The sequence below is a fragment of the Acinetobacter soli genome, assembly GCF_000760595.1.
Lineage (GTDB): Bacteria > Pseudomonadota > Gammaproteobacteria > Pseudomonadales > Moraxellaceae > Acinetobacter > Acinetobacter soli.
Map to the genome: position 1 here is coordinate 1 of NZ_BBNM01000010.1, position 57,671 is coordinate 57,671.

Annotated in this window: 54 protein-coding genes, 4 tRNA genes, 1 pseudogene and 1 riboswitch (1 of these 60 running past the window's edge); of the genes and pseudogenes, 23 read left to right on the top strand and 36 right to left on the bottom strand. The window is 45.3% G+C overall.

Going from position 1 to position 57,671, the window contains the following annotated elements; translation table 11 throughout:
- Positions 1-204: 204 nt before the first annotated feature.
- The 18 genes from Aso01_RS11895 to Aso01_RS11980 all read right to left on the bottom strand — a co-directional run bounded on the left by Aso01_RS11895 (position 205) and on the right by Aso01_RS11980 (position 14,669).
- Positions 205-279 (bottom strand) — tRNA-Thr (locus Aso01_RS11895).
- Positions 280-292: 13 nt separating this feature from the next.
- Positions 293-368, bottom strand: a tRNA-Gly gene (locus Aso01_RS11900).
- A gap of 38 nt (positions 369-406) precedes the next feature.
- Positions 407-490 (bottom strand) — tRNA-Tyr (locus tag Aso01_RS11905).
- A 58-nt stretch (positions 491-548) separates the two neighbouring features.
- A tRNA-Thr gene (locus Aso01_RS11910) sits at positions 549-624 on the bottom strand.
- A gap of 98 nt (positions 625-722) precedes the next feature.
- On the bottom strand, positions 723-2,216 hold the full coding sequence (gene trpE / locus Aso01_RS11915; RefSeq protein WP_004932356.1) for an anthranilate synthase component I: 1,494 nt from the start codon (positions 2,214-2,216) through the stop codon (positions 723-725).
- A gap of 104 nt (positions 2,217-2,320) precedes the next feature.
- A complete protein-coding gene (locus Aso01_RS11920; RefSeq protein ID WP_004932354.1) occupies positions 2,321-2,986 on the bottom strand; it encodes a phosphoglycolate phosphatase in 666 nt (221 codons plus the stop codon).
- Between the two features lie 76 nt (positions 2,987-3,062).
- On the bottom strand, positions 3,063-3,725 hold the full coding sequence (locus tag Aso01_RS11925; protein ID WP_025095803.1) for an FHA domain-containing protein: 663 nt from the start codon (positions 3,723-3,725) through the stop codon (positions 3,063-3,065).
- A gap of 69 nt (positions 3,726-3,794) precedes the next feature.
- Positions 3,795-6,098 (bottom strand): type II secretion system secretin GspD, encoded by a 2,304-nt coding sequence (gspD, locus tag Aso01_RS11930; RefSeq protein WP_004932350.1) that lies wholly within the window; start codon positions 6,096-6,098, stop codon positions 3,795-3,797.
- Between the two features lie 40 nt (positions 6,099-6,138).
- Positions 6,139-6,990 carry a type II secretion system protein N gene (locus Aso01_RS11935; protein ID WP_004932348.1) on the bottom strand — a complete coding sequence of 284 codons (852 nt, stop codon included), beginning with the start codon at positions 6,988-6,990 and terminating at the stop codon, positions 6,139-6,141.
- Complete coding sequence (gene gspN / locus Aso01_RS11940) at positions 6,990-7,733, bottom strand: type II secretion system protein N (protein WP_004932346.1); 744 nt, start codon at positions 7,731-7,733, stop codon at positions 6,990-6,992. Before gspN ends, Aso01_RS11935 begins: the two co-directional genes overlap by 1 nt.
- Before the next feature lie 161 nt (positions 7,734-7,894).
- Positions 7,895-8,221 carry an H-NS histone family protein gene (locus Aso01_RS11945; RefSeq protein ID WP_004932341.1) on the bottom strand — a complete coding sequence of 109 codons (327 nt, stop codon included), beginning with the start codon at positions 8,219-8,221 and terminating at the stop codon, positions 7,895-7,897.
- A 204-nt stretch (positions 8,222-8,425) separates the two neighbouring features.
- Positions 8,426-8,866 (bottom strand): acyl-CoA thioesterase, encoded by a 441-nt coding sequence (locus tag Aso01_RS11950; RefSeq protein ID WP_004932338.1) that lies wholly within the window; start codon positions 8,864-8,866, stop codon positions 8,426-8,428.
- An 8-nt stretch (positions 8,867-8,874) separates the two neighbouring features.
- A complete protein-coding gene (locus Aso01_RS11955) occupies positions 8,875-10,068 on the bottom strand; it encodes a hypothetical protein (protein WP_004932336.1) in 1,194 nt (397 codons plus the stop codon).
- 11 nt (positions 10,069-10,079) lie between these two features.
- Positions 10,080-10,910 carry a hypothetical protein gene (locus Aso01_RS11960; protein WP_004932334.1) on the bottom strand — a complete coding sequence of 277 codons (831 nt, stop codon included), beginning with the start codon at positions 10,908-10,910 and terminating at the stop codon, positions 10,080-10,082.
- A gap of 11 nt (positions 10,911-10,921) precedes the next feature.
- The gene (locus tag Aso01_RS11965; RefSeq protein ID WP_004932331.1) at positions 10,922-11,689 is read right to left on the bottom strand and encodes a uroporphyrinogen-III synthase; all 768 of its coding nucleotides are present in this window, start codon (positions 11,687-11,689) and stop codon (positions 10,922-10,924) included.
- A 2-nt stretch (positions 11,690-11,691) separates the two neighbouring features.
- Positions 11,692-12,615 carry a hydroxymethylbilane synthase gene (hemC, locus tag Aso01_RS11970; RefSeq protein WP_004932326.1) on the bottom strand — a complete coding sequence of 308 codons (924 nt, stop codon included), beginning with the start codon at positions 12,613-12,615 and terminating at the stop codon, positions 11,692-11,694.
- A gap of 108 nt (positions 12,616-12,723) precedes the next feature.
- Entirely contained in the window at positions 12,724-13,461 is a 738-nt protein-coding gene (locus Aso01_RS11975; protein ID WP_004932323.1) for a LytR/AlgR family response regulator transcription factor, read from the bottom strand.
- A gap of 56 nt (positions 13,462-13,517) precedes the next feature.
- Entirely contained in the window at positions 13,518-14,669 is a 1,152-nt protein-coding gene (locus Aso01_RS11980) for a sensor histidine kinase (protein WP_039909749.1), read from the bottom strand.
- Here Aso01_RS11980 and argH point away from each other — a divergent pair.
- Together argH and Aso01_RS11990 are read left to right on the top strand one after the other, a co-directional pair.
- Entirely contained in the window at positions 14,660-16,093 is a 1,434-nt protein-coding gene (gene argH, locus Aso01_RS11985; protein ID WP_004932317.1) for an argininosuccinate lyase, read from the top strand. The genes Aso01_RS11980 and argH overlap by 10 nt on opposite strands.
- 9 nt (positions 16,094-16,102) lie before the next feature.
- Positions 16,103-16,378 carry an oxidative damage protection protein gene (locus Aso01_RS11990; RefSeq protein ID WP_004932314.1) on the top strand — a complete coding sequence of 92 codons (276 nt, stop codon included), beginning with the start codon at positions 16,103-16,105 and terminating at the stop codon, positions 16,376-16,378.
- 407 nt (positions 16,379-16,785) lie between these two features.
- Here Aso01_RS11990 and phoU read toward each other — a convergent pair whose 3' ends face one another.
- Entirely contained in the window at positions 16,786-17,508 is a 723-nt protein-coding gene (gene phoU / locus Aso01_RS11995; RefSeq protein ID WP_004932310.1) for a phosphate signaling complex protein PhoU, read from the bottom strand.
- A gap of 103 nt (positions 17,509-17,611) precedes the next feature.
- Positions 17,612-18,967, bottom strand: a complete 1,356-nt coding sequence (gene abuO / locus Aso01_RS12000; protein ID WP_004932307.1) for a multidrug efflux outer membrane protein AbuO — start codon at positions 18,965-18,967, stop codon at positions 17,612-17,614.
- A gap of 140 nt (positions 18,968-19,107) precedes the next feature.
- Positions 19,108-19,237: riboswitch (TPP riboswitch) on the top strand.
- An 85-nt stretch (positions 19,238-19,322) separates the two neighbouring features.
- Here abuO and thiC point away from each other — a divergent pair.
- From thiC to gluQRS, 5 genes are all read left to right on the top strand, one after another.
- Positions 19,323-21,218, top strand: coding sequence for a phosphomethylpyrimidine synthase ThiC (gene thiC / locus Aso01_RS12005; protein ID WP_004932304.1), 1,896 nt, complete (start codon positions 19,323-19,325; stop codon positions 21,216-21,218).
- An 84-nt stretch (positions 21,219-21,302) separates the two neighbouring features.
- A complete protein-coding gene (locus Aso01_RS12010) occupies positions 21,303-21,932 on the top strand; it encodes an NUDIX domain-containing protein (protein ID WP_039909747.1) in 630 nt (209 codons plus the stop codon).
- Between the two features lie 2 nt (positions 21,933-21,934).
- Positions 21,935-22,744: a 3',5'-cyclic-AMP phosphodiesterase gene (cpdA, locus tag Aso01_RS12015; protein ID WP_004932299.1), complete on the top strand. Its 810-nt coding sequence runs from the start codon at positions 21,935-21,937 to the stop codon at positions 22,742-22,744.
- Positions 22,745-22,954: 210 nt separating this feature from the next.
- Positions 22,955-23,485: an RNA polymerase-binding protein DksA gene (gene dksA, locus Aso01_RS12020; protein WP_004932295.1), complete on the top strand. Its 531-nt coding sequence runs from the start codon at positions 22,955-22,957 to the stop codon at positions 23,483-23,485.
- A 4-nt stretch (positions 23,486-23,489) separates the two neighbouring features.
- The gene (gene gluQRS / locus Aso01_RS12025; protein ID WP_004932292.1) at positions 23,490-24,368 is read left to right on the top strand and encodes a tRNA glutamyl-Q(34) synthetase GluQRS; all 879 of its coding nucleotides are present in this window, start codon (positions 23,490-23,492) and stop codon (positions 24,366-24,368) included.
- A gap of 54 nt (positions 24,369-24,422) precedes the next feature.
- Here gluQRS and ftsW read toward each other — a convergent pair whose 3' ends face one another.
- The 5 genes from ftsW to Aso01_RS12050 all read right to left on the bottom strand — a co-directional run bounded on the left by ftsW (position 24,423) and on the right by Aso01_RS12050 (position 29,532).
- The gene (ftsW, locus tag Aso01_RS12030; protein WP_004932288.1) at positions 24,423-25,619 is read right to left on the bottom strand and encodes a putative lipid II flippase FtsW; all 1,197 of its coding nucleotides are present in this window, start codon (positions 25,617-25,619) and stop codon (positions 24,423-24,425) included.
- Positions 25,620-25,645: 26 nt separating this feature from the next.
- Positions 25,646-26,992, bottom strand: a complete 1,347-nt coding sequence (gene murD, locus Aso01_RS12035; RefSeq protein ID WP_004932285.1) for a UDP-N-acetylmuramoyl-L-alanine--D-glutamate ligase — start codon at positions 26,990-26,992, stop codon at positions 25,646-25,648.
- 155 nt (positions 26,993-27,147) lie between these two features.
- On the bottom strand, positions 27,148-27,402 hold the full coding sequence (locus tag Aso01_RS12040) for a DUF6587 family protein (protein ID WP_004932283.1): 255 nt from the start codon (positions 27,400-27,402) through the stop codon (positions 27,148-27,150).
- 16 nt (positions 27,403-27,418) lie between these two features.
- Complete coding sequence (feoB, locus tag Aso01_RS12045; protein ID WP_004932280.1) at positions 27,419-29,272, bottom strand: ferrous iron transporter B; 1,854 nt, start codon at positions 29,270-29,272, stop codon at positions 27,419-27,421.
- Positions 29,269-29,532: a FeoA family protein gene (locus Aso01_RS12050; RefSeq protein ID WP_004932278.1), complete on the bottom strand. Its 264-nt coding sequence runs from the start codon at positions 29,530-29,532 to the stop codon at positions 29,269-29,271. The genes feoB and Aso01_RS12050 overlap by 4 nt, the downstream gene beginning before the upstream one ends.
- Before the next feature lie 153 nt (positions 29,533-29,685).
- Here Aso01_RS12050 and xerD point away from each other — a divergent pair, with 153 nt between their 5' ends.
- The 4 genes from xerD (at position 29,686) to thrC (ending at position 34,217) form a co-directional block, all read left to right on the top strand.
- Complete coding sequence (xerD, locus tag Aso01_RS12055; RefSeq protein ID WP_004932274.1) at positions 29,686-30,603, top strand: site-specific tyrosine recombinase XerD; 918 nt, start codon at positions 29,686-29,688, stop codon at positions 30,601-30,603.
- Positions 30,604-30,729: 126 nt separating this feature from the next.
- Entirely contained in the window at positions 30,730-31,545 is an 816-nt protein-coding gene (locus Aso01_RS12060; RefSeq protein WP_004932272.1) for a DsbC family protein, read from the top strand.
- A 170-nt stretch (positions 31,546-31,715) separates the two neighbouring features.
- Entirely contained in the window at positions 31,716-33,017 is a 1,302-nt protein-coding gene (locus tag Aso01_RS12065; protein WP_004932270.1) for a homoserine dehydrogenase, read from the top strand.
- 60 nt (positions 33,018-33,077) lie between these two features.
- On the top strand, positions 33,078-34,217 hold the full coding sequence (gene thrC / locus Aso01_RS12070) for a threonine synthase (RefSeq protein WP_004932267.1): 1,140 nt from the start codon (positions 33,078-33,080) through the stop codon (positions 34,215-34,217).
- A 66-nt stretch (positions 34,218-34,283) separates the two neighbouring features.
- Here thrC and pbpG read toward each other — a convergent pair whose 3' ends face one another.
- Positions 34,284-35,342, bottom strand: coding sequence for a D-alanyl-D-alanine endopeptidase PBP7/8 (gene pbpG, locus Aso01_RS12075; protein ID WP_004932264.1), 1,059 nt, complete (start codon positions 35,340-35,342; stop codon positions 34,284-34,286).
- A gap of 213 nt (positions 35,343-35,555) precedes the next feature.
- Between pbpG and gacA the strand changes: the two genes are divergently transcribed.
- The 3 genes from gacA to Aso01_RS12090 are packed head-to-tail and all read left to right on the top strand — an operon-like array spanning position 35,556 to position 39,228.
- The gene (gacA, locus tag Aso01_RS12080; RefSeq protein ID WP_004932261.1) at positions 35,556-36,191 is read left to right on the top strand and encodes a response regulator transcription factor GacA; all 636 of its coding nucleotides are present in this window, start codon (positions 35,556-35,558) and stop codon (positions 36,189-36,191) included.
- Positions 36,192-36,213: 22 nt separating this feature from the next.
- A complete protein-coding gene (locus Aso01_RS12085) occupies positions 36,214-37,782 on the top strand; it encodes a sensor histidine kinase (RefSeq protein WP_004932258.1) in 1,569 nt (522 codons plus the stop codon).
- 27 nt (positions 37,783-37,809) lie between these two features.
- Positions 37,810-39,228 (top strand): sigma-54-dependent transcriptional regulator, encoded by a 1,419-nt coding sequence (locus Aso01_RS12090; RefSeq protein WP_004932255.1) that lies wholly within the window; start codon positions 37,810-37,812, stop codon positions 39,226-39,228.
- A gap of 1 nt (position 39,229) precedes the next feature.
- Here the strand turns inward: Aso01_RS12090 and Aso01_RS12095 are convergent, their stop codons facing one another.
- The 4 genes from Aso01_RS12095 to lptF all read right to left on the bottom strand — a co-directional run bounded on the left by Aso01_RS12095 (position 39,230) and on the right by lptF (position 44,257).
- Positions 39,230-40,405 carry a S41 family peptidase gene (locus tag Aso01_RS12095; protein WP_004932252.1) on the bottom strand — a complete coding sequence of 392 codons (1,176 nt, stop codon included), beginning with the start codon at positions 40,403-40,405 and terminating at the stop codon, positions 39,230-39,232.
- 11 nt (positions 40,406-40,416) lie between these two features.
- Complete coding sequence (gene gpmI, locus Aso01_RS12100) at positions 40,417-41,964, bottom strand: 2,3-bisphosphoglycerate-independent phosphoglycerate mutase (protein WP_004932249.1); 1,548 nt, start codon at positions 41,962-41,964, stop codon at positions 40,417-40,419.
- Positions 41,965-42,086: 122 nt separating this feature from the next.
- A complete protein-coding gene (gene lptG / locus Aso01_RS12105; RefSeq protein ID WP_004932247.1) occupies positions 42,087-43,157 on the bottom strand; it encodes an LPS export ABC transporter permease LptG in 1,071 nt (356 codons plus the stop codon).
- On the bottom strand, positions 43,157-44,257 hold the full coding sequence (gene lptF / locus Aso01_RS12110; protein ID WP_004932245.1) for an LPS export ABC transporter permease LptF: 1,101 nt from the start codon (positions 44,255-44,257) through the stop codon (positions 43,157-43,159). Before lptF ends, lptG begins: the two co-directional genes overlap by 1 nt.
- A 153-nt stretch (positions 44,258-44,410) precedes the next feature.
- Here lptF and Aso01_RS12115 point away from each other — a divergent pair, with 153 nt between their 5' ends.
- The 3 genes from Aso01_RS12115 to blhA are packed head-to-tail and all read left to right on the top strand — an operon-like array spanning position 44,411 to position 46,922.
- Positions 44,411-45,859: a leucyl aminopeptidase gene (locus tag Aso01_RS12115; protein WP_004932241.1), complete on the top strand. Its 1,449-nt coding sequence runs from the start codon at positions 44,411-44,413 to the stop codon at positions 45,857-45,859.
- Positions 45,852-46,259, top strand: a complete 408-nt coding sequence (locus Aso01_RS12120; protein ID WP_004932238.1) for a DNA polymerase III subunit chi — start codon at positions 45,852-45,854, stop codon at positions 46,257-46,259. The genes Aso01_RS12115 and Aso01_RS12120 overlap by 8 nt, the downstream gene beginning before the upstream one ends.
- A 33-nt stretch (positions 46,260-46,292) precedes the next feature.
- Entirely contained in the window at positions 46,293-46,922 is a 630-nt protein-coding gene (blhA, locus tag Aso01_RS12125; RefSeq protein ID WP_004932236.1) for a cell division protein BlhA, read from the top strand.
- Between the two features lie 31 nt (positions 46,923-46,953).
- Here the strand turns inward: blhA and Aso01_RS12130 are convergent, their stop codons facing one another.
- The 6 genes from Aso01_RS12130 to glnK all read right to left on the bottom strand — a co-directional run bounded on the left by Aso01_RS12130 (position 46,954) and on the right by glnK (position 52,427).
- Complete coding sequence (locus Aso01_RS12130) at positions 46,954-47,613, bottom strand: riboflavin synthase (protein WP_004932232.1); 660 nt, start codon at positions 47,611-47,613, stop codon at positions 46,954-46,956.
- Positions 47,614-47,653: 40 nt separating this feature from the next.
- Positions 47,654-48,946 carry a DNA adenine methylase gene (locus Aso01_RS12135; RefSeq protein ID WP_004932229.1) on the bottom strand — a complete coding sequence of 431 codons (1,293 nt, stop codon included), beginning with the start codon at positions 48,944-48,946 and terminating at the stop codon, positions 47,654-47,656.
- Complete coding sequence (gene ribD, locus Aso01_RS12140) at positions 48,943-50,031, bottom strand: bifunctional diaminohydroxyphosphoribosylaminopyrimidine deaminase/5-amino-6-(5-phosphoribosylamino)uracil reductase RibD (protein ID WP_025096173.1); 1,089 nt, start codon at positions 50,029-50,031, stop codon at positions 48,943-48,945. Before ribD ends, Aso01_RS12135 begins: the two co-directional genes overlap by 4 nt.
- Positions 50,032-50,037: 6 nt before the next feature.
- Positions 50,038-50,502: a transcriptional regulator NrdR gene (nrdR, locus tag Aso01_RS12145; RefSeq protein ID WP_004932226.1), complete on the bottom strand. Its 465-nt coding sequence runs from the start codon at positions 50,500-50,502 to the stop codon at positions 50,038-50,040.
- A 123-nt stretch (positions 50,503-50,625) separates the two neighbouring features.
- Positions 50,626-52,026 (bottom strand): ammonium transporter, encoded by a 1,401-nt coding sequence (locus Aso01_RS12150; RefSeq protein WP_004932223.1) that lies wholly within the window; start codon positions 52,024-52,026, stop codon positions 50,626-50,628.
- Between the two features lie 62 nt (positions 52,027-52,088).
- Entirely contained in the window at positions 52,089-52,427 is a 339-nt protein-coding gene (gene glnK / locus Aso01_RS12155; RefSeq protein ID WP_004281042.1) for a P-II family nitrogen regulator, read from the bottom strand.
- 274 nt (positions 52,428-52,701) lie between these two features.
- Between glnK and Aso01_RS12160 the strand changes: the two genes are divergently transcribed.
- The 6 genes and pseudogenes from Aso01_RS12160 to Aso01_RS12180 form a co-directional block, all read left to right on the top strand.
- Positions 52,702-52,929, top strand: coding sequence for an accessory factor UbiK family protein (locus tag Aso01_RS12160; RefSeq protein WP_004932220.1), 228 nt, complete (start codon positions 52,702-52,704; stop codon positions 52,927-52,929).
- Between the two features lie 69 nt (positions 52,930-52,998).
- A pseudogene (locus Aso01_RS12165) lies at positions 52,999-53,838 on the top strand (YifB family Mg chelatase-like AAA ATPase); the annotation flags it as partial.
- Positions 53,839-54,181: 343 nt separating this feature from the next.
- Positions 54,182-55,252 carry an ImmA/IrrE family metallo-endopeptidase gene (locus Aso01_RS12170; protein WP_004932212.1) on the top strand — a complete coding sequence of 357 codons (1,071 nt, stop codon included), beginning with the start codon at positions 54,182-54,184 and terminating at the stop codon, positions 55,250-55,252.
- 239 nt (positions 55,253-55,491) lie between these two features.
- Complete coding sequence (locus tag Aso01_RS16040; protein ID WP_000106063.1) at positions 55,492-55,620, top strand: hypothetical protein; 129 nt, start codon at positions 55,492-55,494, stop codon at positions 55,618-55,620.
- Between the two features lie 109 nt (positions 55,621-55,729).
- On the top strand, positions 55,730-56,770 hold the full coding sequence (locus Aso01_RS12175) for a nucleotidyltransferase domain-containing protein (protein WP_004932208.1): 1,041 nt from the start codon (positions 55,730-55,732) through the stop codon (positions 56,768-56,770).
- A protein-coding gene (locus tag Aso01_RS12180) for a ThiF family adenylyltransferase (RefSeq protein ID WP_004637573.1) crosses the window boundary here: on the top strand, positions 56,767-57,671 show its 5' portion. The gene runs 826 nt beyond the window's last position; only the first 905 of its 1,731 coding nucleotides appear in the window; its start codon is at positions 56,767-56,769; its stop codon lies beyond the right edge, outside the window. The genes Aso01_RS12175 and Aso01_RS12180 overlap by 4 nt, the downstream gene beginning before the upstream one ends.

Genomic DNA, 57,671 nt, shown 5'->3' on the forward strand with positions numbered 1-57,671 from the left:
CGGCTTATTACGTTCAAACTTGGCTTTAGCCATGATGATCTTCCTCGTTTACGTCGAAAGCAAGCTACAAGAGGCTACAAAAGGCATCGAAGCTACTCAGCACATCGACATTAGTCTAAAAAAACAGACGCCCAATACTTTAAAAGCAGACTAATTAGCCTGCTTTTTGAAATCTTTGTAGATTTTACTCTACCAAACTGTATCTGGAGCTCTTATCGAGATTTGAACTCGAGACCTCTCCCTTACCAAGGGAGTGCTCTACCACTGAGCTATAAGAGCGATAATCCTTCGATGGAGCGGGAGACGAGGATCGAACTCGCGACATGCAGCTTGGAAGGCTGCCACTCTACCAACTGAGTTACTCCCGCACAGCGTTGGTACATTTACCACTTCAATCGAAGTTAGTTGGTGGTGAGAGAAGGATTCGAACCTTCGAAACTTTCGTAGCGGAGTTACAGTCCGCCCCCTTTGACCGCTCGGGAATCTCACCAATATCACACTTAACTTTCAGTGTAAGTTCTTTACTTCAACATTGAACCACTTTAAGATGGTGCCGGCACACGGATTCGAACTGTGGACCTACTGATTACAAGTCAGTTGCTCTACCAACTGAGCTATGCCGGCGCTTCTTAGTGTTTCGTACGTTTCGTATCGGAACGGTGTGCAGTTTAGCAAAACTCACAAACGATGCAAGCGGTTTTTTAAAAAAAACCGCTAAAAACTCATAAAATCAATCCGTTTGACGATAATTCAACCGCTTTGATCACTGCGCGAGCTTTTATTTGGGTTTCATTCCACTCAGATTCAGGATTTGAGTCTGCTACAAGCCCTGCCCCCGCCTGTACATACACCTTATTTTCACGAATGACACAGGTGCGGATCGCAATCGACATGTCCATTTCACCATGCCAGCCTAAATAACCGACTGCGCCACCAAAAATGCCGCGTTTAACCGGTTCTACTTCGTCGATAATTTCCATCGCACGAATTTTTGGTGCACCGGAAAGGGTGCCCGCAGGGAAAGTTGCCTTAAAGACATCTAACGCATCGATATCGTCACGGACTTCACCCTGCACATTCGAGACAATATGCATGACATGTGAATAGCGTTCGATCACCATCCGGTCCGTCACTTGTACTTTACCAATCTTGGATACACGGCCCACATCGTTACGCCCAAGATCGATCAGCATCAAGTGCTCTGCAATTTCTTTCTCATCGGCCAAGAGCTCTTTTTCCAGCGCCAGATCTTCTTCTTTGGTCTTGCCACGTGGTCGGGTACCGGCCAGTGGTCGTACTGTGGCAATCCCATCTTCCAGACGCGATAGAATCTCTGGTGAAGAACCCACAATATGAAACGGTGTCTGATCGGTTAAGGTCTGTCCCTGCACCAAAAAAAGATACGGCGATGGATTAAGATGACGCAGCGCACGGTAAACCTGTAAAGGGTCCCCATCAAAATCCGATACCATACGATGACCCGGAACTACCTGCATGACATCCCCAGCACGGATATATTCTTTCACCGTTTCAATCGATGCCAAGAAGTTGTCTTTGCCAGTGAGAGATTCGAAGTGCGGCGGCGTGTGAGGTTTTGCCTGCAGGCTCACCGGTGTCGCCAGTAACTGCTCAAGGCTGTCGAGTTGATGCTGTGCCTGTGTAAAAGCATCTTCATGTGCAGTATCGGCATGCACAATTAGAAACAGTGTGTCTTTGAGATTGTCAAAAATAATTACGGTCTTGGAAAGCATCATCCAGATATCAGGTAACCCAACTGGATCGGCCTCTGGTACGTTGTTCAGGCGCGGCTCGATATAACGCACCGCATCGTAACCAAAGTAGCCCACCAAGCCCCCAGAAAATTGCGGGAGTTCTGGTGTGAGTGCGTGCGGTGGAACCTTAAACTGCTGCTGATACTCGCGAATATAGGTAAACGGATCTGTGCATGGTTGAGTAGAAATCTGACCTTGTGGATTTTTAATGGTCAACTGCCCTGTATTACAGGAAAAAACTGTAGATTCTCCCAGCCCAATAATGGAGTAGCGCGCCCAGTTTTCACCTCCCTCTACCGACTCAAACAAATATGCTTGAGTATGATCGCGCAAACGCGCAAAGACCGACAGTGGCGTATCGGTATCGGCCAAACGTTGTCGATAGACGGGAATCGTGTTGTAGCCAGCAGCTTTAAGTTGTTCAAACTGAGTGTGTGTTGTCATGATGTTATCTCAATGGTTTTAAGTGAAGCCCGATAAAAGTGATTAAAGACGCGATTATCGCCATCGAAACACCATGCGCTGATACATGCCCCACCCCTGTATTACTAAATCAGTTGATCTAGACGGTCCACCACCTGTTGTGGCTGACTGTCGTAAATATTTTCTCCATGATTATAGCCATAGCTGACCACAATACAATCGATACCCGCGCGACGTGCTGCTTCCACATCATTTTTAGAGTCGCCAATCATGAGTGTTGCGTGAGGCTCGACATTAAATTGTGCAGCACTATGTAGAAGGGGTAATGGATCGGGCTTGCGAACTGGCAAGCTATCCCCTCCCACCACCAGATCGAAATAATGCGCAATGTCTAGTTCTTCAAGCAACTTGCGCGCAAGTGCTTCTGGTTTGTTGGTGACACATGCCATACGAATGTGCTGTGCCTGACAACGTTGTAAAAATGCTTCAACGCCATTAAATAGCCGACTGGTCACACATAACTCTTGGGCATAGACATGCAGGTAGTGCGCCAGAAGCTGCTGATGACGCTCAGGATCGATCTGCTGAAATAAAAAAGTCAGCACCGCATCACAGAGTTTGCCTGTGCCCTGTCCAACCCACTGACGAATTTGTGTCTCACTCACTTCCGGCCAGCCAAGATCACGCAAGGTGATGTTCATGGCACGATACATATCGGATGCGGTATCGACCAAGGTTCCATCTAGATCAAACAATACCAATTGACGACGCTCTAATTGCACTACACTCATATTTTACCTGTCTGCTAAAAACCAAAAGGCATGCGTTTGGCATGCCTTGAGTGACCTTACGATTGATCGGGCATGCTTACTTTAAAAATACCCACGCCATCACTGCAAGAATAATCAACACCACGATGGTCATAAAACCCACAGAGGCATTTTTACGTTGTTCAATTTCTTTTTCTACCGACGAAACTGGTTGCTCAATGGCCACAGGTTTCGGATCTGGTGTTGCATTCACCACCACGCCGTCTGGAATTGGCGCAGGTTTTGGTACGGCAACGTTTTGCGGCATACCTTCACGGCTCACTTCAGCACCGGTATCACGTTCGGTTAAAGTTGGCATACCTGCATCGACGGGCTGTGTCTGATGCGCATTAACATTTGGCTGTTCCACCGAATGATGAACCGGCTCAAGCTCAACCTCAGGCAACGCCTCTCGCTCAAGTTGTGGTTTTGCTGGTGCCAACACTGCAAATTTAAGACTGGCAAACTGAACAATATCGGCATCGTGAAGCTGTACTTCGCCCTCGATACGCACGTCATTCACAAAAGTACCATTGGATGATTTTAGATCTTGCACCCAAAGTTGATCGTTTTGCAGCAGTAGCGCTGCATGTTTACGCGATACTTCGGCTGCTTGCAAAACCAAACCGGCATCCTGATGGCGACCCACCAGCATGTCCTGCTCAATCGCAATTTCCTGTCCTGTAAATTCACCTGTAATGGCTTGTAATTTCCACGTCATCATCTTAAGTCTGTCTCTTATCGTGATTTGTGATCATCATAACATGCTTCATGTCTTCGTCGCCTGCCGTTATGACACAGGTCGCAAGGTGGTCGTCGTCACTGTATTTTTGGTTCGCTCTACTTCTGGCTCATTCAAGGACTGGGTGTTTACAGTCGGTTGTACGGGTAAGGCATAAGAAGTCCCTTTGCGCACAACGGGTGAACTTGGGCGTACTGTTGCCACTGGCGTGGTGACCGTTGTGGCGGGAACCTGCTGATAACGGGTGCTCGGAACCGCAGCGACAGGCGCGGCAGGTTGTTGGTAGAGCTGTTCTAGATTTTCTGGCAATTTAGCGAAGTTGCCATTTTTATCCATAGAGAGCTGTAAACTGTAAAGCTGATTGTAGCGCTGCTGCGAAATCCGGCGCACATCATTGGCATCGCCCACAATGGTTGGGTGAATAAACACCAGCAGATTACGTTTTTCGTTGCTATTTGAATCTGCACGGAACAAACGCCCAACGTAGGGAATACTGCTTAAACCCGGCAAACCTTGACGCGACAACGTGCGGTTATCCGAAATGAGGCCACCTAAGACCACAGTCTGGCCGTGTTCTGCCAACACCGAGGTTTTGATGGCACGTTTACTGGTAATCAGATCGGTGGCTTGGCCCTTGTCTTGCACAGCAGAAACTTCTTGCTCGACTTCCAGACGCACCGTGCCGTTTTCACCAATGTGCGGAATCACCTTGAGCGTGACACCCACATCTTTACGCTCTACCGTGGTGTAGGGATTGGCCACACCCGTTGAAGTTGTTGAAACCGACCCCGTCACAAATGGAACATTCTGCCCCACCACAATATAGGCTTCTTCGTTGTCCATCGTGACAATCGATGGTGTAGAAAGCAAATTAGATTTGGTATTGGTCTTAAGTGCCTGAATAAGCGCACCATAGGCTTTTCGTGAGTTACTAAAATTACCTAGCGCTAAGGTCGCACCACTGCCACCATTTGAACCACTGGCAATCGCAGATGCAGCACCTGTAGAGCCATTAGACAGATAACCCGCTGCAATTGAAGCTAGGCTCGCGCCTACGTTGCTAAAACTGATCAGGCCAATACCACTGCTTAAATCCCCCAGCGCCCACTGAATCCCGAGTTGATCGGCATCATCCCCCGACACCTCAATAATGGCTGCTTCAATCAAGACTTGTTCACGGCGAATATCGAGTTGCTGAATCGCCGATTCAATTTCGCGCATCAATTGTGGTTCTGCTTTGACCACCAAAGCATTTTGTGCACTGTCGGCAATAATACTGACACCATTATTGTTAAAACTGGTGATGCTGTTTTGATTGTTCGCATTATTACTGCTATTGAGATTAATGGATGAACCAGATGTAGCGTTATTGCTGCCCGTGGTATTACTCTGCGATGCACTTCCACCAATGAGGCTATTGAGACCAGTGGAAGAAGATGAACCCGAGTTACTCCCAGTTTTACTTTGCGAGCTATTTACGGCCTGACCACTGACCAGCCCTTGTAAAATTTCTGCCAGGTTCTTGGCACTGGCATATTTGAGACGAAATACCTTCAATCCACCCAAGCGATCTGCTGAAGGTACATCTAAGGTTTCAATCATGTTGCGGATTCGCTTACGCGTTCCGGTATCCCCTTTGATCAAAATCCGGTTGGTGCGGGCATCAGCAATAATTCTGACACGTGAACCGGTCACATCTTTTGAAGCGCCCGTTGAACTGATTGACTCAAGTAGCCCCACCATTTCTTCAGCTTGGCTATTTTGCAGGGTAATGGCCTCGACATCATTTTGTCCCGTACCATCAAGGTTGCGAATAATGGTTTCGAGTTGTGCAATGTTTGCTGCCCGATCTGAGACAATTAGTGCATTTGTGCCCGGCACGGCAGCAAGACTGGCAAATTGAGGCATCAAAGGCCGCAACGCCGGAATCAGATCGTTTGGATTGGTGTTTTCTACCCAAATAACCCGCGTGACCACTTGGTCTCCACGGGCGCGATTGCGCATATCGTAAGGTAAACCTGCATTTTTAACGTTGCTGTCTGGCACCAGTTTGATGGTATTACCAGAAGGAATCGCCACCACGCCATTGACGTTCAGTACACCCAGAAATAAATCATAGACTTCATCACGCGTTAATGGCTTGTTGGAAATGACCGTGACGTTGCCTCGAACACGTGGATCAACTGCAAAATTTTTACCCGTGATATCCGCCACTTCATTGATAAAAGCCGTTAAATCGGCGTCGCGTAAATTAATTTTCCATGTTTGTGCATACGTGCTTGTACTGATCACAGCCATCACCGGAGCGGCTGCAACTAAAGCCCAAAGGGGACGATGATTAAATAAAGCCATAGCGGGTTATTTTTCCTAAAATTATGGTGACCATCTGATATCACTTAAAACTTTGTTGTACGGTCATCACTTGATCACCACGTTTTATTTCTATTTTCACTTGTCCATCACGTCGCGCCTGTTCGAGCAATTGAACATCGTTTTGTCCTTGTCCAACACGTTGACCATTGACAGACAATATACGATCTCCAGCCCTCAAGCCCAATGTATTTTTTAAAGCCGCGGGTGTCCGTTCGGTCACCTCATAGCCATCGGCGGTGCTGCTGACGCCCATATTTTCCAAATATTGCTCACGATTTTGCTGCATTTGCTGAATGGCCTGACCCAAAGCGGCTCCCGAACCAGAGCTACCGGTATTACTTGCAGGAGGAACGGATGTGGCATTTTGAGGGGTAGTCGTGGTACCCAGAATCGGTTGATACAGCCCATTTTCCATGCCTTTAAACCGAATTTCACGCGTGGTGCCGTTGGGCTGACTCAAGACCACATGATCCCAATACACTTCACTGAGTTGATAGCTGCTATTGTCCACTGCCTCACCCACACGATAACGATCCACACTGTCTTTACCCTTGATCACAGCAGAAGACAATCGTGATGGATACGCCAGCATCACCCCCTGTAACTCAAAGTTTTGCTGATCATTGGGATTATTCGATAATTGTGGTTCGTTAAACAGGGCAAAGCTGCTGATATTCGGAATTTGTGCTTGTTGGGAGCCTAATTGAACCCGCTCAAACTGCATCGCCTGTGGAGGGGCTAGAATTAGCCAGAACAGTGCTGCCAGCTTCCAGCACAGCCACACAATCAACAGCCCCAATATGAGAGGTGCCAAGCGATCCAATTGACCGAGCCGTTTTTGCCGAATGGTTTCCACCCATGACTTGAGCATTATGACGCTCCTTTAAGCAGGGGCTGACGTGAACTGATCACATAGGTATCAAGCCCGGCCTGACCGTTATACGAGGGTACATTCAGTAGAAAACGCTGGGTAAGACGAACATCAAGCATGAGGTCGGGTGCCAGCAATAAATTCACCATTTTTTGATTACGCTGATCACGGATATCAAATTCAAGTTGATTATCTTGATTCAATACAGTCCCTTGCAGCGATGGCATATTCATACGCTCTTGGCGCTGGGCAAAGGTATACCCCAAAGGCCCACCCGCCCATTGCATATTGCCAGATGCTGCGCTGAATCCTTGTGCTTTTTGATAATTCAACTGGACATCTTTAAGCTGGATACTATTATTTGGCCATTGCCAATTGACGAGTGCTTTTAAGCTGTCGGGTGCAATCTCGCCGTTTAAATTTCGAATGCTGAGTTTTTTCCCAAAACCATAACCGACATTGCCATTTAAAACAGTATTGGCACTATGAATTTCTACGTGTGCGCCAAGCTTTAATAAGAACAGATCCATCGGACGGACAGTCCAGTGCACAGAACCCTTTAGCTGATCTTTATGCCAGTCGGCTTGACCTTGCCAGATATTGCCTGAGACATTACTCAAGATTTGGTTGTTTTTCGAAAATTTTGCAATTAACCAGTTGGCTGGAATCTGTAAAATTACAAATACTCCAAAGACAATGACTGCAAAGATCCACCATTTTAATTGTTTCGACTTTTTATTCATTCAGTCATTACCGCTGCACAGTGTCTTCCATGGATGAGGAATTTCCTCTCTTTACGACATTATGCATACTTTTCCATCATCGCCAATTCACTTATATAAAAAAACCAAGCAGATGCTTGGTTTAATCGAGCTTACTGGCCAAAGGTGACCGAATGATGAAATTAGATAAGGAAATCTTCTAATTTTGCACCTTTTTCAAGCTCAGCGACTAACCAGCGCGGTTGTTTACCACGACCAGTCCACGTTTCTTCTGGATTGCTCTTGCTGCGATAGCGTGGCTCTACAGATTTACGTGTTGTTTTCTTACGTTTCTGCGCGCCGTATTCAAGTAACTGCTCAACGCTATAACCCACGCTTTCAGCAACTTCTAAAATTTGGTTATACGCATCTTCAATTGCTTGATCTTTTTTAGAGGCAATAAGTTGCTCAGCTTCTGCTTGCAAACGCTTTAAATCTTCAACGGATAATTCGCTAATATCTGGTTTCATTTAAACCAACTCCAAGTTTATTAAAACTTTTTAACAATAGACCAATAACGCTAACTGTTTAAATCACATCTAAGCTCATAATATTTAGATTAGTTTAAATAATCAAGCAATGTCTTCATGTTAAAACAGGAATCTATTTAAATAAATATGATTAAAGCGTCGCTTTCATTATTTATACAAATCTTAATTTTGACTTAATTGATCTCAATTAAAAATAGTAGGTGTATTTCCAGCGACAGTTTCAAGCTCAATAATCTTGTTTTTTATATTATTTGGAATAGCCTGTTTTTTTAAGGTGTTTTTATCGACCACCACCATAATGGCTTCAGCACTGGCCACCCAAGTATTTTGTGTCGTACTCCAGATCTGATACGTCATTTTAAAACCGCTGGTCCGAATCTCTTCAATAGATGCCGTAATTTTAAGTGTATCGGGATAAAATACGGGTTTTAAATATTTGCACTGATTTGAGGCAACAACGGTATACACCTCTGCTGCAAAAAAATCCAAAATGTCCATATATTTAATCCGGGCACTTTCGATATAACGATAATACAACACATTATTCACGTGACCGAATGCGTCCATGTCGCCCCACGCGACTGCCTGCTCATGGATAACAGGATGTTGATTGAGTTCCTTCATCTTTTTTCTCATATTTTAAATTGAATAAAATTTGCATCATTTTCAAAAATAAGATTGAGCTGTTGAACCAACTCATCATTGTCTTTAATTTTCGCTTTAATTCTTAAATAGCTCATTAAAACATTGTCTGGATACAGTGTCAGTAATGCATCTGCTTGCGCATGCCGCTCAGTGGCTTCATAAACATACCATTTAGCAAAACTTAAAATCGGCTGACTTAAATATATCTGCTCCATTTCTTCAATTTTAGTTTCAATATCAGCATAATCTGGTGCTTGTTTTAACAATTGTTGCTGAAACCATAAATAAAATACGTCCCGATCAAACTGTTCACGTAGTAAATGCAATGCCAAACGCTCATGCTGAATACTCATTTCTGGCATGCGTGATAAAAGTTTTAGCCAGAGCACCTTACTACTATACGGTCTTGTCTGTATTTCTTGTTCCAATTCTAAATAACGTTGCTGTAAGGCATATAAATCATCTACCGATGCATCTTCAAACTGAGTTAATACCTGTTGCAACCAAAGATCACGTGTTTGCGCATCTAGATGCCCATATTGAAGCGAGCGTAAATATAACCAAGATTGCTGAAGGGCTAAACGTCCCCAGTATTCTGTAATCTTTTGGCGATAGGACTGCTCAATATCTTTGAGCCAAGGTGATAACTGATGCTGTTGAAGAAATTCGAGGTGCGTTAAAGCCTTTTCTGTATCATGCAAAGCAAGAAAAATTTCGATACGTTGCAACTCTGCCAGCTCAAATGCCATCGGCGCGGTATGATTCAGTGCGTTGAGTGCCTGTGTATAATGACCTTGCCTAGACAGCAGCTTGGATTCAACAATGCCTTTTAACAAACCAGATTGGGTAAAAATTCGATCGATAAATGCATGTTGATCCTGTGCAGCATCAAGCAGCCAGATGACACCAAGTTGTTCATAAGGATGTAGGTTTTTAAAATCAAAAACCGTTTCTAGTTTACGTTGCTCACGGCTTAAATAGCGCTTCACGCTAATCCAGAGCAGTTGCAACACAAAACCTAATATGGCAATGACAAAAATGGATGCCCAAACAGTTGTTTGTAGCTGCCAGTCACGCCAATAGACATACACATAGCCGGCACCAAAGCCATAACTTAAAACACTCAGTATCGCCAAAACAAACAAGGCACCAATCAGATAGGTCCAGATTAATCCTTTCATACAGCTTCCTTCTAGCCGATCAGCGCTAAAGCGGCAAGTTTAGGTACAGGAACAACGGGCACCTGCTTGAGTTTTTCAAATTTTGATTTTAATTGCTGGCTGTTTTTATCGGGTAGCTGGCCTATTTGCTCGATGATGGTTTGGATAGTGGTTTGATACTCAGTGACCTGCCCCAAATTAAGTGCTTGTTTGGCTAAAATCAAACGCAACTGAACTTCTTTCAAAACTAATTGTCGATTCATAAGATTGGCTGAGGGCTGCTGAACCTTCTCAAACTGGAACCAGCCTTGCCAGAAATACGTCGTGTCACTACGATCAAGCTCCACACGCGACTGATGTCCAGCTTGTTGTAGCAGTTTGTCCATTTGCGAAATTAAGGCATTAAATTGTTCACGCTGTGCCGATTTAACATTCACTACCTGCTGAATGGTTTGTCGATCTTGGGCCAAAGCCACATGCAGACTGTCTTTGAGTGTAGGTGCCAGATTAAATAACCCTAAAGATTGATCCAATTCATTGAGCTTTTCAACTGCCAACGTATATTGTTGTTGTTGCAATGCAAATTCGACAAACTCCAACTGTTGCTTGATCAAAACAACCGGATTTGCTGTAAAAGCAGCATTTGTAACCGGTGCCGATGAAGGTGAATGCTGTTCAGGTGCTGTAACGATCTGGCGTTGTAAAGCCACCAGTTGATCGTTCAGCTTGGCATTATTTTGATCGAGTTTGAGTAAATTTTGTTGAAGCACCGGAAGCTGCTGAGAAATTTGAAACATGTCATAACTTAGCTTGGCCAACCAACCTAAAGCTAAAATCAAAATGACAGATAAAATTTTTCTCATAATGTTCCTGATTATGCCTGTAAGTGACGCAAAAGCGTTGCCGCCTTAAGATTCTCCACACGTATGATAGTAAAACTCTGTGAAGACTGGTTCTGATAGATCGTTAATATTTGTTCGAGTCGTTCGCCCAAGACCACGTAATCACATAAATCAAAGAGTGGCGTATCATGCTGGGTCAATGACAGCCAGTTGAGCCAACTGGCTTCACTGCTGATTAATACCCAAGCCCTTTGTTTTTGTTCTTTAATTTTGGCTGCAATATTGCCAATCTGCTGTTTGCTAGCCAGAGGACAACGGCGATCATATAAAACAAAATTGAGAATTTGAACCCCTTGCTCGGCCAGGTGTTGCATCATAAATTGCCGACCGCCTTCACCACGCCAAAAGGCCACACGATGGAGCGCGCTCTGAGTTTCAAAAACAGGGAGATGCAGCATCCCTTCAGAACTTTCGATCGTCGGTACATGCGCCTGAATACCATAATGCGACAATGTTTGTGCTGTTTGCTGCCCTACAGCAATCCAGTCAGCCTGTGCCACATCCTGCAAGGTGAGCCCTGCACGCTGCAAATAGCGCATTCCAATTTCAACCGCAGTCGGGCTTACCACCACGATCACTTGCGCATGCGTTAAGTCTTGATAAAGCGCGTTCAAATGCGCATCGAAGGGCTGCTCCACCAGTTCCAGTAATGGCAGGCACTCAACCCGAAAGCCTTGCGCAGCTAAGGCTTGTGTTAGCTCATCGGCTCGATCCAGAGGTCGCGTGTTGATAAAATACATATTTAGTCGCGGTATAACTCGCGCAGTAAATCGCCAGCGCCTTGCTCAAGTAATTGTTTTGCAAGTTGAATGCCAAGTGCTTCGGCCTGATCCGGATGCCCCTGAACGATATCTTTCAACAGAATATCACCCTTTACACTGCCAACTCGTCCTTCTAACGTCAAGAAGTCATGATCAAGAGTGGCATAACCTGCTATCGGTACCTGACAACCGCCTTCAAGATACGCGTTAAAAGCTCGTTCAGCACGTACGCATGCACTGGTATGCTCATGCGCAAGTGGTGCGATCAGTTCCAGTAATGCATGATCATCTGAACGGCATTCCAGCCCTAATGCACCTTGCCCTACCGCAGGTAAACTCATCTGTGGTAGCAGCGTGTGACGAATACGCTCGTTCAGACCTAAACGCTTTAGGCCTGCACTGGCCAGAATAATCGCATCATATTGACCCTGATCCAGCTTCGATAACCGCGTGCCTACATTGCCGCGTAAATCGATAATATTCAAATCTGGACGTTGCTTTAAAATCTGGCACTTACGGCGCAAACTCGATGTACCCACGCGTGCACCCTGTGGCAGTGCATCGAAATGGCTAATCTCATTCGATACAAAAGCATCAAGTGGATCTTCTCGCTCACAGATCACCGCGAGGCTTAATCCTTCAGGCAAATGCATCGGTACATCTTTCATGGAATGCACGGCCAGATCTGCCCGCCCATCCAGTAATGCCGCCTCAAGCTCTTTGACAAATAAGCCTTTACCCCCAATTTTGGCTAAGGGCGTATCTAAAATTTTGTCACCTTGGGTTACAAATTTGACCAGCTCAACCTGAAGTCCCGGATGAAGTGCCTGTAAACGATCACGAATGTGTTCTGCCTGCCAAAGTGCAAGCGGGCTTTGTCGTGTAGCAATCTTTAAGGTCTGCATAAGGGCTCAGATCGATAAAAAAACAGACTCTAAACTTAACTTGATTGATTAAAAATGCAAGTAAAATATCCCCGTAGCGCATCAAATCAGGATCAAGTTGGCTCAAATTTATAGTTTTTGCATGCGATCACGCAAATAGGGTAAATGACGCCGACTGACCGCAAGCCGTTCATCGACCTCTTTACAGCGTACCTGGTATTGTCCTGAACTGATCAGCTCCAGACCGTCCAAATAATCCATCGAGACCAATGCATTGCGATGAATACGAATAAAACGATCTTGAAATTCATGCTCGAGATCTTTGAGTGTCTCGTCGATCAGCACACTGCCATGCTTATGACGTACGGTGACGTATTTCTGATCTGCCAGAAAATAGTAAATATTTTCAACCGGAATCAGCTCAACACCACGATAAGTACGTGCCGTAATATGCTGGCGCTGATGAGGACGATCATGGGTATCTTGCTGTTTAATGTGCGTGATCTGGGCCTGATTTAAACGCGGCAACTGATGCAATACACGCGCCAGATCGTCTTGCGCAATCGGTTTGAGTAAATAACCTTGTGCTTTGGATTTAAACGCATCCAGTGCATGATCATCATAGGCGGTGCAAAAAATAATCGCCGGCATTGGGTCGAATGTACCTAATTGTTCTGCACATAATAAGCCGTTCATTTCTGGCATCTGAATATCCAGCAGCACCACATCAGGCTGATGTTGATCCACCAGCTCAATCGCGTCACGACCATTACAGGCATGCGCAACCACTTCATGCCCCAATTGCACCACCAACCGTGACAAACGTTCAATCGCAAGAGGTTCATCGTCGCAAATCAGAATCCTCATTTTTCCTCCTTTGTCGTGGCCCCATGACATCCTGTTTTTAAGGGGTTTCAGACTTATTATTTTGATCGGTATTGATAACTTACCACTGTGGTATATAACTCACGTGCGCAATAATTTTGAAATTTTACTGTACGTCCATAGTACGCAATTAAACGCTGCTTCACATTTTCAACGGCAATACCGTGCCCATTTCTCGATTTTATTTTATCCAGACTGTACGGATTAGTAATGACTATACTGACCTCACTTTGCAATATTTCAACCAGTATTGTAATGGTACTGCGTGAACTACTCGGTTCAACGCCATGAAAAATACAGTTTTCCAGCAAAGGTTGTAAAGTCAGGAGTGGAATCTGGACCTGTTGAAATTGGGGCTGATTCGGATCAAATTTCCATTCCACATGCAATCGGCTACCCAAACGCACACTTTCGATAACCAAATAGCGTTGGCAAAGTTCGATTTCATCGGCCAAGCTGACCAGTTTTAGCTCTTGAAAACTGGCTCTAAACAAACGAGACAAATGGATCAGTAAGGTTTCGGCTTTTTCCGGATCGATACTGATCAAACTGACTACATTGTTGAGGCTATTAAACAAAAAATGTGGATGAATACGCGCCTGCATGGCCTGAATTCTGGCATTTAATTCACTATATTGCTGCTTCAACCATTGATCCCGCATGTACATATAACGCAGACAAAAACCACCCAATAACACACCATAGCTGAGATGCATGCTGGCACCAGTAAACAACTGTGGCCATGTTAAGGTATGAAAATGAAAGTGGCTCCCCCAGTGCAGCATAAGATTGGTTGCGACGGTGGTAAGTAGTACAATCATTTGTAACAGAACGAACGCCACCCCCAAGGCAGCAACCTGCGGTAAACGATGTAAATTACTTTGAAAGCGATCGATCAGTGCCGAAAAAGCAAAAACCACCCAATTAATGAATAAGATATATTGCAATAAGCGCAACCCATCGAAGGCTGCCCACGTCCCTGCTTCTGCCAGTGTAAGCACCAACGCCAGCACATTACTGGCCACAATCAGTTCTAATAAATGTTGCCAATGACCAATTTTGGTAAAAAAATAGGATTTCTGCATTGCTGTCTTGTGCCTGCGCTGTGTTTTCTTGTCATTTGATGCGTCGGCAAGTGCGGCAGAATTTGTTATACTCTTTTTTATTTTACCGAGCCGACATGACCACATCTTCTCAATCCGCTGAACAGCCAACCGCAAACCAAACGTCTGGTATGTGGGGCGGTCGTTTTACCGAAGCGACCGATGCCTTTGTTGCTGAATTTACCGCATCTGTGCAATTTGACCAACGTTTTTATAAACAGGATATCGCAGGCTCTATCGCGCATGCGACCATGCTTGCCAAAGTCGGTGTACTCACTGATGCAGAGCGTGACGATATTATTCAGGGCTTGAGTGAAATCAAAGCCGAAATCGAAGCTGGCCGCTTTGAATGGCGTATTGATTTAGAAGATGTGCACATGAATATTGAGTCACGTTTGACTCAGCGTATTGGGATTACGGGTAAAAAACTGCACACTGGCCGCAGCCGTAACGATCAAGTCGCCACTGACATTCGCTTGTACCTACGCGATGAAATTGACGATATTTTGTCGATTTTACAGCGCCTGCAAAAGGGCTTGTTAGGTTTGGCTGCCAGCCATACGCATACGATTATGCCAGGCTTTACCCATTTACAAACCGCTCAACCAGTAACCTTCGGACATCATCTGTTGGCTTGGTTTGAAATGTTTGTTCGTGACACCGAGCGTCTGCAAGACTGCCGCAAACGCGTGAACCGTATGCCATTGGGTTCTGCTGCTCTGGCAGGAACCACGTACCCGATTGATCGTGCCTATACGGCGCAGCTACTTGGTTTTGAAGCTGTTTCTGAAAATTCACTCGATGCAGTATCTGATCGTGATTTTGCGATTGAATTTAATGCAGCAGCTGCACTGATCATGATGCATTTGTCACGCATGTCTGAAGAGCTGATTCTATGGACTTCGGCACAGTTCAAATTTGTGAATATTCCAGATCGCTTCTGTACTGGCTCATCGATTATGCCGCAAAAGAAAAATCCAGACGTACCTGAACTGATTCGTGGTAAATCAGGACGTGTGTTTGGCGATTTGATTAGCTTGCTCACGCTCATGAAAGGTCAGCCACTAGCCTATAACAAAGACAACCAAGAAGACAAAGAACCGTTGTTTGATGCGATTGATACCGTACGCGGCTCATTAATGGCCTTTGCCGACATGGTGCCAGCATTGGTTCCGAATATCGAGATTATGCGTGAAGCTGCACTTCGTGGATTCTCGACTGCAACCGATCTTGCCGACTACCTTGTGAAAAAAGGCGTGGCATTTCGCGATGCGCATGAGATTGTGGGTAAAGCAGTGGCGCTTGGCGTACAAGAAGATAAAGATCTGTCTGAACTTTCACTTGAGCAACTCCAACAGTTTTCCGATTTGATCGGCGCCGATGTATTTGACAAAGCCCTCACCCTTGAAGCCTCTGTCAATGCGCGTGACCATATTGGCGGAACATCACCAAAACAGGTTGAAGCTGCAATTGCACGCGCTCATGACCGTCTTGCCCAACTTTATGCTTAAGGAAACGCCATGACTCGTCACGTATTTTGTCGTAAATATCAAAAAGAAATGGAAGGCCTCGATTTTGCACCATTTCCGGGAGCCAAAGGTCAGGAACTGTTTGAACATGTTTCTAAACAGGCATGGCAAGAATGGCTGAAGCATCAAACCACGCTCATTAATGAAAAGCGACTCAACGTTTTTGAACCTGAAGCGAAAAAGTTTCTGGAAGAACAGCGTGAAAAGTTCTTCAACAATGATGCCAGTGTTGAAACTGCCGAAGGCTGGAAACCCGAGCAAAACTAATCTTGCTTTTCTGGTTGACTCAGGCAGACCCGAGAACGGTCTGCCTGTTTTTTTATGTTTACGCCATACCCCATTGAGTCACGGATTCACTACGTTGTTTTTATAATCTTACAGATCATCATATAACATTACATAGCCTCACAAGACTACTCAAGACATCCTTACCAATGTGATCTACTATAAACCTATAGCAAGATGTTACCCCGCATCTTGAATAAAAATGCAGCTTAACGATGTTTTCATCCCAGATTTTCCCCCAAAAAATCTGGGATTTTTTTATTTAAAATTGAGGCTGATCGACGTCAGTTTTAAGATCACGTGATTCGATTTTTATGTGCATATAAAAAACCTTAGCATATCGCTAAGGTGTTTTGTGGCTGATAACAATGTGCTTGATCACAATAGAGTTATTTACGCTGCACATGTTGTTCAATTTCTTCAATTTTGGTGTGTCGTACATCGAGGCCTTTGGCCATATAAATGACTTGCTCTGAAATATTACGCGCATGATCGCCAATACGTTCAAGTGAGCGGAGCACCCACATCACATTAATCACTCGCGATATATGTCGTGGATCTTCAATCATATAAGTCATTAATGTTCGTGTCGCAGACTGATATTCACGATCAATGTCGGCATCAGCCAGTAATACTCTTAAAGCCTGCTCTGCATCGAGTCGTGCAAAGGCATCCAAGGCATCATGAATCATGACACGTACCTGATTCCCAATATGGCGTGTTTCCATGTAGCCACGTGGAGAACCGCCTTCTTCACATAAATTTTGTGCAATACGGGCAATTTTTGCAGCTTCATCGCCAATACGCTCAAGGTCGGTATTGGCTTTACTCATGGCAATCACCATACGCAAGTCAATTGCAGCAGGATGACGGCGTGCCAAGATCAGGGTCAGTCCCTCATCGATTTCGCGTTCATACTGGTTCACCACGTTGTCTTGGTATTGTACATCGACCGCCATTTCGACGTCGGTATCCAGCAAGGCATGAATTGCATTGGCCACCTGCTGCTCGACCAGCCCACCCATGGTCATGAATTTGGTATTCACCCCTTGCAAATCCTCGTTAAATTGAGAGGAAATATGGTGGGTCAAGACAGGATTAGTTGGACTCAAAACAGCCTCCAAAACGGGCTAAATGCACGGTACAAAGTTGAGCAGAGATTAAAGCACATTCATTGTGAAACTTTAATGACAATGCCGCAATTTCATTCGAAATTTAATCGTTGCCGAGCCAAGTATTCATCTGCACCAGATCTTCCTCACTGAGTTGTCCAACCGCAGCTTTGAGCTTGAGCACATTGATCAGATAATCATATTGGGCATTGACATATTCTTGCTTGGCCGAAAACGCATTGCGCTGCGCCAGCAAGACGTCCACCATGGTTTTGAGACCTTCGTTATAACTCGCAAAGGAAGCCTGCGACACCTGTTCGGCTGAACGCATGGCCGCTTGTCGCGCTTCGAGTTTGGATTGGTCGGTTTGTAATTGTAAAAAGGCTTGCTTGACCTCAACGCTGGCACTGCGCTCTGCAGCATCGAGTTGGGCCTGTGCCTGATCAAGCTGGGCAACGGCTTTTTTAATTGAGGTCTGGGTCTGTCCGCCATTAAATAGATTCCAGCTTAGCTCCAGTCCAATCTGATCAAAGGCACCATTGGTGGAAATCAGTGTATCTGGACTTTGTTTGGTATAACCATAAGTGGCCAATGCATTTAACTGTGGATAAAGTGCTGCTTTTTCCACACGGCGGTTATCGTCTGCATATTGGCGCTGTAGACGAGCTTGCTGAATAGATAAATTGTGCGTCTGAGCCAGTTGCAACCAGTCGTCTAGGCGTGCAGGGACTGGTGGCTGATACACCACATCGGTGCGAAGCACAGCTAATCCCTGATCTGGGTTATGCCCAATAAACCGATTGAGTTGCTCTTGAGCCAGCATCTGCTGCACCTGACCTGAAATGCGGTTCGCGCGCGCATTTTGATACTGCGCATTGGCTTCACTAACATCGCTTCGCGCCAATAAGCCCTGCTGTAATTTGGCATTCATCATCTTTAATTGTTCAGATAATGCCTGTTCTTCTTGTAAATAAGTACCATTGAGCGACTGCTGACGCAGTACATTAAAATATGCCTGTGCGACATCTAACAGATGTTGCTGTATCTGGATTTTCAGCGTGACTTCACTCAGCTGAACCGAGGTTTTTACTTGCTTATAGCCCTGCCATGCATCCATTCGAAATAGCGGTTGACGTGCGGTTAAAGAAACCTGTCTCTTGGTCGATGTGTTGCTAATCAAGCTGTTCGACACATCTGTGCCACCCGGAAAATCGAAAGACTGATCATTTTTAACGGATTGTCTGTCACGCGTCAGATTGCCCGCCAAGGTCACTGTAGGTAACAAGGCACCTTTGGCAATGCCCAAATTGAGTTGATCAGCCTGGAACTGATACAAATTAGCTTGCAAGGTTGGGTCATTTCGTTTTGCCAGATCGTAGGCACCCACCAGATCCAGTGCAAACAGCGACTGAACACCGCCCAACATCCCCATAACGACAATCAGTTTTTTTATAGACATCTAAGAATGATCAACCTTGAATAGTGCTGTTCTAGACTAAGAAAAATCAGGCAAAAATACAATTGATCCCGATCGGGATTTGTTCTTAAAAAGTGGCATATTTTGATCTTTAAATATCCGCAATCCATGCTAGTATGGGCGCATGCTTGACGGAGCGCGAGTAATAACTCGCTGAGATTGGGTAAATGATTGCCTTGCAATGATTTGATCCCGAGTACCGTTGAACCTGATCAGGTTAGAACCTGCGTAGGAATCAAGTTATCAAAATCTTAAGCCCTCTATTTGTGTTCTACAAATACACCCGCCATCGTTTTTGGTTGCTTGATTCGTTAGTGTTTTTCATAAGGATCATGCCATGAACCAATTAACGAATCTTTCTTCTGCTGATCTCTCAGCACAACATGAACAAGATGCAAAAGACCTAACCCGTATTTTGCCTGCATCTCGCAAAGTGTACATCCAAGGCTCTCGCCCAGACATTCAGGTCCCTATGCGTCAGATTGAACTGACCGATACACCTACTGGTTTGGGCGGAGAACACAATCCACCCGTGATGGTCTATGACACATCGGGCGCGTATACCGATCCGAATGTACAGATTGACTTGAATAAAGGCTTGCCACATGTTCGCCAGCACTGGATTGAAGCGCGTCAAGATACCGAACAACTGAGCACCCTCAGCTCAGCTTTTGGTCAGGAACGTTTAAAAGATATCCGTACAGCCGATATTCGATTTGCACACATTCAAAAACCTCGCCGTGCCAAAGCCGGACAGAATGTTACTCAAATGCACTATGCCAGAAAAGGCATCATCACACCGGAAATGGAATATATCGCTATCCGTGAAAACCAGCGCCAGCGCGACAATGTCGACATGCGCCAACACGCTGGACAGAATTTCGGTGCCAAAAACCTAACCGAAATTACCCCTGAGTTTGTGCGTCAGGAAGTGGCAGCTGGTCGGGCAATTATTCCGGCCAATATTAACCACCCTGAAATTGAACCGATGATTATCGGACGTAATTTTCTGGTCAAGATCAATGCCAATATCGGAAATTCGGCTTTAGGCTCGAGTATCGATGAAGAAGTTGCGAAAATGACTTGGGCCACACGCTGGGGCGCAGACACCATCATGGATTTGTCTACGGGTAAAAATATTCATGAAACCCGTGAATGGATCATCCGTAACTCCCCTGTGCCGATTGGAACCGTTCCGATTTATCAGGCGTTGGAAAAAGTAGACGGTGTGGCCGAAGATCTGACCTGGGAAATTTTTAAAGACACACTCATTGAACAGGCCGAACAAGGCGTCGATTACTTTACCATTCATGCCGGGGTGTTACTGCGCTATGTGCCTTTAACTGCCAATCGCCTGACGGGTATTGTATCGCGTGGTGGTTCAATTATGGCGCAGTGGTGTTTGGCGCATCATGAAGAAAACTTCCTATACACGCACTTCGATGAAATTTGCGAAATCATGAAGGCTTACGATGTCTCGTTTAGCTTGGGTGATGGCTTGCGTCCGGGCTGTATCCAAGATGCCAACGATGCGGCACAGTTTGGTGAACTACGCACTTTGGGTGAACTGACTCAACGCGCCTGGGAACACGATGTGCAGGTCATGATTGAAGGACCGGGTCACGTACCGATGCATATGATTAAAGAAAATATGGATCTGCAACTTGAGGTTTGTAAAGAAGCACCTTTTTATACCTTAGGGCCACTCACCACCGATATCGCACCGGGTTATGACCATATTACCTCGGCCATTGGTGCTGCCATGATTGGCTGGTACGGTACGGCCATGCTGTGCTACGTCACCCCCAAAGAGCATTTAGGTCTACCCAACAAAAAAGACGTTAAAGACGGGATTATCACCTATAAGATTGCAGCACATGCCGCCGACTTGGCCAAGGGTCATCCGGGTGCGCAAGTCCGTGACAATGCCTTGTCTAAAGCACGTTTTGAATTCCGTTGGGATGACCAGTTTAATCTGAGCCTAGATCCAGATACGGCGCGCAGCATGCACGACGAAACACTGCCCAAAGAGGCACATAAATCGGCACACTTTTGCTCGATGTGCGGTCCGAAATTCTGCTCGATGAAAATCACTCAAAACGTGCGGAATTATGCACAAAATCAGGAGAATAGCACTACAATCGATGCTTCATCTGAAGACATTGAACAGGGTCTCAAGAGCATGAAAGCGGCCTATCACGCAAACGGTCAAAAACTGTATCAAAAGCTCTAAAAATACGAAAAAAGCATTTGTCTTTAAATTGAACTCAGTTAGGATGAAATACAGTCACGTATTTCATCCTTTTTAATAATGAGTATGACCATAATAGAACAAGCCAGTTATTCACATGATGATGTTGAGGTAGAAAACCGTGAATCGCTCTATCAGGGATTTACACAGCTTGAAAAAGTCACACTCAAGCATCGACTTTTTGGGCAATCGCATTATACCCAGCCTTTCCAGCGCGAACTAATTCGAAGAAAACAGGCTGCTGGCGTGTTGCTTTACAACCACACCCAACAAAAATTTGCGCTTATTGAACAATTTCGGGTCGGTGCACTCGATGACACTCAATCGCCGTGGCAACTCGAAATTATTGCGGGTGTACTCGATGGCGATGAACCACCGGAAGAATGTGTTCGTCGTGAAAGTGTCGAAGAATCTGGATGTCAAATCGATGAACTGACGCATTTATTCTCGTTCTATCCATCGGCAGGTGCCTGTTCGGAACTTTTTCACCTCTATGCTGCACAAACTGATCTTCCAGAACATGGGGGCATCTTTGGTTTGCCTGAGGAAAACGAAAATATCCAGCTGCATATTTTAGATTATTCTCAAATCGAGATGCTGCTGAGTTCTGGGCGTTTGCGTAATGCACCCGTCATTATGGCGTTACAGTGGCTCTGGCAACAGATTCAACTCTCCACCGACTTAAGAGATATATGACTATGTTTCAGGTAGCCCCTTTTTCAAGTCAGGCGCATGTAATTATTCAAATTACCGACACGCATCTGCTTGAAGACCCTCAGCATGAATTCGTGGGCATTAATCCTGAACAGAGTTTTCATCAGGTGATCGCACATATTCGGGCACATTATCCCAAGATCGATGCCATTATTCATACGGGTGATCTGGCACAGACCCCTACCGCAGTCACCTATGCGCGTTATCTTGATTATATGCAAACCCTGGGCATTCCGTTTTTTCATGTGCCAGGCAATCACGACGATCCTGCACATTTTCCGTTTCATGCATCGTCACCGCAAGATATCAGTATTGTGGCGATGGGCCAATGGCATCTGGTGCTCTTGAACAGTGCTGTAGTCGGGAAAGTCGATGGCTGGATCAGCGACCATCAGTTAATGCAACTGCAGCAACATCTTCAACAGCACCCGAATGTGTCCACGATTTTGGCGTGTCATCATCACCCATTTGAAATGCAATCCAAATGGATTGACCAGCACAAACTAAAAAATACCGCCACATTACTGGATGTCATTCACGCTCATTCACAAGTGAAGGCAGTGCTGTGCGGCCATGTGCATCAAGAGTCCTCACATCGCTGGGAACATGTCGAGTTTTTATCATCGCCCTCGACTTCGGTTCAATTCAAACCCAGAAGCGATGACTTTGCCTTTGATGCCTTGCCGTCTGGCTATCGCGTGCTGAAACTACAAGCAAATGGTGAGTTTGAAAGCCATATTCATCGTATCGAAAAAATGCTACAAAACATAAATACTGAAATTTCAGGCTATTAACTTTTCTTTTTTATTTTTTTGGCTTATTTTAAGGCTTGAGTCCGATAGATTCACATAAAATCCACATCGGCACGACTATCATCTTCGTGTAAAACTCTATATGATGACGTCCCCGAGGGAAAATCCGCCAACGGGATTGGATAAAAAACACTTGCATACCACCATATTTTTTGCGTATAGATAATACGTATATGATGAGGAATGCCCTTTATGGCGAATGACAACCAAAACCACGTCTTAGACGAAAATACCCAAGTTCTAGACGCCGAAAAGGCGGCTAAGCCTGCACGCAAAGCCAAGCCAAAGGCCTCTGAAGGGGGCACTACTGCCAGCTTATTTGGTATCGCGCCTTATCAGCCTAAGAAAAACGAAGAATACATGTCTGATGCTCAATTGGATCACTTTCGCCAAATCCTTGAGGCGTGGAAAAGTGAATTAATGAGCGAAGTGGATCGCACCCTAAACACCATGCAAGATGAATCATCAGCATTACCTGATGTCAACGACCGCGCCACGCAGGAAGAAGAGTTTGCAATTGAGTTACGTACCCGCGACCGCGAACGTAAATTGATTCGTAAAATCGAGCAGTCGCTTGAAGAAATTAAAGCAGGTGATTACGGTTACTGTGAAACTTGCGGCATTGAAATTGGTCTGCGTCGTTTAGAAGCACGTCCAACAGCCACCCAATGTATCGACTGTAAGACGCTTGCAGAGATCAAAGAGAAGCAAAATAACGGTTAATACGATGCCTCATCGTGATACTGCTTATGTGGGTCGGTTTGCGCCATCGCCAACCGGCCCTTTGCATTTTGGATCGCTCATTACTGCCATTGCCAGCTATTGTGATGCCAAAGCGCATCAAGGCAAGTGGCTGGTTCGCATCGAAGATACCGATATTCCACGAATCTACCCGGGCAGTGAAGCACATATTTTAAAATGCATTGATGCCTTTGGTTTTGAGCCAGACGACGAAATCGTGTTTCAGCGCAATCGTTTGACGCTGTACGAACAGGTGCTCGACCAATTACATGCACAGGGGCAGATTTATGCTTGTCAATGCACCCGTAAACTCCTCGGCTCCAATGCCATTTATCCTGGCACCTGTCAAACACTGAATTTAGCCTTTGAAGATCAGGCCATTCGGGTCAAAGTCAGCGCAGTTCCCATTTGTTTTGATGATCGTTTGCAAGGCAGACAATGCAGCAATCTGGCCGATGAACTCGGTGATTTTGTATTAAAGCGTCGTGACGGCATTTTAAACTATCAACTGGCGGTGGTGGTCGATGATTATCTACAAGGTGTCACGGATGTGGTGCGTGGTGCAGATTTACTTGACAACACCCAACGGCAAATTTGGCTTCAGCAGCTTCTGGGTTACCCTACACCGCGCTATATGCATTTACCACTGGCGATGAACGAGCACGGACAAAAGCTTTCCAAGCAAAATCTGGCGGCTGCACTCGATCCGGCACACGCAGCTGATTATATTCAACAGGCACTTAACGCCTTGCAGCAACCTAATGTAGAACGTGATACACCTCGGCAGATGCTTGCGCAGGCCGTGGCTCAGTGGGATGTAGAGCAGATTCCCAAACACACCATGCTCGAAGGGATTTATCTCTAATCCAATAATAAAAAAAACCGTCAAATGACGGTTTTTTTTATTGAAGCAAATCGATTAGAAATTCGATTCTTCACGATCTGGATTGAGCTCTTGCGTGGAAGCATCGACACGCAAAATCAGACTAATCATCGCAGCACACATCATTAATGATGTTCCACCATAACTAATAAACGGTAAGGTAAGCCCTTTGGTTGGCATCAAGCCCATATTCATTCCTGCATTTACAATGATCTGTAGCAGAAAAATAATACTGATCCCATACGCCAGATAACCTGCGCGCAAGAAGTTGTGCTTCAGTGCACGATGACCAATTTTGATACAACACGCCAGCATAGTAAACGACAAGCCGATGACAATCGAAATACCGACAAAACCAAACTCTTCACCCAATACCGCCAGCATAAAGTCGGTATGTGCCTCAGGCAGGTAAGAGAGCTTTTGTACACTGTGCCCGAGCCCTGTACCGAACCATTCCCCGCGGCCAAAGGCCATCAATGCATTTGAAAGCTGATAGCCTGTTCCGAGTGGATCTGCCCACGGATTGGTAAATGATAAGGCACGTGCCAGACGATAAGGTTCAAACAAAATTAAAAAGCCGATGCCCATCACGACCGCGCCCAGCATAATCGCAAACTGAGTGGGCGGTGCGCCAGCCAAGAAGAAAATACCGACCATCATCAGGACAATCACCACGGTGGCGCCCAAATCCGGCTCGGCAATAATCAGCCCGACCGTAATAGCCATAACACCACTTAAGCGAACCAGTCCTTTCCAATGGGTACGCACCTCTTTGGCACGTCGTACCACATAATCGGCGGTAAAAATGGCCATCATCACTTTGGCAACTTCGGTCGGCTGTAAGGTAAAACCTGCCAGTCGAATCCAGCGGCGCGAACCGTTCACTTCTGTTCCAATCACCAAAACGGCAAGTAACAGTAAAATCGTGATCAGCCATAATGAAAAGGTATTTTTAAACCAGACATTCAGCGGTACTTTATAAACGAAATAGGCCACGATTGCTGCGGTTGCAATTGAAATCGCATGGCGAACCACATAGTGAAATGGATTCTCATGCATATATTCGGCATATGGCATCGAAGCGGATGCCACCATCACCGAACCAATACAAAGCAAGCACACCACACAGAAAATCAGCACGTTACGCGCCGTCATTTCGGTCGGTACACGCGGCATCCAGCGATCGTACCATTGATTAATTTTGGTTATGGTTGTCTGAGCAAAGCCAGCCATCACATTATCCTTCTGATTTTTGTTATTTAAACAAGGGCATTTACACAAGCAACAAATTGATGCCCGCGATCTGGATAGCCTTTAAACATATCAAAGCTTGCACAGGCAGGAGACAGCAATACGACGTCGTTTGCTTGGGCATGCTGTTGCGCCTGAGTCACGGCGTCTTGCAAAGTTGAAACATGCACCATTGACGCTGTTCCCTGTAATGCCTGTTCAATTTGTTGGGCATCTTCACCCATCAGAATTGCCGTTTTGACATATTTTTCAACCGATGGGCGCAGCAAGCTGAAATCTTGCCCTTTACCCTGTCCCCCTAAAATCACCACCACTTGACCATGTTGGGGTTGAATGGCGGCACCGAGGCCATCAATGGCTGCCAATGTAGCGCCGACATTGGTGCCTTTTGAGTCATTATAGTAACGTACATCATGAACAGTTTTAACGTATTCACAGCGGTGCTCTAGGCCCTTAAACTGTTTGAGTGTCTCGAGCATGGAGTCAAGCGGTAGTCCAATTGCTTCGCCAAGTGCTAAGCAGGCCAGTGCATTGGCAATATTGTGCGTGCCTTGAATGTATAGCTCGGTGCTTTTGATGAGGCGGTTACGACCACGTGCAAGCCACATCGTCCCGTCATCTTCGCGCAACACACCGTATTGATTGATGTCTGGTGCATTCAGTCCAAAGCTTTGCATCGGGGTGTTGTCTGGCACAAGTGGACGGGTTAAGCCGTCATCACGGTTGTACACCACCTTTTTTACGCCCTGAAAAATTCGGTGCTTGGCCTGATGGTAGCCTAGCATATCCCCATGACGATCCAGATGATCTTCACTCATGTTTAATACAACAGCCACTTCAGCATTCAGATGCGAGGTGGTTTCGAGCTGAAAACTTGACAGCTCAAGCACCAGCAATTCAGGCTCGTCTTTTAGTAAATCGAGTCCCGGACGACCTAAGTTCCCCCCTACTGCTACGCGTTTGCCTGCATCTTTGGCCATCTGACCAAACAAGGTGGTGACCGTACTTTTGGCATTTGAACCAGTAATCGCCACAATGGGAACAGTAGTGGCACGGCGTAATACCTGAATATCGCCGATCACGGGTATACCGTGCGCAATTGCTTGCTGAATTTCAGGCAACTGTGGCGCTAATCCAGGGCTTAAAATAATTTCTTCTGCTTGTAAGAGCAACTCCAGATCCAGCGCACCAAAATGAGTTTGCACCTCTGCCGGAATCTGATCATGCCCCGGGGGGACTGCACGAGAATCTGTGACAGCAACGCGGTAGCCTTGTTCATGTAAAAAATTAACGGCGGAAACCCCTGAGATTCCTAGACCCGCAACGACTTTTAGTCCACCCCGTTGTATAAGCATGCATGCCCCGCATTGTGACAAAAATTGATTGCCAAAATGGTAGCACTTTGGGGTTTTGAATGCTTTTTCAGTTTTGGTTTTATTCGACGTTTTTTGTGTCAGCGCGTAAAAAAAGCCATCGATTTGATGGCTTTTTAATCAGTTGATCTGCGGTATTATTGCAACCATTTTACCGGCTTGATCTCTTGCACTGGCGATGTCGGCTTATCGTCAGTCGAACATCCGCAGCTACCGCCACATCCGGCCACCATTTTGGGTTTTAAGCGTGTTGCCAGTGCGTGCCAGCCACGTTGTTGGCACTGATCTGAAAGTGACATAAATAGTGCAGTCGAAGTTTTCGGAAAGACTTTCCTGAACACTACCCATGCACTCCAGATGACCAATACTGCAATAATCAGATACTCAATCATGCTCCACCTCAACCACTCAAGAGAAAAAACGTGATGCCAATTGATACGTCAAAAATGACATCAAATACGCCAGACCGAACAAATATCCAGTCATGACAGCCACATTTTTCCACGATCCCGTTTCACGACGAACCGTCGCCAATGTAGCCAAGCAATGCGGCGCATAAACAAACCACACCAGCAAAGCAAGCCCGGTTGCAAGCGACCATCCTGAACCATCAGCACTGATCAGACTCGATAGCCCTTGCGTAACCGCATCTTCACTGGTAGCAGATAGTGCATACACTGTGCCGAGTGCGGCCACAACCACTTCACGCGCTGCCATTGCTGGAATCAGTGCAATACAGATTTGCCAGTTAAAGCCAAGCGGCGCAAAAATAGGTTGAATCAAATGTCCCAGCATACCGGCAAAACTATAATCAATTGCCGGAAGCGTTGCGCCTTCTGGCGGCTGCGGAAAGGTACACAAAAACCAAAGCAAAATCGACAAGGCAAAGATAATCCCGCCCACACGCTTTAAGAAGATTTTGGCGCGATCCAGTAAACCAATTCCCACACTTTTTAAATCGGGTAAACGGTAACTTGGCAGTTCCATCAATAAAGCATGTTGTGAATTGTCTTTTTGGAAAAACTTCATCACAAACGATACGCATAGCGCACTTAAGATACCCGCCATATATAAGGCGAATAAGACCAATCCTTGCAGGTTAAAAACTCCCCACACGGTTTGTGCAGGGATAAAAGCACCAATCAATAAGGCATACACCGGCAAACGCGCCGAACAGGTCATCAGCGGTGCCACCATAATGGTGGTGAAACGGTCGCGTGGATCGGTAATACTTCGCGTGGCCATAATGCCCGGAATAGCACAGGCAAAACTTGAAAGGAGTGGAATAAATGCACGCCCACTTAAGCCAGCTTTAAACATGAGTTTATCGAGCAAAAAGGCAGCTCGTGGCAGATAGCCAGATTCTTCAAGCACCAAAATAAAAAAGAACAGAATCAAAATCTGCGGCAAAAACACCACCACGCCGCCGGCACCAGCAATAATCCCATCGACCACGAGGCTATGCAGTAAAGGCTGGGAAATGTAGGCACCCACACTTTCCCCCAACCAGCCGAAAAAGCCTTCAATGCTGTCCATAAATGGCGCAGCCCAAGCAAACACGGCCTGAAACACCACAAACATCAGGAGTGCCAAACTGAGCAGACCAAGCACCGGGTGTAAAAAGATTTTATCTAAGAGATCGGAACGCGCATCCGCATCTTCTACAGACTGCACCACGTCATTTAAAATCATTTCAATTTTTTGATGGTGTGTGCCTTTTAGACCCGTCATTTCGGTTTGCGGCACCATAAACTTGTGCTGATCCAGCGCACTCATCAGATTTTGAATCCCTGAATTACGCACTGCAACCGTTTCAACGACAGGCACTCCCAAACGCTCCGAAAGCTTTTGTGAGTTCACCTGAATACCTCGGCGACGTGCTTCATCCATCATATTCAGCACAACCAATACCGGTCTTTTGAGTTCAAGAATTTCCAGCACTAAACCTAAATGAAGTTTTAAGTTGGTGGCATCGACCACGCATAAAAATGCATCCTGATCGCGCTCTCCTTCAATTTTGCCTAAACACACATCGCGGGTAATGGCTTCATCTGGACTGGTGGCACTTAAGCTATAGGTCCCTGGTAAATCGAGCACGCGCACCGGTTTTTTTGAAGGCAGATCAAAGTGTCCGACTTTACGCTCTACTGTCACACCAGCATAGTTGGCAACCTTCTGGCGCGTACCGGTTAGGTGGTTAAATAAAGAGGTTTTACCGCAGTTAGGATTTCCAACAAGGGCGACACGAAGTGCTTCACTCATGTGCCTGCTCCTTCTTGACTGATTTGAACTCTTGCAGCTTCTTCTTTACGTAAAGCAAAGCGGGTAAAACCCAGTTGCACCAGAATCGGATCGCCACCAAACACGCCTTTTGTCACGATCTGTACCTTTTCACCCGCAACAAATCCTAAGGTTTCAAGGCGGTTTGCGATTGGATCTTGTTGATCCGGACTGCCATCAAGGGTATGATCCACCGCTGTGATGATGGCAGTTTGCTTCACTCTAAGTTCTGATAAACGCACTGCAATTTGATCCTGAAAGCTTTTGCATAGTATACATCCAAATGAGAATAATTAACAAATAAGGAATCGTTACGATTCACATCTGTAAAATCTCATCGACAGCAAACGCTGTTTACACTAATGTATTGTTATCACAGAACATCTGTTGCTTGAATGATCAGTAAAAAGCCCCGTACGCCTGCGCCAATTACAATTCCAAAACCATTTAGTTTTTTGCATGGCTTTAGAGACTATCTGGTGGCACAAAGTGTCAGCCCGCATACCCGTAACGCATATTTAAGCGATTTGATCCAGTGTGCCCAATTGTCTCGCCACGCCCTGCCCGAATGGAGTGCCGATGACATCTCGGATGTTTTGATTGAACTCACCAAACTGGGGAAAAGCCCGCGCTCAATAGCACGCTGTCTCTCGGCACTGCGTCAGTTTTATAAGTTTTTACGTGAACAGAAAATTCGAACCGATAATCCTGTGGCGCTGCATAAAAGCCCGAAACTGGGTCGAAGTCTGCCACAAGATTTATCTGAGCAAGATGTCGATGCACTGATTCATGCACCAGATACCTCCACGGCGCTGGGGCTACGCGATCGTGCCATGCTTGAAGTTTTATATGCCTGCGGTTTACGGGTGTCTGAGCTGCTGAACCTAAAGCTGGAGCTGATTAATTTAAAGCAAGGCTATTTGCGTATTACCGGTAAAGGCAACAAAGAGCGTTTGGTGCCTCTGGGCCAGTTTGCGACTGAATGGGTCGAGCGCTACCTGCGCGAATCACGCCCTGCGCTATATAAAAGCGCGACCGATTATCTCTTTTTAACCCAGCATGGCGGCATTATGAGCCGACAAAATTTTTGGTACGCCATCAAGCGCTATGCATTGCAAGCCAATATTCAGATGGAGCTTTCTCCGCATACCTTGCGCCACGCTTTTGCAACACATCTACTCAATCATGGTGCCGACTTGCGTGTGGTGCAGTTACTCTTGGGGCATAGTGATTTATCGACCACACAGATTTATACCCATGTGGCTCAAATCCGTATGCAGCAATTGCATGAACAATACCATCCGCGCGCTTAATCTTGCCAACAAACCAAATGCAAAGACGGATCAGTTACAGAGCGCATCGAATAATTACCATCAGTTGGATTTTTTTTTGATATTCTAAAAGCCTTTAAATAACAATTGAAATGAAAAGGGTTGTTTATGTCATTTACCCGTTCGCACCTTTTTATCGCCTGCGCTTTGGCTGGAAGTTTAGCCGTATCGGCATGTTCCAAGCAGGATGATGCTGCAAAACAAGATACGTTGACTGCAAATACACCGGCAACGGGTGAGGCATCGACCTTAAGTGAACGCAATGCTCAACAACGTCTGATTTCGACTTTGCAGGATCACCTCAAAAGTGCCAACATCAATGCCAAAATTACCGGTGTTCAGTCGACCGAAGTACCCAACCTGTATTGGGTAAGCTTAGATGGCATGCCATCGGTTTATGCCACCAGCGATGGTAAATACATTATTCAAGGCGATGTGATCCGGTTGGGAAATAAAGAGTTGGTAAGTGTAGGTGAAGCCTTACAAGCCAAAGAAAACAAAAAATTATTTGCAACGCTCAAGACACAAGATCTGATTGTGTATCCAGCCAAAAATGGTAAAGCCAAGCATGTGGTCTACGTATTTACCGATGCAAGCTGTCCGTATTGCCACAAATTGCACGAGCATCTTGATGAAATCAATGCCAAAGGCATAGAGGTCCGTTATATTGCTTGGCCGCGTGGCGATCAGTTCATGCCGACCATGGAAGCAATCTGGTGTAGCGCAGATCGTAAAGCAGCATTTGCGCAAGCCGTTCAGGGCCAACCGGTACAAGCAGCACAGTGCAAAAATCCTGTACGTGATCAGTATCAACTGGGTCAAAAAATTGGCGTGAACGGTACACCTGCTATTTATAGCGTCGAGGGTGAATACTTGGGCGGTTACTTGACTCCTGAGGAGCTTGATACACGTCTTAATAAGTAATCAAGCCTGCTTATATTTGCAGTGCTACATTGTTCAAACTTAAATCATCTTGACTAAAAAACAATAGCGTTGGCATTTCCTTATGGAAATGCCAACAAACCCTAGAGTCTGACGATTTTTTTAGCTATGATCTAGACCTATTGAATTTTTATGCATGTATGGAGTGTGACGTGAAACCAGTTCGTCTGGCAATACTCGGTCTCGGAACCGTTGGTGGTGGTGCCCTTAAACTATTACAAGAAAACGCTGCTGAAATTAAACGTCGCACCGGTCGTGAAATTCAAATTACCTACGTTGGCACTCGCCGTCCTCGCCCAGATCTTGACCTTAATGGCATTCAGCAAAGTGACGATTTAATGCACATTGTGCGCCAGCCCGATGTAGACGTCGTGGTTGAGGTAATGGGCGGTATCCATCCTGCTTACGAACTTATCATGGAAGCCATCAAGCATGGCAAACAAGTGGTCACAGCCAACAAAGCGCTTCTGGCCGAGCATGGTAACGAACTGTTTAAAGCTGCCGAAGACAATGCTGTTCAGATTGCATATGAAGCGGCAGTGGCTGGCGGCATTCCAATTATTAAAGTGATTCGTGAAGGTTTGGCCGCAAACCGTATTGACTGGTTGGCTGGAATCATTAATGGAACAGGCAACTTTATTTTGACTGAAATGCGCGACAAAGGTCGTGCTTTTGCAGATGTCTTAAAAGAAGCACAAGAACTCGGCTATGCCGAAGCTGATCCAACCTTTGATGTTGAAGGCATCGATGCGGCGCACAAACTGACCATTTTGGCCTCGTGTGCTTTTGGTATTCCGCTTCAATTTGACAAAGTGTACACCGAAGGGATCAGCAAGATTACTGCACAAGATGTCAAATATGCAGAAGAACTAGGTTTTCGAATTAAGCACTTGGGTATTGCCCGTCGTGCAGAACACGGTATTGAACTTCGCGTACACCCGACCCTGATTCCAGAAGAAGAACTGATTGCCAACGTCAATGGCGTTAAAAATGCTGTACTGGTACAGGCGCATGCGGTTGGCCCAACGTTGTACTACGGCGCAGGTGCAGGTGCAGGCCCTACAGCATCTGCTGTGGTTGCCGATATCGTCGATATTGTACGTGATATTTCTTATACTGAAGATGGTGCAGGCACCATTCCACAACTTGCTTTTGAAGCCTTGACCGACCTTCCAATCTTGAAGCGCGAAGAAATGACCACAGGTTATTACTTACGTGTCGATGCTGAAGACCAAACCGGCGTACTGGCAGACATCACCACGATTCTGAGCCGTGCAGGCATCAGTATCGATGCGATTATGCAGCAGTCGCGTTTAAAAGATCTTATCCCGATTGTGATTTTGACTGATCCAGTGGTCGAATCCAAAATGGATGACGCCATTGCAAAAATTCAGGCTTTACCTGCAATTCATGGCGAAATTGTGCGAATTCGTTTAGAATCGCTCGATAGTTAATCAGGTGGAGAGGGTTAACCCTCTCGCCAGCTCTACCTTACTCTTGGAACATAAATCATCATGTCTAATGCCAATCGTTATACCGGTCTTGTGGATCGTTATCGTGACCGTTTGCCAGTTTCTGCAACGACGCGTGCCATTTCTTTAGGTGAAGGAAATACTCCGCTGATTAAACTAGAGAATATTCCACGCATTATTGGCAAAGATGTCGAAATTTATGTGAAATATGAAGGGCTTAACCCAACTGGTTCATTTAAAGACCGCGGCATGACCATGGCAGTGACCAAAGCTGCTGAAGAAGGTTCAAAAGCCATTATCTGTGCATCAACAGGTAATACTTCGGCGGCAGCGGCGGCATATGCTGCACGTGCAGGCATGAAAGCATTTGTCTTGATTCCAGAAGGCAAAATTGCAATGGGCAAATTGGCTCAGGCCATGATGTACGGCGCAATCACCATGCAAATTCGTGGTAACTTTGACGACGGTATGCGTTTAGTGAAAGAAGTGGCCGACCAAGCACCGGTCACGATTGTAAACTCAATTAACCCGTACCGTTTACAAGGTCAAAAAACCATTGCCTATGAAATTGTTGAATCATTAGGTCGTGCGCCAGACTACCACTGCTTACCTGTTGGAAATGCAGGAAACATCACCGCACACTGGATGGGTTATACCGAAGCGGTTGCCAACCAGCCAGCTGAGCAGTTCGAGCAAGTGATTTACGATGCTGAAACCGATCAGTTTACGGGCCCTAAACCAGACGATCTGCCAACGATGGTCGGTTATCAGGCAGCAGGTGCAGCACCATTTATGCGTGGCGCACCGATTGAGCAACCTGAAACGATTGCAACGGCTATTCGTATTGGTAATCCACAAAGCTGGAACCATGCCAAAGCAGCTGTTCGTGATTCAGAAGGTTGGTTCGATGAATTAACAGATGCTGAAATTCTAGAAGCGCAGCGTTTATTGTCGATGTACGAAGGCGTATTTGTTGAGCCTGCATCTGCTGCCTCAATTGGCGGTGCAATGCGCGACATCAAAGCGGGTAAAATTCCTGAAGGTTCTGTGATTGTCTGTACCGTTACAGGCAATGGCTTAAAAGATCCGGATACTGCAATCAAGCAATGTGCAGATGCCGTGATGCTGTCTATCGATGCCACCATGACACAAGTGAAAGACTCTATCTTGTCGAACATGTAAGTTATCAGGCAATAAAAAACCCGTTCTCTGAAACGGGTTTTTTATTGCACTTGTTTGTATATCGTTTTAAATGCGCTTTGGTTGCTGTGCCAGCCAGTTTAAGAGGTTGGTTGCATCGTTGTTACGCGATTGCGTTGAACCTGCACCGAGCAATACCACCACCGCAGGACGCGAGTTAACGGTTGCATGCATTACCACACAACGGCCCGCTTCATTGATATAACCAGTCTTCGATAAATTAATATTCCAGCCACCATTTCGTACCAACGCGTTGGTATTGTTTGATTTCAATACGCGATAACCCAGATTGAAGTCATAGCTAGGTGTGGTCGAAAACTGACGGATCAAACCATATTGCGAAGCAGCACTGACTAAAATCCCCAAATCACGTGCTGACGAGATATTGTGCGGATCGAGTCCTGAAGATTCAACATAGTGTGTTGAGCTCATGCCCAATTGACGTGCCTTGGCATTCATGGCCGCCACAAATGCTGGACGTCCGCCCGGATAAGTACGTGCCAGTGCAGCAGCAGCAGGGTTTTCAGATTTCATTAAAGCAAACAGTAATACTTCGGCACGGTTCATCTTGTCGCCTACGCGCAAGGTTGAACTCGAATTTTTCCCACCTGCCCCGGCAAAATCAATCGATTCCAAGGTGATTTCTTGGGACATATCCAAGCGCGCATCTGCGGTCACCACAGCGGTCATCAGCTTGGTAATTGATGCAATCGGCATCGATGCATTGGTATTTTTACTAAACAAGACTTCGCCTGTTTGGGCATCCATCACCAAAGCCGCACGAGCGCTGACAGCAGGTTGCGCGCCATAACCACCAGTATCACGAATTGCCGATGGCGCAGCAGGTGCAGGCGTAAGCGTGGTGGTCGTGGTACTGCGTAATGTGGTTGTGACAGACGTCGACCCCTGAGGACTGGCAGCAGCCTCAAGCGAACGGTCTGAATTTAATAATTGATTTGCGTCATCCGATGACCAGCTTAAAGATGCAGCACCAGCAGCATTCCCCGGAGATGGATTCACAATGAGTTCTGCAAAGCTTGTTGAACTCAAAGCTAGCAAAATCGACATGCCCAAAGCATGTTTCAGAGTTTTTTTGGCATATTTCACGGTAAATTACTCAACTCAGGGTGAACACAAATTTGCTTATTACCTGCATTATGCCTTACATTTGGACATACAGCATGACGGTAATGTCAGACATGTTTGCGTACAACTATTCTCTCAACTTATGTGAATAGAATTGCTAATTTTGTCATTACAATGCAAGTGAATTTTGCTTTATGTAACAAAAAACCATCTTTGTAATTTCAGGAGGCCTGTGTGATCACTGTTTTAGTCGTTGATGACCATGAATTGGTACGTACGGGCATTTGTCGTATGCTTGAGGATCAAGCCGATGTCGATGTGATTGGACAAGCAGAATCAGGTGAAGACGCAATCAATATCGTGCGTCAGAAGCATCCTCAGGTGGTCTTGCTGGATGTGAATATGCCTGGAATTGGGGGCGTCGAAACCACACGTCGTCTGTTGCAATCTGCACCTGAGACCAAAGTGATAGCGGTCAGCGGTTTGGCGGAAGAGCCTTATCCATCTTTATTGCTTAAAGCCGGGGCAAAAGGCTATATCACCAAAGGTGCCCCAATTGCCGAAATGGTGCGTGCCATCAACAAAGTTATGCAAGGCGGTAAATATTTTAGTGCCGACATTGCAGAGCAACTAGCCAGCTCTTATCTGTCTGATACCCAGCAATCGCCATTTGATGTTTTATCTGAACGTGAAATGCAAGTCGCCATGATGGTCGTGAACTGTATCAGTGCGCAGGAAATTGCGGATAAACTGTTTGTTAGTGTCAAAACCGTCAACACCTATCGTTATCGCATCTTTGAAAAGCTCGCCATCGACAGTGATGTCAAACTTACCCATCTGGCCATTCGTTATGGGCTGATAAAACCTTAGTCTTCTATTTCCTGATTGTTCTATGCCGGCGCCTGCTCTGTCTACCCAGCTGTCGTATACGATTTATCGTTTAGGCGCTTGGTATGGTGCCTATCGTGTCATTATTGGCTTAAGCCTGATTCTGATCTTTTACACCACAGGTCAGGGTCACAGCTCAGACTATTTACATCCCGAACTTTACGTTTTTACACTGGTGATTTACACCTTGCTCAGCTTTATGCAAGGTGGAGTATTTAAATTCTCTACACGATGGATTGCCTCACAGCTCACCTTGCTGTTTATTGTCGACATTGTGGTACTGAGTTTACTCACCTACGCCGTGGGCAGCCCAAGTCTGTACTTGAGCATGCTGTACGTGGTGACGGTATTTTCGGCGGCGATTTTGCTGCAAGCACGAATGTCACTGACCGTTACACTTCTCGCGGTCATTGTGGTGATCTATCAGCAAGTGGTGTTGGTTCTGTTTGACAAAGATCATCTCAGCTCGATCAGCAACAGTATTTTGCTGGCTTTTTTATTTTTTGTGGTTTACGGAATCGGGCAAATCGCGGTGCGACGTTTTCAGTTACTTGAGAACATTGCCAATCATCAATCTGACGTGCTCAATCAACTCCAAAATATCAATCGTTATATTCTAGATCAGGCCAAAGAGGGCTATCTGGTACTCGACGAAAGTTATCATGTTGTGGTATGTAATCCCGCAGCGTCGAGTTTTTTAGGCATACAGCCGCTTTTTGCGCATGAACAATTGCCATTGGTGAATCTTCAGCCAGACTTAGTTGAAGTGCTCAGATCGACCTCGCTGCAAGATGGTGAAACATTCAATTTTGAATCACAGTTTTCGACTTATCGTCTTCATGTGCGTATTCAGCGTTTACGGGTTCCGCAACAATCCTTAATCTTGTTGATCTTGCAAGACGCTCAAAGAATGAATCAACGTGTTCAGCAGTTAAAACTTGCCGCATTGGGGCAACTCTCGGCCAGTATTGCCCACGAAATTCGCAATCCTTTGGCTGCAATTGCCCAAGCCAATGAATTACTGTCCGATAGTGAACTGCATCAGCAGCAGCAATTGCAGAACATGATCAGAAAACAAACCAAACGGATCAATGACATTATTGAAGATACGCTCGGGATGGCGCGTAATCAGACCACCACCCCAATCACCATCCAGCTCAATCCGTTTTTACAGAGTTTACTGCACGAAGACTTAAATGATGTACAGCAGAAATTAGAACTTCAGCTCCCAGCACATGATGTATCGATTGTGTTTGATCCATCTCAACTCCGGCAAGTGCTGGTCAATCTGATTCGAAATGCACTTCGTCACAATGCACCAGATGCACCCGCAGTTCAGATTGTGGTGCAGTTGGCATCGACTTCGATCTGGATTGATATTGTCGATTTTGGTGAGGGCGTAACAAAACGTAATCTTTCGCAACTGTTTAAACCGTTTTTTAGTACCGAAATTCAGGGAACTGGTTTAGGATTGTATTTATCACAGAGTCTTTGCGAGGCCAATCATGCCAAGCTGACCTATGTTGAACAAGATAAAGGGGCATGCTTTAGAATCCACTGCCCAATAAATTAAAATATATAAATTAGGTTTTGTGGGGTTATGACCATTCTTCAACCACGTGTATTACTGATCGATGACGAAGAAGATCTTTGCTCATTGATGCAAATTAGCCTGTCGCGCATGGGCATCCATACAGATTGTGCCTACAATGTAGAGCAGGCCAAACAATTGCTTGCGACACACGAATACAACGCCTGTCTGACCGACCTCAATCTACCCGATGGTCATGGTCTCGATTTGATTGATCATGTGAATGAACATTTTCCGTATATTCCGATTGCTGTGATCACAGCCTATGGCAACATGGAAATTGCCATTTCAGCGCTTAAAGCGGGTGCGTTTGATTTTGTCAGTAAACCGATCAATCCGCAGCATCTGAAACAATTGATACAGACCGCACTCAACGGCAGCCAGATGCATCCCGACAATGATAGGGAAACTCTTGAACACCAGCTCTTGATTGGGCAATCTGAACCCATTGAAGCACTTCGGATTGCGCTACGAAAAATCTCGCGCTCACAGGCGCCGGTCTTTATTACCGGTGAATCCGGAACAGGTAAAGAAGTGGTGGCCAATCTGGTTCATCGCTTAAGTAATCGTAATGAAGGCCCTTTTATTGCGATTAACTGTGGTGCAATTCCAGCTGAACTGATGGAAAGTGAATTATTTGGGCATAAAAAAGGCAGTTTTACTGGTGCCACACAAGACAAGCAAGGGTTGATACAAGCGGCTCAAGGCGGCAGTCTGTTTCTCGATGAAGTAGCAGAATTACCGCTGAGCATGCAAGTCAAATTGTTACGCGCTATTCAGGAAAAGAAAATTCGCCCCCTCGGATCTGAGCACGAAATCGATGTGGATTTTCGTGTGATCAGTGCCAGTCATCAACAGCTTGAACAACTGGTTCAACAAGGCAAATTTCGCCAGGATTTGTTTTTTCGTATTCATGTCATGGACATTACCCTGCCACCGCTGCGTGAGCGTGGAGACGATATTTTGATTTTAGCACGGCATTTTATTGGGCATGTCTGTCGTGACTGGATCATCCCGATCAAACAACTGACCGCAGCAGCTGAAGAATTTTTACTGCATTATCCGTTTCCGGGGAATGTACGTGAATTACGTAACATGATCGAACGTGCCATAACTTTAAGTGAAACTGCATTTATCGACGTGCAACACTTAAATGGCTCCTCCCTACGCGACTATACTTCCGCAGTAACTGAAGCAACCGATTATCTTAAAATTCCACGTGTGATCGCACAGCAGCCTGAAACTAAAACCAAGCTTCCTCACGAAGGGCTCGAGCAATATCTTGAAAAAATTGAAAAAGAGATATTATTAAATGCTTTGAATTGTAGTCACTGGAATCGAACCTTGGCCGCAAAAAAACTCGGCATGAGCTTTCGCTCGCTTCGCTATCGCTTGAAGAAATTTGGTCTTGATACTGAAGAAAGTTAGTTTAAAGCTTCGCCTGCTTCAACAGCATTTCGGAGACATTCTCTAGATAGATCTCATCTTTCATATCTGCCGGTAAGGGATAGACCTGATTGGGCTGAATGCCCTTACCTTCAATCATATTGTCTTTGGGTGTGTAGTAATGAGACACTGTCATTTGCAGCGCCGCTCCATCTGGCAATGGAAAGAGTTTCTGTACGACGCCTTTACCATAGCTTTTTTCTCCAATCACCCATGCACGCTGGTGCTCTTTCATGGCTGCCGTAAAGACTTCAGCCGCCGAAGCAGAACGATGATTGATTAAGATGCCCAGTTTCAATCGCTGAAATTCATTACTTGGCAAAGCCTGAAATTGCTGATTGCCTTCAGAACGGCTCTTCGTCGAGACAATCACGCCCTGATTTAAAAATAAATCAGCCGATTCAACCGCCGCAGACAATAAACCGCCAGGATTGTTACGCAAGTCGATCAGTACGGCTTTCAAACGCGGTGAACCATATTCTTCAATTAAGCGTTTAATTTCGTTGGCTGTATCTTGCTGAAATACCCGAACTTTAAGCACCAAAACCTGATTATGTAGCAATACGGGCTGTACATCGGCTTCGATTTTTTTATTACGAATCAGGGTCTGGGCCACAGCCATCGTGCTGGTTTGCATTTGCAGCGGCGTTCCAATCGAACCGTAAAGCAGGCCATGAACCTGTTCGTGATTGAGGCCTTGCAAATCTTGTCCATCAATTTTTGTTACGATTTGGTCATTTCGAAGACCAAGTTTATAAGAGTCTGCGCCCTCTTTCAGATCACGGATCACCCATTGGTGGGCACGTGGTTCATACACCAAGGCAAAATCTACCGAGGCCAAATCACCTTCGGTATATTGAACCAATTGTTTGTATTCTTCAGGCGAGAGATAACGTGAATATCGGTCTAAACCGCCCACCAAACCTTTGATGGCCTGCTGAAACAAGACTTCATCTGGCTTGGATTCGACATAGTTGTCTTTGACCAAATTATAAATTTGTACAAATTGCTGTATCGATTCGACCGGCACTTCGACTGATCGAATCGCTTGACCATCTTCACCCACCTGCGCTGTGGCAGGTGCGGCACTCAAAACCAAGGGACTGCAACACATCAACCAACCTGTCAGTAAAACACGAAAATTGAAGCACTGAGTCATACAGAGTGTCCTTATGAGTGAATCTGAATAAGATTACGGCCTTGCATTTCTGCTGGAACAGGAAGCTGCATCAAGTGCAGTAATGTTGGCGCCACATCTGCAAGTACACCGCCATTGGCAATTTCCGCAGACTGAGGCCCCACATAAATAAATGGCACCAATTCAGTGGTGTGCTGGGTATGTACCTGACCACTTTCGTAATCCTGCATTTGCTCCACATTACCATGGTCAGCGGTAATAATCATGTGCCCATGTTTGGCCATAACAGCAGCATAGACTTTGCCCAAGCAGGTATCCACCGCTTCGACCGCTTTCACTGCGGCATCAAAAACACCAGTATGCCCGACCATATCACCATTGGCATAGTTCACCACCAATAGGTCGAACTCTCCAGACTCAATAGCCGCAACCAATTGCTCGGTTACTTCATAGGCACTCATTTCAGGCTTAAGGTCATAGGTCGCCACATTCGGTGATGGAATCAAGATTCGTTTTTCACCTGCATATTCGTCTTCACGACCACCACTAAAGAAAAAGGTGACATGGGCATATTTTTCGGTTTCAGCAATGCGCAGCTGGGTTTTGCCGAGATTGGACAAGTATTCGCCCAGTGAATTGTGCAAAGCCTCAGGCATATATGCCACAGGCGCATCAATTGTTGCTTGATAACGAGTCAACATGACAAATTTTGCCAGTTGCGGCACCACCTGACGCTCAAAGCCAGTAAATTCTTTTTCAACAAATGCACGGGTCAGTTCACGCGCACGATCGGCACGAAAGTTCATAAACACAACGCTGTCGCCATCTTGAATCGGCGCAGCGGCACCAACACGCGTGGCTTTTACGAATTCATCACTTTCATCGGCGGCATAGGCTTGTGCCAAACCCTCGACTGCTGTATCGACGACACGCACCGCTTCGCCTTCAGTCAATAAACGATACGCTTGTTCTACGCGGTCCCAACGGTTATCACGATCCATGGCAAAATAACGACCAATCAGCGTCGCAATTCGGCCCTGACCAGCATATTGTTCAAAGAGTGCATCGAGTTTTTCTAACGATGGCTGGGCACTTTTTGGCGGTGTGTCACGACCATCTAAAAAGGCATGTAAATACACCTTGGCGCCGCGCTTGAGTGCAAGCTCACACATCGCCACAATGTGGTCTTCATGTGAGTGAACCCCTCCTTCTGAGAGCAGGCCCATGATGTGCACAGCTCCCTGCGCTGCTTTGGCTTTTTCAACCGCATCGATAAGTACGTCATGCTCGAAAAAGCCACCGTCACGGATGTCTTTGGTAATGCGGGTAAAATCTTGGTACAACACGCGACCTGCACCCAGATTCATGTGTCCTACTTCCGAATTGCCCATCTGACCGTCTGGTAAGCCTACATCTTCACCGGAGCCGGAAATCAGACTATGCGGATGCTGCTGTTTCATCATACTCAAATTCGGTGTTTTCGCTGCTAAAAAAGCATTGTCTTTCACCGCTTCACGATGCCCAATCCCATCCATAATCACTAACACGTGAGGGATTTTTCCAACAGTTACATCCGTCATAATTTACACTCGTTATGTCTATAATTTTGTCGCAATATTTTAGCGAATTTTTAAGCCAGACTCTATGCCTGAGTCAGGGCTTTATATCCTGTCGATCATACACTCAATTGATGTAGCCGATCCTACTTCACCCGATAGAGTAAATAGCTGCCCGCGGCACATAGCAATACAATCGGGCCAAGTACAAACCACGCCGGTGATGGCGTATAGACCAGACTGGCATAACCTAAAAAGTCTTGCAAATAGTAAAAGCCAAGACCAATAAATAAGGCGATAACCAGACGAAAGCCCATCGATTGCTGGCGCAGTGGTCCAAAAATAAATGAACACGCAATCAATACCAATGTAATCAGCGAAAATGGCGATGCTACTTTTTTCCAAAATGCCAACTGATAGGTTTTTGGTACTTGGCTGTATTCACGCATATAGCTCATGAAGCTCACCAACTGGCTAAATGACAAATCTTCAGGGTCAATGGTGACCATGTGTACATATTTGGGTTGTAGCGCTAAAGAGAATGGCTGTTGTGCCGCGACTGTTTTGACCGCATCCCCTTCCGGTTGCAACTGGATTTGCTGCGTACCGCCCAGCGTCCATTGCCCATCTTTGACAAACTGTCCTTGATCGGCATTGGTGATAGATTTCAAACGGTAATCCTGATCAAAATCGACCACCTGAATGCGCTTAAGCTGACCTTGTGAGTTGGCATAGTCGACATAAATAAAGCGCTGACCTTCTCTAGACCAGTAACCGCGTACCTCACCAAGTGCCGCGACCGACTGATGGCTTTTAATGCTGTTGGCACGTTCGTTGGTATAAGGAACAACCCACTCACTTAAAACAAATGACAACACCACCAATAGCAAGGCGGAACGTATCACCCAGCCCACAATGCGCCATAAGCTAATACCGACCGAACGCATGACAATCAGCTCACTGTTGGATGCCAGTGTACCGAGCCCCAGTACCGAACCAATCAGCGCGGAAACCGGTAAAATTTGATACAGATAACGTGGTGCGCCCCACAACACGTACAAAAATGCCTGCCACGCGTTGTAACCTTCTTTTAAGTTGGACAATTCACCTAAATAAGTAAACAGCACCTGCAAAATCACCAAAACAATCGTGGTACCCAGCATTGCCAGCGCCGTGGTTTTGGTCACATGCTGTGCAACTATTCGACGTGCTAACATTATGCCCTCACTCGCTTGATCTGTTTCTTAATTTTTGGTGCCAGTTTTTGTTTGCGTGCAAATAGTGCTGCCGCAGCGCCATAAATCACCAGTGCGGCCGGGTAAGCCCAGACACCTAATTCATCTTTGCTGATTCGAGTACGAATCGCGATCATTAAAACAATCAAACTCGCAAAAATAAAGATGGCAGGAATCAGACGGTAGTAGCGCCCTTGGCGTGGACTCACTTCACACAGTGCCACCGCCATCATTAGGGCAATCACAATGGTAAATGGTCCAAAGATTCGCCAGCCCATTTCACTGGCAATGACGGGATCATTCCACTTATTCCAGATTTTTGTGGTCGGCAGTGCTTCAACTTTATCGGTTTCAAAAGTCGCAGACTTGTCGTTTTCCAAGCGTAATCGGTAGCGTTGAAATTCGGCTTGTGAATATTTTGGCTGCCCTGCATGAATCTCGTATCGGCGACCTTGAATGAGGTCTACAACGTTTGCAGTATCATCGTCGAGTACCACACGCGTCGCTTCTTTGGCCAGAATCATGACATCTGGCTTACCTTCTTTTTGCGCACGCTGATAAAAGAAAATATCTTTCAGATTTTTACGATCTTCAGATAAATCGCCAGCGTAGATGGTATAGGGCCCAGATGAAATGAATTCTTTGGGTCGAACCAAATCAAATCCGGTACGTACAGCCTGACTGCTCGAGAGCTGATCAAACTGACGTAAGCCCCACGGCGTCATCCACAGCATCAAAATGCCCTGAAAAATTAAATAAACCAGCGCAAGCGGCACCAAGAGATGTCCTAGGCGAATCCGGCTGATGCCACTACTGTTGAGTACGGCCATTTCATGATCGACGTATAAACGGCCAAACACCAGCATCAAGCCGATAAAAAAGCCTAAAGGCAAGATCAAGGTCAAAAATTCAGGCATACGATAGCCAATAATGCTAAACAGTACCCCTACATCCAAACGACCCTGAGCAGCAACACCAAAGTACTTGATTAATCGACCGCCCATCATGATCAAGGTCAATAAGGCAATCACCACCAAGGACGTCGATACCACTTGTTTGACGAGATAACGCCGAATAATCAAATTAGTGCTTCCAAAAAGGCAATTCAAACTTCTGCTAGTTTACCCGAATGATAAAAATATAAAACCTATCCGTGTGTTGCACATTGAAACTGGCTTAAAGAAAATGTTTCAATGTCAGAAGTTAATCAATGGCGAACAGGTATTAAAAGCCCCATGAAATTTACCCTTCAATCGACTGCACCTGAAACACAAACGCGTGGATTTTTTGTCGCACTCACCCATGAAGAGGCACTAAAATCATTACAAAATACATATAAAATTAATGGATTAGACGCGACTCTTGCCACAACACAGTTTAAGGCTGGTTTTAACGATACTCTCCCGCTGATTGAAAAAATCGCGGCCTATCCAAATGCGCTACTGATCGGTTTGGGTGATTTGGCAGAGCTTAAAGCGGCAAAACTGGCCAAGCTCGCTCAAAGCGTGATAAAAACAGTAAACACCAAATTCCAACACATCGTACTCGATATTTCGGCCTTACCTGTCGAATTACATTATCTTTTTGCCCTGAGTCTGACTCAAGCCAATTACAGTTTTAACGAATTCAAATCTAAAAAAACAGAAACTTTACTTGAACGTATCGATTTGATTGCGACCTCGACCACGCTTGATGCCGACCAACTCAGCCTGATCGAAGCATTGGCTTCAGGTCAAGGTTTGGCACGTGATTTAGGGAATCGCCCAGGAAATATCTGCTTTCCAGAATATCTGGCCGAACAAGCCAAAGCCTTGGCTGCCGAATTTCCAGATCTGCTGAAGGTGAGCGTGCTAGACGAACAGCAAATGGCTGATTTGGGCATGAATGCCTTTTTGGCTGTCAGCAAAGGCTCTGCTCGTCCTGGACGCCTCATTACACTTGAATATAATGCGCAGCTTGAACAGGCGCCTGTGGTGCTAGTCGGTAAAGGCGTCACTTTTGATACCGGAGGGATTTCACTCAAGCCCGCACAAGGCATGGATGAAATGAAATTTGATATGTGCGGTGCTGCATCTGTGCTTGGCACGATGCGCACTTTATGTGAGTCGCGCTTACCTATTCATGTGGTGGGTGCTGTCGCTGCTGCCGAGAACATGCCGTCAGATAAAGCCACTCGACCAGGTGATATCGTCACCACCATGAGCGGTCAAACGGTGGAAATTTTAAATACCGATGCCGAAGGCCGCTTGGTGCTGTGCGATACCCTTACCTACATCAAACGCTTTAATCCAAGCGTGGTGATTGATATTGCGACACTGACTGGCGCCTGTGTGGTGGCTCTGGGCAAGGTGGTGAGTGGCTTATTTTCACCAGACGATGAGTTAGCACTTGAATTACAGCATGCAGGTGAAGATGCATTTGACCGTGTATGGCGCCTTCCTGTGATGGATGAGTATCAAGAATTACTCGATTCACCATTTGCCGACATGGCCAATATTGGTGGGCCACACGGTGGTGCAATTACCGCAGCCTGCTTCTTGCAACGCTTTACTCAAGAATATCGCTGGGCACATCTTGATGTTGCCGGTACTGCATGGTTATCTGGAACAGCCAAAGGCGCAACCGGCCGTCCAGTACCGCTTTTGGTTCAATTCTTGGCCAATCGTGTAAAAGCGAATGCCTAAAGTTAGTTTTTATCTGTTTGAAACCAGTCAGGAACGGCAAGTCGATAGTGCTTGCCGTTTGGTCCGCAAGCTCATCAAACAGCAACAAAAGTTATGGTGGTACTGTCCAGTACTAGAGCTACAAAAAGAGCTAGATGAAAAACTCTGGACCTTTGATGCTGAAAGCTTTATCGGGCATGGAATTAACCAGCCCGATGCAGCGGTATGTATTTCAGAGCAATTGCCTGATAGCGCAGAGTGGATTATTTTTAATTTTAACAATCATGCTCTTGAACATGGCATGCAGTTTAGTCACATTATTGAAATTATTGAAAATACCGAAGCTGCCAAACAGATTGGACGAGAAAAATTCAAATTTTATCGTCGTTTAGGGGTTGAACCGCGTACCTTTAAATTATAAGGACATCGCGTAGAGTTGTTGAAGGAGACTATTGTGGCATTAAATGTCGGGCATGATTTTAAAACGCGTTGGCTCAATGCACCGGAGGCGGTTCGCCAGACCTTCAAAAACGATCTTGACCGGATTTGCGATTTATTAGAGCCGAAAACTCCAATTCAATACTGGATTGAGCACGATCAAAAACAACAACAGCTTGCACAGCAACAGATTGAAGAGGCTTATGCTGCCCTTAAGGCAGAACTGATCGAGCAAGCGCGCATTCGCAAGCAACAAGCACTAGAGAAATCACTGGCAGAAAAACGTGCCGAGCAAGCCCGTTATCACGCCGCGCTTTATGCCGATGAAGTTCAGCAGTTCAAGCAACAAAGCGTGGTTTTGGCTGAGCTACAAGCTCAGATTGACTCTGAGGTTGAGCAACTCGCTGCACGCTATCATAAAAATCCAGATGTCAGTATGGATTACTCACGTGCTAGCCGTATTTCCGACAGTCAAATCATCTCGGAGCTTGAAAGCGTACGTTTGCGCCTCGAACTTGAGGCAGATACGCGCATTGAAGAAGCCGTTGCCCAGTTTCGCAGCCAGTTAAAGCAGTCGGCACAAGAAGAAATTGACTATATTTTAAGTCGTTCAAATTTTTCAAATCACACCCGACACCAGAAATAAAAAAGCAGGCTGATCCGCCTGCTTTTTTTGCTTATTTCATAAAGCCGTGCTCGGCCAGAAATGCCATACTGATATTCGATTGATGGGTGTGTTCAGCGGCTTTGTCACCCAGCAAAAGTCGCTCGATGTAACGCGCCAATACGTCGACTTCCAAATTGACCTTGCTGCCAGTTTTCCAGGTGCCAATATTGGTACGCTCAGCCGTGTGAGGAATCAGATTCAAGCTCAGAATATTGCCGCGCAAATGATTGATGGTCAGGCTAATCCCATCTACGGTGACAGAACCTTTTTCGGCAAGGTATTTGGCAATTTCTACAGGTGCTGTGATTTCATAATAAATCGAACGCGCATCTTCACGCACCACGGTAATTTCGCCCACTGCATCCACATGCCCACTCACAATATGTCCACCAAAGCGCGTGGTCGGCAACATGGCTTTTTCCACATTGACCGGCTGGCCCACTTTCCACTGGCCGAGTGTGGTTCGGTTTAAACTTTCGCGGGAAACATCCGCCGCGTACCAGTTATCCCCCCACTCAATTACGGTCAGACAAATACCGTTGGTGGCAATCGAATCACCTAAATGGACATCCGACATATCTAAATCGGTTTGAATACGCAGCCGTACATCACCACCGACATTCTGAACGCTCTCGACCTTGCCAAGACTCTCGATAATGCCTGTAAACATGGTACTTTCTCCAATGTGTAGAAGATTAATTCAGCCATAATTACCACAAGGCCAGTTGGGTGCTGTTCCCCGACGTATCAACCCCACCCAATTCGGCAAAATGATACAGTTGTCCGAGTAACTGCCGTAGTGGTGGGCCAGATTTTGCGTGCGTGTCTGTGATCACAATAAACTCAAGTACACGTGCCCGCTCCGACTGGCGCTGCTTGCTCACCCGATAGCGCGGTACATCCTGCGTCAGCAAGGTCACTTTGCCACGCTTTAGATTGGCTGTGAGCAAATCTTTTGGCTCAATGTTGCCATCGGTCGAATAGCTGGTCAGGATATAACGCGCATTGATGGTTTCGAGCAGTTTCTCATATGCATCTTTGGCATATTTTGAAGAATTATAGGGGCTTGGACGCTCTTTACGCCATGCACGATCAATCCCGCTCTTATAACCTTTGGTATCTGGCGGTGGTAAGTCGGCTTGATCCCAAAGCGTAAGTGCATTTAACACATGATAATTACTGCTGTAGGCATGCTGATTATAAGGAGGATCCAGATAAGCAACATCGACCTCAAAACTACTCATTTGTGAGGCCAGATGCTGTGCATCAACACACCACATTTCAGCAGCTGGTCGTTTCGGATCGCCAATCTCACAAAAACGGCTTGGCGTCAGCCACAATAACGATTCAATTCGCTCTAATGCAGTCTGTGTACGTCCGCCCCAGCCTTGGTGAAAGCTCTTAAAGACACCGCTGGTATTACTCACAAAACTGGCCGAATACAACAAGGGCGCAAGCAAGGCACTCATTTCGACATCGTTAATCGCACCTTGTGCCTGCCATGTAGCAATCTGCTGACGAATGGCATCAATTCGCATCCCGTTACGGCGTTTAAAAAACAAGCGATCTCGACTTGGATCATAAACATCGTCATTGCGTGGACACAGATTATGCGTCACCCAGCCTTTTACTTCAGGTAACCGATTCAGGATATCAATGGCTTTTTGATAACCGCCCAATTCCTTAAAAGCAGGCGCATCGGTACAGGCCAATATCGCGTGATTCAGTGCATGACTATATGGTTCCCAGTCATTTGCAATCACACGATAGCCATTTTGTCTGGCCAGACGTGAAACCACGCCACTGCCTGCAAAGAAATCGGCAAAAATAGGAGGATTTTTTTTCTTGCTATTGAGTGTTCCAGTAATTTCTAGTGCTTCTAGAATGAGGTGTAGCAAACGACGTTTGTTCCCCAGATATGGAACCAACTGATGAAATAAATACTCATCTGTCGTTCGCGCCGCATGGCGGCGTTTATGGTAAACCGAAGCCTCTGAATTCATACTGTCTCTTGAATCGGAACTAACCTTAAGCGGATATCTTGACCGAGCTGAGCCAGATCAATCAACTGAAAACGTCGCTGCTCAGCCATGCTTTCAAATTCTGCATGAAACATGGTGCGCGCGGTTCGCCCCAGCAATGTCGGTGCTATATAGCTGATCAATTCATCGACCAAACCTTGTTGCAAGAATGCGGTCGATAAAGTGGCACCGGCTTCAACCATCACATCGTAAAGATGATAGGTGTGTGCCATCGTCTTTAATAACGTATCTAAGGGTTGAACAGCCAATTGTACCACACCTAAGTCTGCAAGTTCCTGACGAAATGGCCCCATGACCATCAGCATCTCTGGCTGCTGTAAGATTTTTGCAGTTAAGGGCAAACGACCTTGTCGATCCAGCACGACACGTTTGGGCTGTACAATTTCCTGAATATCGTCAACCGCTGGTAACGAGCGAACATTGAGCTGGCAATCGTCGGCCAATACTGTCTCTATTCCAGTCACAATCGCAGCCGATCGAGCACGCCAGTAATGCACATCGAGTCGTGCATCGGCGCCGGTAATCCATTTGGATTCTCCCGATGCCATGGCCGTGCGTCCATCTAAACTGGCTGCAATTTTAAGGCGTACATAAGGTAAGCCTCCCGCCATGACCTTTAAAAACCCGCGATTCAGTTCTTGTGCCTGCTCTTCTAGCACGCCCACTTGTGTGATAATGCCTGCCTGATTCAACATGGTCTGACCTTTGCCAGCCACCAGTGGATTCGGATCGAGTGTTGCAATCACCACACGCGACAATCCCGCATGAATCAGCGCTTCAGCGCATGGTGGAGTGCGGCCATAATGCGCACATGGCTCTAACGTCACATACGCTGTCGCGCCGCGTGCCTTTTCACCTGCTTCACGTAATGCAAAAACTTCGGCATGTGGTCCACCCACCTGTGCAGTTGCACCACGCCCAATAATCTGCTCATCTTTGACAATCACACAACCAACGGCAGGATTAGGACGGGTACGAAACTGTGCCGATTTGGCTTGTAGTAATGCTTGAGACATCCAGTGGTGATCACGATCAACTTCAGCCATCATCTTTTAATACTCTTGTTCACGTTGTTGCATTTGTTCAATCTGACGACGAAAAGCCTCGACATCCTGAAAGTCTTGATAAACCGAGGCAAAGCGAACATAAGCCACATGATCAAGCGCAAACAACGCCTGCATGACAATTTCACCAATCACGCGGGACTTCACATCACGCTCGCCCAAACGGCGGATCTTTAACTGGATATCACTTAAAACGGCTTCGATCTGGTCTTGAGTCACGGGACGTTTTTGCAAGGCATGCATCAGGGAACGACGAAGTTTTGCCTCATCGAAAGGTTCATTTTTACCATTCGATTTAATCACACGTGGCATGACAACTTCATAACTTTCAAAAGTGGTAAAACGCTCGCCGCAACTGATACATTCGCGTCGACGACGAATCTGACATCCCTCAGCCGCCAGACGTGAATCAATCACTTTGCTGTCTGCGGCGTTGCAAAATGGACAATGCATGGCAGCTCAAATGAATTCATTTCTTTGAGCTAATGTAGCAAAAAATTAGACGCTTGAAAAATCGCACCAACACAACGACATAAAAAAACAGCCTGCGCGGCTGTTTTTTTATAAAAGAGCAAATTATTCGATGCGTTCGCCGTGCTGGCTCAAGTCCAAGCCCATACGCTCGTCGTCAGATGTCACGCGGATACCAATGATCACATCGATCACTTTGAGGATAATAAAGGTCAGTACTGCGCTGTACGCGATAGTCGCAAGTACGCCTTCAATTTGAATCCAAAGCTGATGTACAACGCTTGCAGGTGCTTTGTCGCCCATGATGAACGGACTTGCAAAAACAGCTGTTAAAATCGCGCCGGCAATACCACCTACAGCATGTAGACCAAATGCATCTAGAGAATCGTCTGCTTTGAGCATACGCTTCAAACCTGAAATTCCCCAGAAGCATACTGCACCGCCAATTAAGCCCATAATTAATGCGCCGCTGACGGTGACAAAACCTGCTGCCGGCGTAATCACGACCAAACCTGCAACCGCACCAGAAAGTAAGCCAAGTAATGAGGTTTTACCACGCACCACTTTTTCAACCAAGCCCCAAGAGAGCGCGGCAGAAGCGGCAGCCACTTGCGTGGTGACCAATGCGTATCCTGCTGCACCATTGGCTGCAAGTGCAGAACCACCGTTAAATCCAAACCAGCCCACCCAAAGCAAGCTTGCACCAATTACTGTAAGTGCAAGATTATGTGGTGCCATGGATTCTTTACCCAACCCAATACGCTTACCTAACATATAAGCAGCAACCAAACCAGCGACACCCGAGTTGATATGAACAACGGTACCACCGGCAAAATCAAGTGCGCCATCGCTACCTAACCAGCCACCGCCCCACACCCAATGGGTAATAGGTGCATAGACCACAATCACCCAAATGGTGATAAACGCCACAAACGCGCCAAATTTCATACGCTCTGCAACCGAACCACTAATAATGGCAACCGTAATGATCGCAAAGGTCATTTGGAAAATAACAAACAGAATTTCTGGAATAGTGCCACTGAGTGCTGTGGTGGTGATTCCTGAGAGCATGATTTTATCGAGGCCACCCACAAAGGCATTACCCGGACTAAAGGCCAAGGTATAACCAATAACAACCCAAACCAAACTCACAATTGCAGCCGCGACAAAGCTATGTGCCATGGTGCTTAAAACGTTTTTCTTACGCACCATGCCGCCGTAGAAAAGTGCCAAGCCCGGAATAGTCATCAAAAGAACCAAAGCTGTGGAGATCAGAATCCACGCGGTATCACCCGAATCCATTTTAGGTGTTGCTGCTGGTGCAGGCGCTGCCTCAGTCGATGCGGTGGACGGTGCTTCTACCGTACCAGTCACAGGTGCTGGTGTCGTTGTTGCAGCAACGGTTGTTGTTTCGGCTATCGGCGCAGATGCAGCATTCTCTGCCCATGCCGCCGAACCACCTAAAAGCGCACCAGATAGACTTAGCGCTAAAAGCATTTTTTTCATTCGTATCCCCCAACCTCAATTTTTATGAGTTATTTTGTACTCAGCAAACTTTATGCCAACACTTAAACGGCATCTGCTCCAGTTTCGCCTGTACGAATACGGATCACTTGTTCTAGGTTCGTTACAAAGATTTTTCCGTCACCAATTTTTCCTGTGCTTGCAACGCGAGTGATTGATTCAATCACGGCATCTACCATTTCATCGCTGATCGCAATTTCAATTTTTACTTTTGGAAGAAAATCAACGACATATTCAGCACCACGGTACAATTCAGTGTGGCCTTTTTGACGTCCAAATCCTTTCACTTCCGTGACAGTAATCCCTTGAACTCCGATTTCGGAAAGGGCCTCACGCACATCATCCAGCTTAAATGGTTTTACAATTGCAGTTACGAGCTTCATGTTTGTTTTCCTTCGGCTTCTTTCACCAGTAAGGTTTTATGTTCAATTTTCATGCCAATATGTCTAAGGTTGGGGGAAATAGAAATAAAAGCATGAGTTGTCTTTATAACCTATTTGCCCTTTCAGATGTAGCTTTGACCTTAAAAATTCGGCTTTTTTCTAAGAACGATTAATTTTTTGAATGAATTAAGATTGTTTTGATAATCTAGACTTTAGCCAAAATAGCAGGGATGCTAAACTGTGCTCAAATCTTATAAAGCATTGTATATACGTTATGATTGAGACGCTTATTGCTGCCATTCTTGAGCAGATGGATCAACCCAAAAAAGACCTTGAACACAATTTACGTGCGCTTTTAAACGAAGCTGTCGAGAAACTCGATTTGGTGTCTCATCACGAAATCGAACGTCAACGTATCGCGCTCGAACAGGCCAATATGCGTCTTACTCAATTACAAGAACAAATCACATTACTTGAAGAGCACCTCCAAAATAATCAATAAGCCTCTTTTTAGGGCACTTTTTCGATTTAAAATTATTTAAAAAAAGCACCATAATGGAACAATAATATCATGTCTTTTGCCAAAATTCTCACGCGAGGAGTTTTAGGGTTACACGCACCACAAATTGAAGTAGAAGTTCATTTAAGTCAAGGGCTTCCATCACTCACCATCGTTGGTTTACCAGAGGCTGCCGTTCGCGAAAGTAAAGATCGGGTGCGCTCAGCCATTATCAACAGTGGCTTTCAGTTTCCCAGTAAACGCCTCACAATAAACCTTGCTCCAGCAGATTTGCCCAAAGATGGGTCACGTTTAGACCTTCCCATTGCTTTGGGAATTTTGGTCGCATCTGGACAACTTCCCGAAGGCTGCACCAACGGTTATGAATTGGTAGGCGAACTGGCTCTCGATGGCCATCTTCGTCCAGTCAGTAGCACATTGACCATAGCAATTGCCTGTCAGCAGGCAGGACATCAACTCATTGCCCCACAAGACAACAGTCTTGAAATTGGTCAGTTACCACAGTTTCAGGCCTATGCAGCCAGCCATTTAAAACAGGTCTGTGATCACTTTCAAAAGATTCATCCGCTTGATCCGGTTGTATTGATACAAGATCACGATCTACATCACTACCCTTTTGATCTTGCCGATGTCAAAGGTCAGCTACGTCCTCGCCGCGCTCTTGAAATTGCGGCAGCTGGAGGACACTCACTCTTATTTAGAGGGCCACCGGGAACAGGTAAAACTTTGCTGGCGTCACGCTTACCCAGCATATTGCCACCACTGTCTGCCCAAGAAAATCTAGAAGTGGCCAGCATCTATTCAATTGCAAATACCCGTCATCCATTTGGTTTAAGGCCATTTCGAGCACCGCATCATACTGCTTCAGCCATCGCCTTGGTGGGGGGTGGATGTGATTTACAAACAACTATGCGACATTACAAACAACTATGCGACAAGTTATTCCGTAATACTGTATCCAGAGCTTTAGAACTCAATTTTGAAAATGGATAATAAGTTTGAGAAAAAAGTACTTAAAAATGATTATTCCATAGCAGGTGAACAGTCAGCTATGTTATAAAATTTAATAAATGTTTCAATCAAACACTATATTTAGTAAATAACTAAAAAACCAACACAACATATAGATCTAATTTTAGTTTCAGTTATAGTTTTACAAAAAATTGACAGACCTCAATATTTCCTCTATCTTACCCGCATGAATCGAAAGAAAATTTTGATTCAGGGAGGAGATATGCCTACATTTAATCCAGACATGTTAAGAATTGCTCGGGACCTGAGAGGGATCAGCCAAACTGAGCTTGTCCAAAAAATGGGAAATATTACTCAAGCTGCCTTATCCAAAATTGAGAAAGGCGACATTAAGCCTTCCGATGAAACAAAATTTAATATTGCAAAGACCCTTAATTTCCCAGAAAGGTTTTTTCACCAAAACGACCACTTTAAAGTGTCCCCAATTAGTTTACATGCTTACCGAAAAAAAGCTTCAACTACAGCTAAAATCCTAAGTCAAATCAATGCTGAAATGACAATTAAAGCTTCAAATCTAGATAAACTTGATTTGTTTTGTCAGTTAGAAACATCTTTACCATTACCAAGTTATCAAATACATATAAATGTTAGTTCAGCCGCTGAAGCTGCATTAAATCTTCGTAAAGAATGGGATTTGGGACTAAACCCTATTGAAGATTTGACTGGACTCATTGAAAAAGCTGGGGTCTTTATTTTCTATTGTAATTTTGAAGAAGATCACATTGATGGGGTATCTTTACAAACTCAAAATAGCCCTCCATGTATTTTCCTCAATGCAAACCAGCCTAATGATCGAATTCGCTTTACCTTAGCACATGAGTTAGGACATTTAATTCTTCATAAATATGCTCCATCAATAGACATGGAAGAAGAAGCGAATGAATTTGCTGCAGAGTTTTTAATTCCAACTGAGGCTGTGCAAGGCCAGTTACAAACAACTAATCTTAAGACTTACGCAACACATAAGTTGTTCTGGAAAGTTTCCATGGCGGCTCTAATTGTGAAATCAAAACACATTGGAGACATCAGTGACAGGCAATCGGCAACATTATGGCGCCAAATGAGTATGTATGGTTACCGCAAAGCTGAGCCTTATTCCTTAGAAAGGGAGCACCCTCAACGCTTTGCTAAATTAATGATGGATTTTTGCCAAGGCGATAAGTCAAAAATCATTCCAGATTTATCATCCTTCTTTAACTTATACCCGGAAGATTTCACTCAGCTTTATAAAGCGGATATCGAAGAGATGGAGAGATTTTCTATGGCTTCTTAATATTTTAGCCGACCCGAAGGTCGGCTAGTAAACGTGAGAAAGGCAGATTTGGGCATATGCCCCTGCGATTTCAGGACCAAAGACTTGGCTATCCATAATTACGGATAGATGTCTTTCACGTTAGTCCTCGTGATGTGGTGTCTCGATTCTAACGTAAAAGCTCTCTCCTCCGCAACGGACAATCCTGTCTACTCCTAAGTCGCACTCACATTACCATGCCCTATGTGAGGAGTAGACTTATGTCTACAAACGACGATGGCATTGAATATGTGTATACACGATTCATTACCAGAAACGGCAAACGTATTTATCATCCAAAAGGTGGTTTATATAAGTTTCCGAAACGTTCAAAAAAGTCAAAGTCTTAGATTGAATTAACTGAGCTAATAGCTTTTAAACGTTTACATAATTGTTCTCTACCCAGTTTTTTTAGGGGGGCTGGGTACCAAATCAACTTATATTTTGAGAGAGCAACACATGAGTTTGCAAAATAAATTTAATACATTTAATCAACGAATCTATCTAACTCGTCATGATGATGAGTATACGAATGCTCGTGAGAAAGATGACAGTATTACAGCTGCAATCAAAGCGAAGTTTAAAGAAAAGGGATATCCAGTTATCGATAACTTTGTTCAAGGCTCACTTGCTACTTTCACCACCATTAAAGAATCAGGAAAGGACTTTGATATCGATAGAGCCATAGTTATTGACTATGAAGATTCACCTTCTGATCCATTAATCCCAAAGAAAGTGATATTAGAAATTCTTGAGGATCGAGGATTTCAAAATGCTAAAATCAAAAAACCTTGTGTTACTGCTGATTATAAATTTAAGAATCTACATATCGATATCCCAGTGTATAGGAAGAACTCTTGGGGAGGATATGAATTGGCAGTGGGGAAAAAGGACTCAGCTGATGAAAATAAAATTTGGGCAGAATCCTCGCCAAAAGAACTTATTGACTGGGTCAATGACTCATCTCAATTTGGCGTATATGCAACAGAAAAACTGCATCAATTTCGCAGATTGGTAAGGTACCTCAAACGTTGGAGAAACCTGAAGTTTAGTCCTGATGTATGCAGAAAGATCTATTCAATAGGTCTAACAGTAATGATTAAACAGCACTTTAAACCAAGTATTGATGAAGACGGATTTCCAAATGATTTACTAGCACTAAAAGCTACAGTTGATTCAATTCTTGATTGGTCTGGTTATTTTCAATGGCACTCTGATGATCAATGGAAAGTAAAGGTTAAACTCCCAGTTCATCCTTTTAGAGATATTTTTCATGGTAGTAGCCTGAATACGGGCACTAGATTTAGAAATCAATTAACTAATTTACGATCAACATTGCAAGATGTAATTGATGCATCAGATGAAGCTGAACAATGCTCTTTACTGGTCAAAGTATTTGGTGATGACTTTCCAAATAATGTAAATACCAACAGTGCAAGCACGGCTCAAAAAGTGCAATTTGCTACCTCTGGAGCTGTAGGGACATCTCAAGGCGCATGAACTACTCTTCAATCATTAATCATCTGGCAAACCGCGGATACCAAGTATCCGCAACCGAGTTCTGTTTGTTTCCAGCTCTGAGTATCGAATGTTCCGTTGCCGGTTACGATATCACCTTACTCCACCTGAAAAGTGAAGAGCTTACGGGCATGCCTTCATTTTTTCTAAAGCATCCCAATAAGTATGGACGTATCGCCCATACCCTTGAGGATAAAACTTTTAATGTGGCCTCAATATGTGTAAATGTTCCAGATTCTGTCTCAATCAATTTTGAAGTACCCGAACTTGTATTTGAAGAGTCACTAAAAAGACATATTTCACTATTAGAAGATTGTTTATCTGATCCTAAATGGAATGAAGATGAGTTATTACGTGAATTCTTAGCGGGATGGAATCATATTCAAGACCAAAAATATGAGGACTTCTTATGCTTATCTGATAAAGGAGAGTTTGAACTTCTTAATATTCTTCCTCCTCAAAAAGATATTAAATATGGACTCAACTCCTGTCATTTCGGCATTCCCCAAGAATTTAAACAAAAGCCTGATTTTTCAGTAATTAATGATCACATTATTAATCGCGGTAAACCTAACGGTCATGGTTGTATTGTCCCTTTACAAAAGTTAATCCCTGCTCCATGGCAGAGTGCAGATTTAAAAGATTGGTATCTTCAAATCCTCAATTTTATTTCTCCTGATGTATTCGATTCTTTAAATCGCACTCTCGGACAAACCCGTGCCCATTCTTTTTGGCTTGTTTTTAATGCTGACACACTATCCGGTATAACTTGGTTTGGCATTCATTTTCATTTAAAAAACAGTATTAAAAGTAAAAAAGGTCTACCTCTTAATTCTAAGCACTTAGAGTTCTGGGAACTCAAGGCAATGAATGTACGTTTATT

Bases quoted from the DNA above. Each gene is read 5' to 3' on its own strand.
- cpdA (WP_004932299.1), top strand. From the start codon at position 21,935: ATGTTTCAGGTAGCCCCTTTTTCAAGTCAGGCGCATGTAATTATTCAA.
- ribD (WP_025096173.1), bottom strand. From the start codon at position 50,031: ATGGCTGAAGTTGATCGTGATCACCACTGGATGTCTCAAGCATTACTA.
- gspD (WP_004932350.1), bottom strand. From the start codon at position 6,098: ATGGCTTTATTTAATCATCGTCCCCTTTGGGCTTTAGTTGCAGCCGCT.
- Aso01_RS11950 (WP_004932338.1), bottom strand. From the start codon at position 8,866: ATGAAGGAACTCAATCAACATCCTGTTATCCATGAGCAGGCAGTCGCG.
- gspN (WP_004932346.1), bottom strand. From the start codon at position 7,733: ATGAATAAAAAGTCGAAACAATTAAAATGGTGGATCTTTGCAGTCATT.
- xerD (WP_004932274.1), top strand. From the start codon at position 29,686: ATGATCAGTAAAAAGCCCCGTACGCCTGCGCCAATTACAATTCCAAAA.
- Aso01_RS12040 (WP_004932283.1), bottom strand. From the start codon at position 27,402: ATGATTGAGTATCTGATTATTGCAGTATTGGTCATCTGGAGTGCATGG.
- Aso01_RS11975 (WP_004932323.1), bottom strand. From the start codon at position 13,461: ATGAGGATTCTGATTTGCGACGATGAACCTCTTGCGATTGAACGTTTG.
- ftsW (WP_004932288.1), bottom strand. From the start codon at position 25,619: ATGGCTGGCTTTGCTCAGACAACCATAACCAAAATTAATCAATGGTAC.
- thiC (WP_004932304.1), top strand. From the start codon at position 19,323: ATGAACCAATTAACGAATCTTTCTTCTGCTGATCTCTCAGCACAACAT.
- feoB (WP_004932280.1), bottom strand. From the start codon at position 29,272: ATGAGTGAAGCACTTCGTGTCGCCCTTGTTGGAAATCCTAACTGCGGT.
- gpmI (WP_004932249.1), bottom strand. From the start codon at position 41,964: ATGACGGATGTAACTGTTGGAAAAATCCCTCACGTGTTAGTGATTATG.
- Aso01_RS12135 (WP_004932229.1), bottom strand. From the start codon at position 48,946: ATGAATTCAGAGGCTTCGGTTTACCATAAACGCCGCCATGCGGCGCGA.
- Aso01_RS12115 (WP_004932241.1), top strand. From the start codon at position 44,411: ATGAAATTTACCCTTCAATCGACTGCACCTGAAACACAAACGCGTGGA.
- abuO (WP_004932307.1), bottom strand. From the start codon at position 18,967: ATGTCTATAAAAAAACTGATTGTCGTTATGGGGATGTTGGGCGGTGTT.
- argH (WP_004932317.1), top strand. From the start codon at position 14,660: ATGACCACATCTTCTCAATCCGCTGAACAGCCAACCGCAAACCAAACG.
- nrdR (WP_004932226.1), bottom strand. From the start codon at position 50,502: ATGCATTGTCCATTTTGCAACGCCGCAGACAGCAAAGTGATTGATTCA.
- Aso01_RS12060 (WP_004932272.1), top strand. From the start codon at position 30,730: ATGTCATTTACCCGTTCGCACCTTTTTATCGCCTGCGCTTTGGCTGGA.
- Aso01_RS12130 (WP_004932232.1), bottom strand. From the start codon at position 47,613: ATGTTTACAGGCATTATCGAGAGTCTTGGCAAGGTCGAGAGCGTTCAG.
- gluQRS (WP_004932292.1), top strand. From the start codon at position 23,490: ATGCCTCATCGTGATACTGCTTATGTGGGTCGGTTTGCGCCATCGCCA.
- Aso01_RS11965 (WP_004932331.1), bottom strand. From the start codon at position 11,689: ATGTATTTTATCAACACGCGACCTCTGGATCGAGCCGATGAGCTAACA.
- glnK (WP_004281042.1), bottom strand. From the start codon at position 52,427: ATGAAGCTCGTAACTGCAATTGTAAAACCATTTAAGCTGGATGATGTG.
- Aso01_RS12160 (WP_004932220.1), top strand. From the start codon at position 52,702: ATGATTGAGACGCTTATTGCTGCCATTCTTGAGCAGATGGATCAACCC.
- Aso01_RS12085 (WP_004932258.1), top strand. From the start codon at position 36,214: ATGCCGGCGCCTGCTCTGTCTACCCAGCTGTCGTATACGATTTATCGT.
- Aso01_RS11955 (WP_004932336.1), bottom strand. From the start codon at position 10,068: ATGAAAGGATTAATCTGGACCTATCTGATTGGTGCCTTGTTTGTTTTG.
- Aso01_RS12175 (WP_004932208.1), top strand. From the start codon at position 55,730: ATGAGTTTGCAAAATAAATTTAATACATTTAATCAACGAATCTATCTA.
- lptG (WP_004932247.1), bottom strand. From the start codon at position 43,157: ATGTTAGCACGTCGAATAGTTGCACAGCATGTGACCAAAACCACGGCG.
- hemC (WP_004932326.1), bottom strand. From the start codon at position 12,615: ATGCAGACCTTAAAGATTGCTACACGACAAAGCCCGCTTGCACTTTGG.
- Aso01_RS11980 (WP_039909749.1), bottom strand. From the start codon at position 14,669: ATGTGGTCATGTCGGCTCGGTAAAATAAAAAAGAGTATAACAAATTCT.
- Aso01_RS11920 (WP_004932354.1), bottom strand. From the start codon at position 2,986: ATGAGTGTAGTGCAATTAGAGCGTCGTCAATTGGTATTGTTTGATCTA.
- Aso01_RS12150 (WP_004932223.1), bottom strand. From the start codon at position 52,026: ATGAAAAAAATGCTTTTAGCGCTAAGTCTATCTGGTGCGCTTTTAGGT.
- murD (WP_004932285.1), bottom strand. From the start codon at position 26,992: ATGCTTATACAACGGGGTGGACTAAAAGTCGTTGCGGGTCTAGGAATC.
- dksA (WP_004932295.1), top strand. From the start codon at position 22,955: ATGGCGAATGACAACCAAAACCACGTCTTAGACGAAAATACCCAAGTT.
- Aso01_RS12095 (WP_004932252.1), bottom strand. From the start codon at position 40,405: ATGACTCAGTGCTTCAATTTTCGTGTTTTACTGACAGGTTGGTTGATG.
- Aso01_RS11925 (WP_025095803.1), bottom strand. From the start codon at position 3,725: ATGACGTGGAAATTACAAGCCATTACAGGTGAATTTACAGGACAGGAA.
- Aso01_RS12010 (WP_039909747.1), top strand. From the start codon at position 21,303: ATGACCATAATAGAACAAGCCAGTTATTCACATGATGATGTTGAGGTA.
- Aso01_RS11990 (WP_004932314.1), top strand. From the start codon at position 16,103: ATGACTCGTCACGTATTTTGTCGTAAATATCAAAAAGAAATGGAAGGC.
- Aso01_RS12090 (WP_004932255.1), top strand. From the start codon at position 37,810: ATGACCATTCTTCAACCACGTGTATTACTGATCGATGACGAAGAAGAT.
- Aso01_RS12120 (WP_004932238.1), top strand. From the start codon at position 45,852: ATGCCTAAAGTTAGTTTTTATCTGTTTGAAACCAGTCAGGAACGGCAA.
- trpE (WP_004932356.1), bottom strand. From the start codon at position 2,216: ATGACAACACACACTCAGTTTGAACAACTTAAAGCTGCTGGCTACAAC.
- Aso01_RS12170 (WP_004932212.1), top strand. From the start codon at position 54,182: ATGCCTACATTTAATCCAGACATGTTAAGAATTGCTCGGGACCTGAGA.
- thrC (WP_004932267.1), top strand. From the start codon at position 33,078: ATGTCTAATGCCAATCGTTATACCGGTCTTGTGGATCGTTATCGTGAC.
- Aso01_RS11935 (WP_004932348.1), bottom strand. From the start codon at position 6,990: ATGCTCAAGTCATGGGTGGAAACCATTCGGCAAAAACGGCTCGGTCAA.
- Aso01_RS11960 (WP_004932334.1), bottom strand. From the start codon at position 10,910: ATGAGAAAAATTTTATCTGTCATTTTGATTTTAGCTTTAGGTTGGTTG.
- Aso01_RS11945 (WP_004932341.1), bottom strand. From the start codon at position 8,221: ATGAAACCAGATATTAGCGAATTATCCGTTGAAGATTTAAAGCGTTTG.
- Aso01_RS16040 (WP_000106063.1), top strand. From the start codon at position 55,492: ATGTCTACAAACGACGATGGCATTGAATATGTGTATACACGATTCATT.